This is a genomic window from Cerasibacillus quisquiliarum (assembly GCF_014202495.1).
Classification (GTDB): Bacteria; Bacillota; Bacilli; order Bacillales; family Amphibacillaceae; genus Cerasibacillus; species Cerasibacillus quisquiliarum.
Genome location: NZ_JACHHA010000002.1, coordinates 251,587 through 309,257 on the forward strand (window position 1 = coordinate 251,587; position 57,671 = coordinate 309,257).

Below are 57,671 nucleotides of genomic sequence, written 5' to 3' on the forward strand. Positions count from 1 at the left end.
AGCTATCTACTCTGCATGGATTCAAAGATTTGGTCGTAACCATGCGGAGTGGAGCTATCTACTCTGCATGGATTCAAAGATTTGGTCGTAACCATGTGGAGTGGAGCTATCTACTCTGCATGGATTCAAAGATTTGGTCGTAACCATGCGGAGTGGAGCTATCTACTCTGCATGGATTCAAAGATTTATGCGTAATCATGTGGAGTAGAGAATTTTACTCGTTTCCAATTTGGATTTTTTGTATGTTATCATCTAATAGATGATAACAAATATAAAAAACCGCAAAATGGATGTAGAACCAGTTTTGGATTCCTGAAGGCTAATTTGTCATTCTGATTTTCGGTTAGAGGGAAATCGAAAGTAGAAAATGAATGAGCATTTGCATTAATGGCGGTAAACTTAAGAAGTATACCGTCAAAATACATAATCATAACAATCCGAAACAAAAAAGAAATTGCGGAAACAACATTTTAATGTTGATTCCGCAATTTTTCTCTTTAAGACTGGTTTTGTCCCAGCCATTATGCTTTAACAGATACTGGATAAACACTAACTTTTTTACGATTGCGTCCATAACGCTCAAATCGAACAACACCATCAACTTTAGCAAACAATGTGTCATCTCCACCACGACCTACGTTTTCTCCCGGGTAGATTTTAGTTCCACGTTGACGGTAAAGAATCGATCCACCAGTAACAAATTGTCCGTCGCCTCGTTTAGAGCCTAAACGTTTTGCTCTAGAATCACGGCCATTACGTGAGCTTCCGACTCCCTTTTTGGTAGCGAAAAATTGTAAATCTAAACGCAACATAACAAGCACCTCCTCAATGATAATGTATCTTGATAAACTCACCGTAATCTCGTTCAATTGTTTCAAGTGAAACGACCATACCTTCTAACAAAAGCATAGCCTTTTCCCTTGTCTTTCGTTCAAGATGAGAAGGTAATGTAACACGAAGATAGCCACCTTCTTCACCTTGATCTATACCAAGATCTATTTGACATAATTCAGTCACAGCATTTATCGCACCAAATGATACAGCAGAAACTGCTGCACATACAAGATCGTGTCCATATGGACCACTTTCTGCGTGTCCAGACAGTTCAAAAGCTGTGATCTCTCCTTGTTTTCGATAAATATAAACAGTAATCATGACATCGTCCTCTATGTGTCATTTTAACTTATAGACTAATTTTTTCGACAACTAATTTAGTATAAGGTTGACGATGTCCTTGTGTACGTTTGTAGTTTTTCTTAGGTTTGTATTTAAAAACTCTAATTTTCTTTTGACGACCTTGTTTTTCAACTTTAGCTGTAACTGTTGCTCCTTCAACATATGGGGAACCAACTTTTACATCATCGCCACCTACAAACAATACTTTATCAAAAGTAACTGTTTCATCTACATCCGCAGATATTTTTTCTACATAAATTTCTTGGCCTTCAACAACTTTTACTTGTTTGCCACCTGTTTCAATAATTGCATACATGAATTGCACCTCCCTAAGACTAAGACTCGCCATACAGGTACCATTACGGTTTTACGATAACCTGTTCTGAGCGGTTGTAGCACTGGTGCTACGTTTAACAAATTGATTTTACCATATTAAGATTGGTCGTGTCAATGTTTTTTTAAATTACTTCTCCAATTGAATGATAGACATATTTATCCCGAAAGTAATATGTTAAACAATCAGATTCATTGAGGATTTTTTTATTGTTCCCTGGTAAAACAACATAAACAATATGCTTCCGATCTCGATGGAATAAATAAAAAATATCAATTAAACGAACACGATTATGAACAACGAGAGATTTCGTTTTTTTATAATTCGTCTTTCCTTGATAACGATTTAATAAGAAACGCATAAATACATAATAACGTCTTCGCCATTCGGAAATATTCTCTAATAATAAGAAACAAATAACAAAAAACAATGTTAAATGAAAAGGGATCATAAACAAAGCAAGGAAACCTATTAAACAAACGCATACAGACCAAACTAATACTAAATGGTAGGCCTTTCGAAAAGGAAAAAGTAATGCCAAACCATATAATAGGAGTTTGCCCCCATCAAGTGGCCAAATAGGAAGCAAATTAAAGATTAAAATAACTGTATTATAAAAAAAGAACATCGCTAAAAGGGATTCAGGAAATAAAGTTAAACGATCTAAAATAAAATATAGGATGTAAATAAAAACATGTTGTACCGGACCTGCCAATGTAACTAACAATTCTTCATGTAAAGGTCTTGTCCCATGTTCTTCTGTTTCCATCACTCCGCCAAAAATCCAAAACATAATGCGACGTATACGCCATTTAAAAAATAAAGCCATCATGACATGACCTAACTCATGGATAATGACAATACTTAAGATGATAAATAATGATATAAATGTCCCGGTTACAAAGGATATTCCGATTAATAATAAAAGTAAAGGATGCACATATATAGTAGGATATTGCTTATTTTGCGTCATCAATACGGATCACCTGTAAAGGATCAAGATAGCGATTATTTTTTTCAACTGAAAAATAAACATGCTCACTTTCTTTCGACGGTTTAAAAGTACCAATCCTATCTTTTTCTTTTACAGCCTGGTATAAATGGACATTTAAAGAACTTAAAAATCCATATGTTGTTTGACTTCCATCCGCATGTTGGATAACGACTGTTTTGTCTGTCAATCGATCATTTCCGGCGAATATAATCACACCACCTTTTAATGCTGTTACAACTTCCTCACGTTCAGGCGCGATTAAAACACCCTTTCCATTAGCTGAGAATGATTCTTTAATATGTCCATTAACTGGTAATACGATATCTTCCTGATCTGTTACTGCTTTATCATAAGAATATAAGAAAGGATTGCCAAACGTTTCTTGGTACCATTGATTCACTTTTGCGAAAGGGAATTCTTCTTGTAAAACAGATCTTGTCCATTGTTTAACCATTAGCAAGCGACTCGACTCGGATTGTAAAATTAAAGCTGAACTCATAAAGAGCATCAATGATAAAACACCTTTAATAATAAACGATGTTGACGATTCAGCTTTATACGATTTCTTTGCTACATCTGGAAACATTTTGTAGTATCCATGTTTTTCTTCTTCTTGAGGAAATGGATCAAATTCGTCCAATGTTTCCTTTTCTTTAGTTATTGTCGATAATCTTCGAAGACTCTTTCGCTTATTAATCGCTTTTCGAACATTTCTAATATCTCTATTCATCTGCCTCACAATCCTTTATAACTATTTGTACATATGTATGAAAAATACGCCAATATATGATTGTAAAAGCATGAAAAAAAGATAAAGAACAGTGTAATCTATTCTTTATCCTGAAAACTGATAATATTTTATGAGCCCATACCGAAAAAATGTTTCATTTTTTGAAATAGGCCTTTTTCTTCTTCCAAAGATTGTAAAGGAACACTTTCACCGAGTATTCTTCGGGCAATATTTCGATAAGCAATCGCTGACTTCGGTTTTGCTTGTAAAGCAATTGGCTCACCAGCGTTTGATGCTTTTATAACTTCGTCGTCATCTAACACAATACCAATTAAGTCAATTGATAAAACTTGTACAATTTCATCGATATCAAGCATATCACCATTTTTCATCATATGGTTGCGGATGCGGTTAATCACAAGATGAGGTGGCTCTATGTCTTCTTGTTCTAATAACCCGATAATACGATCAGCATCTCGAACACTAGACATTTCTGGTGTTGTAACAACAATTGCTTTATCTGCACCAGCTACTGCATTTTTAAAACCTTGTTCAATACCTGCGGGACAGTCAATAATGATATAGTCATATGTTTGTTTTAGTTCACTAACAATTTGAACCATCCCTTCTTCAGTAATAGCTGATTTATCACTCGTTTGGGAAGCAGGTAATAGCGATAAATCATCAAATCGTTTATCCTTTACGAGGGCTTGATTTAACTTACATCTGCCTTCTATAACATCAACAATATCAAAAATGATTCGGTTTTCTAATCCCATAATAACATCAAGATTTCTTAAACCAATATCAGTATCAATAAGGCATACTTTTTTGTCCATTAATGCTAAAGCTGTACCGATATTTGCCGAAGTTGTTGTTTTGCCAACTCCACCTTTTCCGGATGTCACAACGATTGCTTCACCCATTTTGCATTCTCCTTTCAAGTTCCAGAACGTTCCTTCGTTGTCGTGTCAATTGTTGCAGACGCTCAATCATGATTTTATCTTGCTCTAAATCAACGAATCCACATTCCATATAGACTCCATCTGACTCATAATCAGGTGCCCGACTAATGTAATTAGCAATACGTAATTGTGTTGGTTTCATATAAGAAGCTGCAATTATGGCTTTTTTATTTCCATTTAGCCCTGCATGTGCAATTCCTTTTAAACGTCCCAAAACATAAACATCGCCCGTTGAAATAATTTTTCCACCAGGATTAACATCCCCGATTAATAACACGTCACCTTTAACTTGTAACACTTGCCCAGACCTTACGACTCGGCGAAAAACTTTGACTTCTTGGTTTTCTTTCCATTTCTCCATTTCTTCTTTGTGAATAACAGCTGAATCAAACATGTCAACCGTAAAATAATGGCCCTTTTCGATAATATGTCTAATTTCATCTGTATGTTTTCGAGACAAATAACGGTTACCAAGTTGCACTTTAACAGGAATAACTGGTTCCCCTTGTTTTGGTGTTACTGTCGTTATCTTCTCTTGTAATTCATTAATCAATTCATCGAAGGAACATAAATCATCCATGAACAAAGTCAATCCTTCTTCTGTTCCTTTTATTGTTATTAACTGTTTCTTCTGTTCTAGTTTCATATAGTCACCTCATCCGACAGATCTGACAGCGTTCAATTTATGATATCATTTCTTTTTCTATTTTAACTTTCCAGTTGGACAACCATTTTACAACAAAAGGATAAATCATCATTAAAAATACGATATTTGCAATGACGGTAGGTATTAAGCGTAAAATGACATATTCTTTCCACTGAATTTGTATCAAACCGATAACGATATAAATCAATTGAATCAAGACTTCCATCGTCACAATCCCGACTGCACTGAAAATAATGGCTGATAACAAATTCGCTTGCAGTAAGCGCGATATCCCTTTTATCATATAAATTGTTATCGCATATGTAAACATATACACACCAAGTATATCAGTATAAACAATGTCAATCATCAGCCCAAAAATAACAGCATAATAGATAGATCTATATTCTTCTTCTCTTTCAAAAAAAATCACAATACAGATGAGAAAAATAAATACCCAGTGTGGAATGAGAATAAAGTCAGCTTGGACAAGACTATTCGGTAAAAAACTTTGTGAGACACCTTCAAATACCATGAAAGAAAAGAGGATGAGAGGAATATAAAAGCGAATCATTCCTTATCCCCCTTTTTATTCGTTCCTTCTTCTTCATCAAGAGTAGGTAAATTACGATCGACTACAATCACATTGTTTAATTCATGCATATTTGCTGCTGGCTTTACATACGCTGTTTTTGTTAAACCGTATTGATCTAAACCAACATCGATGACTTTACCAATAGGAAGTCCTGCTGGGAAAACGCCCCCTAATCCGGATGAAACGACAAGCTCGCCCTTTTTTAAATCTTTATCAGATTCATCGATAATCCGAAAAATGAGCGATTCGGTTTTCTCATCATACTGCTCGATCAATCCGAAAATACTTTTTTTACCTTTACGTGATACAGTCGCTGAGATACGATTAAATTGATCAAATCCTGTTAAAAGTTGGACGGTAGCTGTACGATCTGAGACTTGAGAGATTTTCCCAATCATTCCATCTGGTGTCATAACTGCCATATTAGTTTTTACACCGTCTTTTTCTCCTTTGTCAATGGTTACCTGCTCCAGCCATCTTTCAGGAGAGCGAGCTATAACCGTCGACTGAATCGCCTGATAATCTCTAATTGAATCAGACTTATCAACCAACTTCCTTAATTCTTCATTTTCTTCTTTTAATTGTTGAACATCATAAATAAGCCTTTTATATTCACCTAACTTTTCCTTTAAAAGCCGGTTTTCTTCGTACATGTTTTTCATGTCGCTGATATTACTGACGATATTTGAAACATAATTAATTGGTTTGTGAACGACACTTTGAAACCATCCAACAGTATCATGAATCATTTTCTCCGGTTTAGATAAATTCTCACGGTTACTTAATGAATATCCGATTAATACGACCAGAATAATCATACCTATTAAAATGATAAATAATCTTTTATTACGTAAAAAATGCAATACGAACACCTTCTTATTCAAGGGTTAGATGAGAAGATACATTCGGCTGAGAACGAAAATGTTGAATGTAATCTAACGATTTTCCTGTTCCATTAGCAACACTATCTAACGGATCTTCAGTTACAAAAACAGGTATTTTTGTCTCATCACTTATAACACGATCTATATTTTTTAATAAAGAGCCTCCACCAGATAATACAATTCCACGATTCATAATGTCTGCCGATAATTCTGGTGGTGTCTTTTCAAGTGTAACCTTGACTGCATCAATAATCGCATCAATCGTTTCTTTAAGTGCATCAGTTAATTCATTAGCCTTAATTGAAATGGTCTCTGGTAAACCAGTTAGCAAATCACGACCACGCACTTCAACAGATTCATTTTCATCTGTATTTTGTGCGGAGCCAATGGTTAACTTTAATGATTCAGCTGAACTTTCTCCAATCATTAAATTGTACGTTTTACGAATATGGTAAATAATCGCTTGATCCATATTATTACCTGCGACAGGGATAGAACGACTCGTTACAATACCACCTAGTGATATAACTGCAACTTCTGTTGTTCCACCTCCAATATCTACAATCATGCTTCCCGTTGGCTCCCATACAGGTAAACCAGCACCAACAGCAGCGGCAAAAGGCTCTGCTATTGGAAAAGCATCTTTGGCGCCAGCTTGTTTAGCAGCATCAATAACTGCACGCTCTTCTACCATTGTAATACCAGATGGGACACAAACCATGACATTCGGCTTTCCAGCAAAACGACTACGTTTGCGCATTGCCTTCTTTAAATAATACTTTAACATTAAAGCTGTCGTTTCAAAATCAGCAATGACTCCTTCTTTCATTGGTCGAATCACAGAAATTGATCCCGGTGTTCGTCCAATCATATGCTTAGCATCATTGCCGACTGCTTCTATTTCACCAGTTTCCATATTTTTTGCTATAACGGAGGGTTCACGTACAACAATTCCCTTTCCTTTAATAAATACGAGTGTATTCGCAGTTCCTAAATCAATCGCCACATCTTGTGAAAAATTAAATAATCCCAAACTTATCTCCCTCTCCTAGTTAGCACAACTATATCAGTTATTCTATAAACATAAACGATTAAACTTACATAATCGTTATTCAAAAAATTTAAGAAGCGCCAATTTCATACAGTGGAAATGGCGCTATTAAAATCTGTCTATTTAATTATACGAAAAAACAACAAAAATTGATAGTACTATAAGTATCCTTTCTCTTTTAATGAAACAAATTTACGATCTCCAATGATTAAATGATCTAAAAGTTCAATACCGACAATTTTACCTGATTCAACAAGTCGCCTCGTTACATGGATGTCTTCTTGAGAAGGTGTTGGATCGTAGGGTAGAGTCAATTGCGCCAACAGACGTTGGATTCAAAGCTCCCCCTCAGAACCGTACGTACGCTTTTCAGCATATACGGCTCGCCAGTTGAGTCTATGAAGTCTTACTTTAAATTTAAATATCGAACATCTTTTAATCTGATAAAGGAAAGGAATTCTGTTCTTCCGGCTACTTGATTATCCTTAACTGTCAAAAGACCTTGATTATGTTTACGTAAACGTTTGCCAGTTCTTTTTACCGTACTACGCTTTTTATTGGCAATTGTTTTAAGAAAGCTACTTTCCGCTAAATAAAATAATCTTCCTAAATTAGAGAAATTATTTACTAAGCGATAATACTTAGCCACTGATAACAATTCACGATTATATATCCGCATGATATCTAGCTCAGAATAATGTAGTAGGCTCGGCCTATGTGTACTTTTAAATGTTCTTAAGTTTCCATAACGTTTTACTGCGGCATATTTAATTAATTCATAACTTGGAATTTCTAATCCAATTCCTCTATTTGTTTTACTATGGAGTTTAATCTTATGTTTTAAAAAAAGAAATGATTTCTCTATATGAGCGAGTGAAAGGTTAAGTTGGGGCAATAGATACATTTTCTTAATGATTTGTTGACAGTCGGCAAATAATTTCTTCGCCTTTTTCTTAGGACCTTGTATTCCTATGACAAACTCTGTCCTATAGCGCACATATTTTATACATTTATCTCTCACTACGATTCGTTTCATATGATGATCAAATCGCTTTAAATACGAATCGATGAGTATTCTATTAAAACGTGAATTTGGTTGTTTTTGCGGGCTGATTATTTCTCCTTTTATATACCATGTTACATGTTTAAATTCTTTTTTAATGGTCTTAAGAGCATTGTAATGATGACTTATCATAATTGTAAGACTCCTTCTCAACCTGTTTTTCTTCCCCATGCTAAACTCATTACGAGCAAACGTCGGGTACTATAAAAACTCCGTTGCCATATGATAAGACACTTAGGCAATCCCTGCATATGATATCAATTTAGAATTGTGATGGTTAGGTATCCCTTTCGACATTTTCTTCAGTCAGAAGATTGTCGGATAAAGCTTACACGAAAGATATTCTGGTGATATACCTTTCGTTTATCCTCATAACCTATTAGCTATCGTAGGTTATAGCGCACCCTCCGCACATCTGTCTAGGATTCAGGCAGTATAGCTTTTACCATACATCACTTGGTCTGAGGAACGGACTCGACTTGATAGCTTTATCGTCTCTTCCCCTTTTCACATCATGCTTTTGTCCCTTCATAAGTTTCCCCTGAAGGTTAGATGCTGACCACAAACATTGTAAGCACGTTTGGATGAATTATCATCACTAAATTGATACATTGTCCAGGCGCACACCAGATGGGTGATTATGAGCAACTATGATTGAGGCAGCTGAGCGTTTAACCGCTTCACGAAAAACTTCTCTAGGGTGGACGATTGAGGCGTTTAAACTCCCTATAAAAATTGTCTGACGATGAATGATTTGATTCTTAGTATCCAAAAACAGAACAACGAAATGCTCTTGATTTAATATACGTAATTCCTCCATTAAATAATTAGCGCCGTCCTCTGGTGAACGAATAACATATCGTTCACTCGAACGAAAATGATTCATACGCTTTCCTAATTCAATGGCCGCTAATATGATGACCCCTTTCGCTTCTCCAATCCCTTTGATTGCAGTTAATTCCTCTATGGTCGCGTCTCGTAATAACTTCAGCCCTTCAAAATGAACGAGTACACGGTGAGCTAAAGACATCACAGATTCGTTTTTTGTACCGCTACCTAGTAAAATTGCCAATAATTCTTGGTTCGATAGATTCCGCGCGCCATCATTTAATAGTCTCTCTCTCGGGCGCTCTGCTTTTGGTACATCACGTATCATAATATGTTGTCTAGACACTGATTCACCTCCTTTTCTATTTTAAACATAGTCAATAGGAACGAGAATTTCAAATAGCGAAAAATTGTTTTTTACGTAGTAACATATGCTAACTATTACTTTCTTGCTATGAAAGTTAATCTATATGCGTTTAAAAATTCATGGAAATGTACTATCTTCTAATGAATAGATGAAGTTCTCATAGGCAAGCCATATTTTCAAAAGAAATATGGCTGGATCCTTTGTTAAATCAGACAAAATAGGTTTACTACTATCAAGAAACTCCTGCATTTCTTTCGTTTTCATAGTTTGCTTATATAATTGTTCCCAACGTTCGAAATTCAAATCGTTATTTTCTGTATAAGCACGTAACGTTTCGTTCCATATAACTTGAAATGATGTTAACCATTCTTGTTCGACTTCAGTTAATGTATGACTCACTTCAGACGTTAACCATTGTTTAACGAATGTCTCGAGATTCTCTTGTTCATATAGCTTAATCATCTTTTTAGCAGCAGCTTCGTTACTCACAACATTAACAAAGAGATAATAATACCCATCTCGCTGCCAAATAACACCATCCACATCTTTACCTTGAAACTGAGAAAGCAATGCTTCGGCATTAGCACGTTCTGAAAACATACCTGCTTGTATAACGTATGCTTGTAATTCAGATAATAAATGTGTTTTTTTACTTTGTTTAGATCGTTTTGTATGATTAGCATGATGTGGTGCGGTTGTTTGACTTATATGTGTTGATTGATAGCTAGAAGTTTCGTCTAATGTGGCAAACATTTTTAACATTACAATACCGAAAATGGTACCAATAATAAGAGCTGAGCCTGTTGCAAACATAACATTCTTTTTCACGCGGGATGCTTGATGTCTTTTTGTAGAAGATAAGCTCGGTCTAGGTTTACGAATCATTTGCCTTTTATGTTTAAAGCTAGGCTTTTGATTTATCTTAAATGTGAGCTTTTTCTTTTTATTCATCTATTCATCTCCTTACCCTTCTATCATATGTCTCTTCACTCTAGCACATAATATATGAAAAGTAAGAAGAATTTTGTCAAATCTATACATATTAATATTGTTATTTCAAGTCATTATTTGTCACATTTCTACATCTTTTATAAACTGCCTGACAAGACTAATAAAGTGAAAAGAACCAACGACAAAATATCCTTCGTCTGTATCAATTGTTTCTTGCGTCAAGAGATGATTTATTAATCGTTTCCAATCCGATTCAAGGTGAACGTTTGGATGATGACATAAGTTCCCTAGTTCTGTAACGGAGATCGCACGTTCATGTGCAAAAGTTGTCAGTGTTATCGTGTCAAAAAATGGTTCTGCCATTTTTAGCATGGTCGCGAGAGCCTTGTCTTTAAAACCGGCAAAAATGAGATGATTGATTCGATGCTTCTTATTTTGCCACATCGTTTGCAAAAACACTTCCATTCCATTAGGATTATGAGCGCCATCAATGATGATAGATGGTGTAGAACATATTTGTTCATAGCGTCCTGGTATGATCACATTTTCTATAGCTTGAACTGCTTGAGAAAGGTTTATGTTTCTTTTTTGTTTTTTAAAAAGATACAGAACCATTAATGCAATGGCTGCATTATTTTTTTGATGCCGGCCTTTCATGAGTATTTTCATTTGTAATAAGCAAGTTTGGTAGCTCCATACGTGATAGGTATAACAAAATTCTTTTCCTAAGCGATATAACGGAGCATTGTTTAATTTAGCAAACTTTTCAACGACATATAATGATTCATCATCTAATTCTCCCACAACAATTGGAACACGATGTTTAATGATTCCCGCTTTATGTTCAGCGATTTCTTGTATTGTTTGACCTAAAAACTGTTGATGATCGATAGCTACAGTTGTAATAACGGAGATAATTGGTGTTATGACATTAGTTGTATCATCTTTTCCACCCATACCTGTTTCAATAAGAGATATATCTGCACGCAGCGAAAAATAGCTAAACGCAGCAGCTGTGATAATTTCAAATGTGCTAGGCCCCATATCAGCTTTATCCATCGCCATAATATGCGGATATAACATATTCATGATGCCTATAAATTCTTTTTCCGAAATAGATGTATCATCAAGTAATATATGACCACGCAAATCGGTCATACTAGGTGATGTAAATACACCGACATGATAACCACTATTCATTAAAGCATGGCTTAAATAATGGATCGTCGAACCTTTGCCGTTTGTTCCAGCTACATGAATAGCTATTAGTTTCTTTTCAGGATGTCCTATCCTTTTGAGTAAAGTCCGCATTCTATCAAGACCTGGCTGTATACCAAGTTTGTCGCGTGACTTCATAAACGATTCGATTTCATTCATATCTTTAAACATAGCGTACACCTTCACGATCTATATTGTTTTTTTATCATTTCGCTTGAATATCTTGTATAATTAAACAGTATAGCACAATTATTTGATGACCAAGGAGCGTTACATATATGACTCTTTCAGGATGGATTATTTATAATGGGAGCTTAAATAGTGAAAAGTTTATCGACTTTGCTTGCATGCTACAGTCAGCAGCTCATAAACAAAAAATGAATGCCATGATTTATAAAAACAACGATATTATGTCTTATTTATCATTACATCCGCAAATTATCCAAGATAAAAGAAAAGATTTACCTGACTTTGTTATATTTACAGATAAAGATATATATTTAGCTAAACAGCTCGAGTTACTTGGTATACGAGTGTTTAATCGTGCTAAAGCTATTGCCACAAGTGACGATAAAATTGCTACTTATCAACGATTAGCTGAGCTTCAATTACCAATACCTAAAACAATTGTTGCACCTAAGTCATTTACAGAGAAAATTTCTTCAAATTTTTATCAAATTGATCAGATTATCGAAAGATTAGGGTTACCGATGATAGTTAAAGAAGCATTCGGTTCATTCGGTGAACAAGTCTATCTTGTTAATACGAAGGAAGAGCTAAGAGAAATAATACAGACCATCCATGGTCGGCCTTTTATGTTTCAAGAATTCATTGAAACAAGCTACGGTAGAGACTTACGTTTACAAGTTATAGGCAGTCAGGTCGTTACAGCAATGAAGCGAACAGCTAAAGACGATTTTCGCGCCAACATTACAGCTGGGGGAACAATGGAAGCATATAAACCAACGAAATATGAAGTAGATCTAGCTATTAAAGCTACAAAGGCAATTGGTGCCGATTTTGCTGGTGTCGATCTATTATTCGGTGAAAATGATGAACCGATTATATGTGAAGTAAACTCAAATGCCCATATTCGCAATATATATGAGTGTACAAATATTAATCCAGCAGATGCGATTATTTCATATATTCGAAAGCAACTTTCAACAACAGGAGAGCAAATATGAGAATTCGCGGATGGCTTATTTATTCTAAACAAGATGCAAAAGAAAATATGAGTTTTATACAGTGGTTTTTAGATGAAGCAAAGAAGCTTGATATTCATTTAACGTTTATGCTAAGAGAAGATTTGCAAATCGGGATTATGAATCAAAAACCTACTATATTGAAGCAAAACAAACCGATTAAGCGACCACATTTTGCCATTGTTAGAACAGTCGAGCCATTGTTGCAATTACATTTAGAACAGTTAGGTATTAAAACATTTAATTCTTCATATATATCGCGTATTTGTAACAATAAAATATTAACTCATTTAGAAGTTAATAAACTGAACATCCCTATGGTTAATATGTTCTTCTATAATCGAAAAGATTTAACTCATAACCCGCCACTACCTTATCCGTTAATCATTAAAAATCCAACTGGAAGAGGTGGCCGGGAAGTATTTCTCGTTAAAAACAATCATGATTGGGTACATTTTTTACAACAAACAGCATTTGAGCATGTACTAATTCAAACAACTGACGTTCAACAAGGTAAAGATCTCCGTGTCTTTGTTATTGGAAAGAAAATCATTGGTGCTGTACTTAGAGAAAGTGATAACGATTTTCGTGCTAATTTTAAACTTGGTGGAAAAGCGACATGGTATGACTTATCACAACATGAAAGGATATTCATTCAAAGAATTATCAATCATTTTGACTTTGGCATGGTTGGAATTGACTTTTTGTTCAGTTACTCTGGTGACTTATTATTCAATGAAATAGAAGATGTTGTTGGTTCACGTACTTTAAGTTCTGTTTCATCAATTAATACGGTTGGCAAATATTTATCTTTTATTAAAGATAACATAAAGTTAGAATATCAATAAAAAAGCCCAAGAAGACATCGTAACTTCTTGGGCCGTATTTTCTATCCTTTTAATTCTGCTAGGCGGTCTTTCACTTTTTGTTGTTTATCTAAATAATCGATTTCTTTTTGTCTTTCTTTTTCTACAATTGCTTCTGGTGCTTTTTCAACGAAACCTTTATTACTTAGTTTCTTCTGCACGCGTTCAACCTCTTTCGTCCATTTCTCCAGTTCCTTCTCTAAACGGGCAATTTCTTTATCGAAATCAATCAAGCCTTCTAATGGTAAATAGATTTGAGCACCTGTCACAACTGCTGACATCGCTTGTTCTGGGATATCTAAATCTATTCCAATATCTAATTGACTTGGATTACAGAAACGTTCTAAATAGAGGCGTTCATTTTCAAGTTCTTTTTGGATAGCAGCTGTTTCTGCTTGAATCATAAGATGAATTTCTTTAGACATTGGTGTGTCTACTTCAGCACGAATATTTCGAACAGCTTTAATGATATTAACGAGCCGATTCATTTCATTGGCAGCTTGTTCATCATGAAACTGTTCATTCACTTCTGGCCAACTTGCGATTGTAATGGACTCTCCTTTATGTGGAAGTTTTTGCCATATTTCTTCAGTAATAAATGGCATAAACGGATGTAGCATACGCATCGTCATATCAAACACATAAGCTAAAACAGAACGTGTTGTTTGTTTTTGAGCTTCATCGTCTCCATATAAAGGTAGTTTCGCCATTTCTATATACCAATCACATAGCTCATCCCAAATAAAGTTGTATAAATAACGACCTGCCTCGCCGAATTCATATTTATTCGTATTCTTTGTCACTTGTTCAATCGTTTCATTCAGTCGTGTTAAAATCCATTTATCAGCAAGTGATAAATCGCCTGTCAAATCTATATCTTCATACGTAAATCCTTCCATATTCATTAAAGCAAACCGAGACGCATTCCAAACCTTATTTGCAAAGTTCCATGTAGACTCAACTTTTTCCCAATAAAAACGTAAGTCTTGACCAGGTGTAGAGCCAGTTAACAAGAAATAACGTAATGAATCAGCTCCATATTTATCGATCACATCCATTGGATCAACACCATTACCTAATGATTTACTCATCTTTCTTCCTTCAGAATCACGAATTAAACCGTGGATGAGTACATCTTTAAACGGACGTTTTCCAGTAAATTGCTTAGATTGAAAAATCATGCGAGCAACCCAGAAAAAGATGATATCATAACCTGTTACAAGTACATCTGTCGGGAAATAACGCTTATAATCTTCAGCTGATTCATCTGGCCAACCCATTGTAGAAAATGGCCAAAGTGCAGAAGAAAACCACGTATCCAAGACGTCCTCATCTTGTTTCCAGTTCTCAATATCTTTCGGTGCCTCTTTACCTACATACACTTCACCCGTTTCTTTATGATACCAAGCCGGAATACGATGTCCCCACCATAATTGACGGGATATACACCAGTCACGAATATTTTCCATCCAGTGCATATATGTCCGCTCAAACCGCTCGGGAACAAAATTTACCTTCTCTTCTCCTTGTTGCATCTTGATAGCTGCTTCAGCTAAAGGCTGCATCTTAACGAACCATTGGGTCGATAAGTATGGTTCTACAACAGCTCCACTTCGTTCTGAATGGCCGACTTGATGGACATGTTCTTCAATTTTAAAGAGAACACCCATATCTTGAAGATCTTTTACAATTTGTTTACGACATTCAAAACGATCCATACCTTCATATTTTCCAGCATTCTCATTCATTGTTCCATCTTCATTCATAACAAGAACGCGTTCTAGTTGATGTCGATTTCCAATTTCAAAGTCATTCGGATCATGTGCTGGGGTAATCTTTACGGCACCTGAACCAAATGTCATATCAACATAATCATCAGCTATAATTTTAATCTCCCGGCCGACGATCGGTAAAATAACTGTCTTACCAATTAAATGTTGATAACGTTCATCATCCGGATGTACAGCAACTGCTGTATCACCTAACATCGTTTCTGGACGTGTTGTAGCAATTTCAATCGTTTCATCACTATCTTTTATTGGATAACGCATATGATAAAAATGACCTTTAACTTCTTCATATATCACTTCAATATCGGATAATGCTGTTTTCGTTTGTGGATCCCAATTAATAATATATTCTCCACGGTAAATAAGCCCTTTCTCATACAAGCGAACGAATACTTCTTTAACGGCATCTGACAATCCTTCATCCATAGTAAACCGTTCTCTAGAATAATCTAAACCAAGTCCTAATTTCGCCCATTGCTTTCGGATAAAAGTAGCGTATTCTTCTTTCCAATCCCATACTTGTTCTAAAAATTTCTCTCGCCCTAATTCATAACGTGACTTACCTTCTTCACGTAATTTCTCTTCCACTTTAGCTTGGGTGGCTATACCTGCATGGTCCATTCCTGGAAGCCATAGTACATCATAGCCTTGCATACGTTTCATTCGAGCAATTGTATCTTGCATTGTTGTATCCCAAGCATGACCGAGATGTAATTTACCAGTGACATTTGGTGGGGGTATGACAATTGAATAGGGTTCTTTTTCTGAATCTGATTTCGCTTCGAAATATTTACCATCAAGCCAGAATTGATAACGATTTTTTTCAACCTCTTGTGGATTATATTTCGAAGGTAATGGTTGATCTGACATAAAAATAACCTCCTTAAATAAATAAAAAACTTTTCGCCCATAAAGGACGAAAAGTCTACTTTCGCGGTACCACCTTTGTTTATAGGCATTTTATACCTATACACTTAAGTGAATTAACGGTCAAAACCGGCTTCTTCTACTCATTTTCAAAGAAGCTGCATCTGAGGCGACCTTCCAAACGATAACACCTAGGAAACTTCCAGCTTTTGCTTCCCTCTCTGTAAGGCTTCATGTTTGTACTCTTCCTCTTCATCGCATTTCATATTATTACAGTTAGTTTAACTAATAATAACGAAAAATGCAACATTGAAATGATTTTTACATATCTTTTTCATTCTGTTTCACAATATTAACCTTTATCATCATATGATATACCAAAACATTAAACACGTTTATGAGAATAGAGGTGTGATTCAATTTGGCACGTTATTACCGCTACCGCCTTCCACCGTGGGCACGAAAGTGTATCATAGTAATTGAACGTTGCACCTTACCTTTATTAATATTTCAATTAATTCGTACATTACTTTTTCCAACGACATTAGACGTTATTATATTAGCTGTCTTTGTTCTTTTATTCGTTGCATTCCATCAAGAGTGGATATAATGAACAACCCCTTGACGTGCTGACAAGGGGGATGTATTTATTTATTTTTCTTAATCGGAATATATAATAATTGCCCTTCTGAAACCGTATCATCTTCAAGACGATTTTTCTTTAAAATATGCAGTGACGTTGTTTTATAACGTTCGGCAATTGATTCTAATGTATCATCTTTTTGTACGATACAAAGTCGCATTTGTGTATATGTTTCTTCTTCACTTTGAATCATTTCTGATAGAAAATGATGGTGTGAAACTTCTTCTAATTCTTTATCATCTTCACGACTTTCCTCTTCTAATTTATCTTTTTCTTCCGTTTGTTTATTTTCTACTTCAGACATGATTACATCATCTTCTGTTCCTTCTGGTTCCGCTGTTATTTTTTCATTAGTCGGACTTTTTTCTTGTTCTTTATCTTTAGCAAAAAACTCATCTAATGACTGCGATTTTTTCTTAAATAATAGTCGGTCATCTTCTTTTGGCTGAACTGTTTCTTCTTCTAAGCCACTTTCTTCACGTAATTCAGGTAAAGTAGGAAGCCGGTTAGTCGTATCTCCTTGATCATTCATGTTAGCATTCTTTACTTTCTCATCGGACATCTGATTTGAATGGTCTGTTGTCATTTCCTTTTCTCGCTGTTTCAGCTCATCATGATCGACATGCGTAACCTCAAATGAAAAAACATCAGTATCTATTTCTTCATGAGGTGTTACATCGATGTTATCCTCGTTCATTCGTTCTTTTTTAGTCTTACTATAACCTAGAGTTTCCCCTTGTACACCTTGAATTTGAACCGTTGCATCAATGATTAATTTATCGGCACTTGGTAATTCATAATCAAAAGAAGCAATTTGCACTGCCACGTCATTCATATCTTTCACTCGATAGCTAGGTACAGATATTTCTACCGGAAAACGATGAGTAAATTGTGCTAAATTCTCACCTAATGATACCGTGTTCTCAATATAACGTTTAAAGTCGAAATCATTTAATGTAGACAATGAATCTGATTCTTCATTAAGGGATTCTTGAATGTATTCGCCTGATAACAAAATGACACCACGAATTGAATAATAATCATTAAAAGATTGGATAGAAATATCCGGATCAAGTGAAATATGCTTAATTTCAGAAATACCTTGCCCACCTTCCATAAAAAGTGATTCTTTTAAATCAAAGCTATACACAAAGGAATCATTAGTCAAATGTTTCACCCCTTTTATATACATGCGTTATCCGCACATTTATATCATCATTATCTATATGTTAGAAAATAAGAAAAAATGATAAAGTAAGTTGTCTTCATGCAAATGTTGTTACAAACTGAACAAAACATCATGTATGCTTATGTAATAGGTAGGTATCACATCGACTAAATGATTCACCAACTCAATCATATAATAGATGTTAAATAAAAGATAAGCGGAAAAACGTTGTTTCATTTTTCCGCTTAAAATATATAAGACATTATGCTATTATTATTTATTAATTGATGCAAATGCACGATCTATTGCCTCAACGGTCTTATCTATATCTTCATCTGTATGAGCAGTTGATAAAAATAATCCTTCGAATTGAGATGGTGGTAAAAAGATGCCTTCTTCTACCATTCTTCTATAATATTGTGAGAAATAATCAAGATTAGATTGTTGTGCTGTATCATAGTTAATGACAGGTTTTTCTGAGAAAAAGACGCCAAACATAGAACCTACACGATTGACTTGAATTGGGATGTCATATTTTTCAGACGCTCTTCTAAATCCTTCTTCAAGTCGATCAATCTTCTTACTAATCACATCATAATCAGACTCTGTTATAGCATCTAATGTTGCGTAACCAGCTGCCATAGCTAGTGGATTGCCTGATAATGTTCCTGCTTGATAAATCGGACCTTTAGGAGCAATTTGTTCCATAATTTCACGTTTTCCTCCGAAAGCACCAACTGGTAAACCACCACCGATGACCTTACCTAAACATGTCAAATCTGGATCAATATCATAATGACCTTGCGCACTATGATAGCCAACACGAAAACCAGTCATCACTTCATCAAATATAAGTAATGAGCCGTTTTCTTTTGTTATTTCTCTTAAACCTTCTAAAAATCCCTCTTGTGGTGGTACAACACCCATATTTCCACAAACTGGCTCTGTTATGACAGCAGCAATATCGTCACCGTATTTTTCAAACACTTGTTTAACTGCATCTAAATTATTATACGGTACGGTAATCGTTTGTTTAGCTATGTTCTCAGGCACTCCAGGACTATCAGGTAAACCAAGTGTTGCTACACCTGAACCAGCTTTTATTAATAATGAGTCACCATGTCCGTGATAACTTCCTGCAAATTTTACGATTTTATCACGGCCTGTATATCCCCGTGCTAATCGTAATGCACTCATTGTTGCTTCTGTTCCTGAATTAACCATACGAATCATTTCAACAGACGGCACACGGTCTATAACGAGCTGAGCTAATTTATTTTCCAAAACAGTTGGTGCACCAAAGCTGGAACCTTTGTCTATTGTTTCCTTAATTTTATTTACTACACGATCATCTGCATGTCCTAAAATAAGCGGACCCCAGCTCAGAACATAGTCAATATACTCATTACCATCAATATCATAAATCTTTGATCCTTTACCACGTGCCATGAAAATTGGGTTCATCCCTACTGATTTAAAGGCACGAACTGGAGAGTTTACCCCGCCTGGCATTAAGTTTACCGCTTCTTTATAAGCATCAATCGATTGAGTAAAATCTTTCACTTTATATCACCTCAAATAATATTTTATCCTTCTAATAACCATTTAGCTACATCTTTAGCATGATACGTAATCAATAAATCAGCACCTGCACGCTTCATAGATATGAGTTTTTCCATGACAAGGTTTTTTTCATCAATCCAACCATTTAATGCAGCAGCTTTAACCATCGAATACTCTCCACTTACATTGTACGCAACGATGGGGACATCATATTTATTTCGGACTTCGCGAACGATATCTAAATATGATAAAGCCGGTTTAATAATTAAGAAGTCTGCTCCTTCTTCGATATCAGACTGAGCTTCACGAAATGCTTCTCTCCGATTAGCCGGATCCATTTGATACGTTTTTCGATCACCAAATTCTGGTGTACTATCTGCTGCATCTCTAAATGGGCCATAGAAAGATGACGCATATTTTACAGCGTACGACATGATTGGAATATGCTCAAATCCAGCGTCATCTAATGCTTGGCGAATAACTGTAACAAACCCATCCATCATATTTGAAGGTGCAATAATATCTGCACCAGCCTTTGCTTGTGAAACAGCTGTCTCAGCTAATAAGTTAAGAGATGCATCATTATCAACATCATGATGATGGATAACTCCACAATGACCATGTGACGTATATTCACATAAACATGTATCAGCTATAACTAATAGTTTAGGAAAAGACTTTTTAATAAGTCGGGTTGCCTGTTGAACAATGCCTTCATCAGAATAAGCACCTGTTCCTGTCTCATCTTTATCGTGCGGGACACCGAACAGAATAATTGCTTGAATGCCTAATTGTTCAATCTCTTTTATTTCGTCATGTAATAAATCAAGTGATACTTGATACACACCTGGCATTGAAGGGACTTCCTGCCTAATATTCTCACCTTCAATGACAAACAGTGGGTAGATTAAGTCTTCAATACGTAAATGGTTTTCTCTTACAATAGAGCGCATTGCTTCTGAAGATCGTAAGCGGCGGTGGCGTTTAAAATCTAAGTTAACCATATGGATCAACCCTTTCTTATTGATTCGTTTTTTAACATGACATCAATCATACCCTCAATTGTAAACTCGGTCGGTACGAGAATATGTTTGAATCCAACTTCAACGGCTCGCTTCTTAGTCGTCGTACCAATTACGACACAATAGAGGTTCATATGTTTAATCAAGTTAAGCCCATTCATCTCAACGAAAGCATCGATTGTTGACGGACTCGTAAATGTGACATAATCTATTGTTCTTGATTGTAATGTTTGATGTAACTGTTCCTTAATTGCCATATTGAGTACTGTTTCATATACTTCCATTGATTCGTAGGCCATATTTAATTTATTAAAAGTTAGTGGGAGAACATTCATCGAACGATTCCCACGAACGAGTAAAAACGTCCCTTCTGTAGAAAATCTGGCTAAAAATTCACTTGCCATCGTTTCAGCATTGTAAATTGTTGGGATAAAATGTGCTGAATAGCCGTGTTGTTTTAAATGTCTTTCTGTCTTATGCCCGACTACCGCAATCTGTTTATTTTTTAATACGTCGTTTGAATAGCCGTAATGCTTTAAAAGGCGAAAAAAACAATCAACGCCATTAGCACTTGTAAAAAAGATCCATTTAAACGAATGCATTTGACTTAAAATTTGTTCATTTACATCATGATTTTTACAATTTATTTTTAATAACGGTACCTCAACCGGGATGCCCTCAAACTGCTTAATTTTCTCTGCGAATTCTTTTCCTTGTTTTTTTTCCCGTGTCACTAGGATTTTCTTTTGATGTAAACTTTGTCCCATTAAACGTCAAGCTCCTCTTTTACTGAAGCAATAATTTGTGATGCACCTTTTTCTTTCATACGTTTAGCTGCTTCTGATCCCACTTCAATTGGATTATTTCCAGTAACTGTTTCTTTTAAAATCGTTTTACCATCAGGTGAACCAACTAATGTCGATAATGTGATTAAACCTTCCGCATTTATTGAAGCATAACCACCTATCGGGATTTGGCAGCCACCTTCAAGTAGACCAAGAAATGTTCGCTCCGCCTTTACACATGTCGCTGTCTCTTCATCATGAATGAGCGCTAAAATATCGTGGAGTTCATGATCATCTTCCCGACATTCGATAGCGAGCGCACCTTGACCTACTGCTGGAATACAAATCGTAGGATCAAGATATTCAGTAATGAGTTTTTCATCCATACCTACTCGTTTCATACCAGAAGCAGCTAAAATAATTGCATCATAATCTTCATCATATAACTTTCTTAAACGTGTTTCAATGTTGCCACGAATCCATTTAATTTGTAAATCTGGACGTTCATTTAAAATCTGAGCTCCTCGGCGCAAGCTGCTCGTTCCAATGATAGCATCTTCTGGTAAATCTAATAATGGCAAATCATTTTTTGAAACTAAAACATCTCGGTGGTCTTCACGAATCGGTATGCTTGATATGATGAGGCCTTCAGGTAAAATAGCGGGCATGTCTTTCATACTATGTACAGCAAAGTCAATTGTTTTATCGTACATGGCCTGTTCAATTTCTTTAACAAATAAACCTTTACCTCCCACTTTTGATAAAGTCGTATCTAAAATTCGATCTCCTTTTGTAACGATTTTCTTGACTTCAAATTCATTTTTCACTCCTGCCTTTTTTAATTGTTCAATCACCCAATTCGTTTGTGTAAGCGCTAAATTACTTTTTCTTGAGCCGACGATAATTTTTCGCATGCATTTTCCTCCTTTACATCACATTAAAAATGAAAATTAGATAATAAACTAAATAAAAAGAAATTAACAAGTAACATCAGAAAGGCGACTGTATTAAAGATGGCAATTGATTTCCCCTGATAACCTTTCATTAACCTTAAGGCTAAATAAATAATATAAAAAACAAAAACGAATAATGAGCCAATTGTTTTCATATCGAACCAATAAAATTCATCATTTGAAACAAAAGCCCATACAAACCCAAGCATCAAACCGATTAATAATAATGGCGTACCAATTGTCACTGCTCCAAATGAATAAACATCAAGCTTCGTTAAATTTCCAACTCTCTTGGTCCATTTTAACTGTTTTTTATGCTTTAATAAATGATAGTGAACTAAATATCCAATTGAAAAAATAAAAGATAACGTAAAGAAACCATAAGAAATAATTGTTAAAGCAACATGTGTGATTAAAATATCATTTGCAAACTGAATACCATTTGATTTCATATCATTCCACGCCATATTCGACGTGTGAATTAACAAAACAAGAAAACCAAATATATTAGTCACAAACATAATAAATTGATTTTCATGGAGAATGTTCATAATGATAGAAAATAATACTAAAATCCAACTATAGAAAAAAAGACTATCAATTAAAGTACCAAGCGGAAAACTTTTATTCCAAATGATTTGATATAATAAAAAAAGGGTTTGCAAGAGCAAAACCATACAAAGTAACCAGAAGGCAGTACGTTTTGCCTTCCGGTCATGTTGTATAAAATCAATAAAATAAATAATTAAACTTAATCCGTATATGATTAAGATGCTCTCTAAAAGGTTTATTGTTGTTAACATAATTCACCTTTCTATTTAACCGAAACAAGCTTTTCCAAAAAAGGAAAGATTGATTTCACTTTTTCCTTTGTAACAGGATCTTTCTTAGCTTGTTGCTTTAAATGATCCTTAACTTGCTCTTCAATGCCAAATATTTGTACGAATAACTCTAAAGCTTTATCGGCATTTTTCGCACCAGAAAGCTCTTTTGCCTGTGTAATAGGATCTTTTAATAATTGATTGACAATACTTTTTGTATGTTTGTTTAAAATTTTCTTTTCTCTTTCCGTTAAATCAGGCAGTTTATTTTCAATACTTTTCATAGTCGCTGCCTGAATCGATAATGCTTTTTCGCGAAGTCCGATTATTACCGGAACAACACCTAATGTTCTAACCCATTGATTGAAAGCAATTATTTCTTCACCAATCATAGATTCAATATGTGCTGCTGCTTTTTGGCGCGTTTCTAAATTTTCATCAACGATATGTTGTAAGTTATCAATATCATATAAAAAGACATCATCTAATTCGTCAATAGCAGGATCTAAATCACGTGGAACAGCGATATCTACTAAGAATAATGGACGACCTTTTCTCTTCTTAAGAACAGGTGTTAAATCTCGTTTCGTCATCACAATATCTTGTGAACCGGTTGAACTAATCAGTATATCAGCTGTTTCTAAGACATGAGATAAATCAGTTAATGGTACCGCTTTAGCTTGGAATTTTTCAGCTAATTTTTGAGCGTTCTCAAGTGTCCGATTAACAACCGTTATCGTTTTAACCCCTGATCCTTGTAAATTTTTAGCTGCTAATTCCCCCATTTTCCCAGCACCTAATACGACAACATGTTTATCAGTAATATCAGCAAAGATATTTTTCGCCAATTCAACCGCCGCATAGCTCACAGAAACAGCATTTTCACCAATTGCTGTTTCGTGATGTGCTCGTTTAGCAAAAGTGACAGCTTGTTTAAATAACTCATTAAAAATCGTGCCTGTCGTGCCGGCTTTTTGTCCGACGAAAAAGGCATCACGAACTTGACCAAGGATTTGTGTTTCTCCTAAAATCATCGAGTCTAATCCAGCAGTTAACTTAAAGAGATGTTCTATCGCATCATCTCCATCAGTCATCGCTAAATAGGGAGAAAACGTCTCTTTTTTTATATTGAACCAGTCTTCTAAAAACTGTTTGATATAATATCGTCCTGTATGCAATTGATCAACAACAGCAAAAATTTCCGTCCGATTGCATGTAGATAGGATGACATTTTCTAGGATACTTTTTTGTTCTTTTAACGTTACCATCGCTTCAGCTAATTCATTTTCAGAAAAAGCAAGTTTTTCACGAATTTCTACTGGAGCGGTTACATGATTAACACCGACTTTTAGTATATACACCTTATCTCCTCCAATAAGTTGAAGAGGTTCATTAATGTAATAATGATTTCCTTCTTATATTTTAACATATTTTCATGAGACATGTTTTCGTATTTGTGAACAGAAATCGAAACTATATGGTACGATATTCGTATATATAATGAACTGCTTTACTTTAAATCGAGGTGGAAATATTTATGAAAAAGCAAAGCTTATTTACAAGTTATCTTCTCATTGGGATTGGCATTTACTTCCTGCTCCGACAATTAAAGGTTCCTATTTTCACTGATTTTTATTCTTGGCCTACCTTATTAATTATTATCGGCATAACTTTTTTAATTTATAGCTCTAAAGCCAAAGAATATGGGCAGCTTTTTACTGGTACATTTTTACTCGGATTAGGCATTCATTTTCATGGTGTCAAACACTATGACTTTTGGATTGATCATTGGGCTATGTATATATTAATCATAGGGATCGCTTTTTTTGTACGATTTTTAAAAACAAGGGAAGGACTACTTCAAAGCCTTATTCTGTCTGGCTTCGCAATTTTTATCATGTATACAAATGCTATTCCCGCTCACTTCCCATGGATAAATGATGCTTTTCGTCTAATAGAAACATATTGGCCTGTAGCTCTTATTCTAATTGGGATACTATTATTACGACGTCATAAATAAAACAACAGCGAATAACCATTGCTGTTGTTTTTTATTGTTAAATAAATTTTTTTATTAATCGCCAGGCTTCTTGCTTCCCTTCACCTGTATAAGCAGAAAAGGGAACCATATAATCTGTGTCAACAAATTTTAATACTTCTTTCGTTCGTTTAATATATGAGGTACGTTTTCCTTTTGGCACTTTATCCATCTTCGTTGCAATGACGATAACAGGAAACTCATAAAACTTTAAGTACTCATACATTTGTACGTCATCTTTTGTTGGTGCATGTCTGAAATCTGTGACTAATAAAACCGCTCTTAATTGTTCACGTTTTTGAAAATATGTTTCCATCATCATTGCCCACTTCTCGCGTTCCTTTTTTGATACTTTAGCATAACCATAGCCTGGCACATCTACAAAATAAAACTTTCCGTTAATACGATAATAATTTAGAGTTTGTGTTTTACCTGGCTTGCTTGATGTACGGGCTAAACTTTTTCGAGATACGAGTGTATTTATAAATGAAGATTTGCCTACGTTAGACCGTCCCGCCAGGGCAATTTCTGGGAGACGATCAGTTGGATATTGTTTTTCTGTTGTGGCGCTAATCATAAATTCAGCGTGAGTTACCTTCATCATCTTCCCCCACTAACGCATGTTCTAATACTTGATCCAGATGATCAACAAGAATAAATTGCAACTCTTCTCGAACACTTTCAGGAATATCTTCTAAGTCCTTTTCATTTTCTTTCGGCATAATAATGGTTGTAATTCCAGCTCGGTGCGCACTAAGCGATTTTTCTTTTAAACCACCAATTGGAAGTACTCTCCCACGTAACGTAATTTCACCAGTCATCCCGACTTCTTTTTTAATTGGACGTCCTGTTAATGAAGAGACGAGTGCTGTTGCTATCGTAATACCTGCCGATGGTCCATCTTTCGGTGTTGCACCTTCTGGAACATGAATGTGGATATCATTCTTCTCATGAAAATCTGATGGAACATTTAGTTGATCAGCTCTTGAACGAATATAACTAAATGCCGCTTGGGCTGATTCACGCATCACATCACCTAGTTTACCAGTTAAAATAAGTTTCCCTTTACCAGGATAATGTGCCACTTCTATAGATAGTGTGTCACCACCGGCTGCTGTATAAGCTAACCCTGTTGCTGTTCCTACTTGATCCTGCACTTCCATTTGTCCATAACGATAAATCGGCTTTCCCAATAGATCTTCTAAACGCTTTTCAGTAACGATGACCCGTTTTTGTTCACCTGAAATGATAATTTTAGCAGTTTTACGACAGATGGTAGCCAATTGTCGTTCTAAATTACGAACTCCTGCCTCTCGTGTATAGCGACGAATAAGCTTCAAGAGTGCTTGTTTCCTAATTTGTAAATCTGCTTTCGTTAAACCGTTTTCCTTTAGTTGCTTCGGTAATAAATGTTTCGACGCTATGTGGAACTTTTCCATTTCTGTATATCCTGACAGAGAAATAAGCTCCATTCTATCTAGTAATGGTGCTGGTATATTGTTTACATAGTTTGCGGTTGCAATAAACATCACATGAGATAAATCATATGCCTCTTCAATAAAATGATCACTAAAATTATGATTTTGTTCTGGATCTAATACTTCTAATAACGCTGAAGCAGGATCGCCACGGAAATCACTTGCCATCTTATCAATCTCATCTAACAAAAACACTGGGTTAATCGTTTTGGCTTTTTTCATGCCTTGAATAATTCGACCAGGCATCGCTCCAATATATGTACGTCTATGTCCTCTTATTTCAGCTTCATCACGTACACCACCAAGTGAAATACGAACGAATTTACGATTAATTGCCTCAGCAATTGATTTAGCTAACGACGTTTTTCCTACTCCTGGTGGCCCGACAAGACAAATAATCGGTCCTTTTACAGATTTGGTTAATTTCTGTACAGCAAGGTATTCTAATATACGTTCTTTTACCTTTTCTAAGCCATAATGATCACGATTTAATATTTTTTTAGCTTCGTTTATTTCAATTTTATCCTCTGTTGTGACCGTCCATGGTAATGTCAGTAACCAATCTAAATAGTTTCGAATCACGGAGCTTTCTGCTGAATTTTGGGGGACACGTTCATAACGAGCTAATTCCTTTAAAGCAACTTCTTGTATCCGCTCAGGCATATCAGATGTTTCGATTTTTTCACGCAATTCCTCTACTTCTCCGTATTTACCATCTCGTTCACCGAGTTCTTTTTGTATCGCTTTTAATTGCTCTCGTAAGTAATATTCTTTTTGCGTTTCTTCCATGGATGTTTTAACACGCTGACCAATTTTCTTTTCTAAGTCAAGAACTTCTTTTTCATTTGAAACATATTTAATCAGACGTTGTAATCGAACCGGAATATGAGTAGTTTCAAGAAGCCTTTGTTTGTCGCGAATACGAAGTGGTAGATGAGAGGCAATCATATCCGCTAACCTGCCTGGCTCTTCTATGTCTGATACTGTTGTATAAATTTCTCGTTTTACTTTTTGAGATAAGCGCAAATATTGTTCAAACTGGTCTAATAAATTGCGAGTTAAGGCTTCAGTCACCTTTGTTTCGCCTTCAACTTCTTCCATGCGCATCGTTTCTACTACGTATAAATCATCATCTTCCTCATAACGAACGATTTCAGCACGATATAATCCTTCTACGAGTACCCGGAATGTACCATTAGGTAATTTCAACATTTGATTTACTTTTGCGACTGTTCCAACACGATAAATATCATCTGGCTTTGGATTTTCAATACTCATTTTCTTCTGGGCAACTAAGAAAATATGCTGATTATTAAGCATCGCTCTTTCTAAAGCAGCTATTGATTTATCACGCCCTACATCTAAATGAAGTACTACCGTTGGAAACACCATGACCCCACGAAGTGGTAAGAGGGGCAAATGGGTGTTTTCTTTTGTCATGTTTGAACCTCCTGTGCAATTTGATTCTTTTGTTTATGTATTTCTATCCAATAGTATATCCTAAATTAAAAGTAGAAAGCAGTTTAACGAAAATAATGAGACTGAGCCGTGGCAGACATTCTACTCTTCTTTTTATCTTGTATCAAAAAGAGTTGACACGCCAAGTCAGTCTCATCATAATTGCTATTTATTTCACGTCACGCACTTTCTTTAGGCAATTTTTCACTACTTTCTATCACGGTACCGTCATGGAATACTAATTTCGGACTTCCATCTTCTTCTATAACAGTTTCTTTCGTAATAATACATTTCTTAATGTCTTGGCGTGATGGCAGTTCAAACATCACATCAAGCATAATACCTTCAATAATCGAACGAAGCCCTCGTGCACCCGTCTTACGCTCAATAGCTTTCTTTGCGATTTCTACAAGTGCTTCGTCTTCGAATTCTAATTCAACTTGATCCATTTGGAATAGCTTACTATATTGTTTAACTAAAGCATTTTTCGGTTTTGTTAAGATTTGTACCATCGCATCTTCATCTAATGGTTCAAGACTTGTAATAACAGGTAATCTACCAATAAATTCAGGGATAAGGCCATATCTTAATAGATCTTCAGGTAAGACTTTCGACAATAATTCGCCTTGATCCATATCTTGACCATCAACATCGGCTCCAAAGCCGATTACTTTATTTCCTAATCGGCGTTTAATTGTTTGATCGATCCCGTCAAATGCTCCACCTACGATAAAGAGTATATTCGTCGTATCAATTTGTATAAACTCTTGATGGGGATGCTTTCGGCCTCCTTGTGGTGGGACACTTGCTACAGTCCCTTCAAGAATTTTCAATAAAGCTTGTTGAACCCCTTCTCCTGAAACATCCCTTGTAATAGATGGATTTTCAGATTTACGGGCTACTTTATCAATTTCATCAATATAAATAATCCCTTTTTCCGCTTTTTCTACATCATAATCAGCAGCCTGAATTAATTTTAATAAGATATTTTCAACATCCTCACCAACATATCCAGCTTCTGTTAAGGATGTCGCATCCGCCATAGCAAACGGTACATTTAAAATTCTTGCTAACGTCTGTGCTAATAGTGTTTTCCCACTTCCTGTGGGACCAATCATCGCTATATTACTTTTAGCAATTTCTACATCATCTTGACTTTGTGCATTATTAATCCGTTTATAATGGTTATACACCGCTACAGATAAGCTTTTTTTAGCTTTTTCTTGACCAATCACATAGTCATCTAAAATATCACATATTTCTTTAGGCTTTGGAATATCTTTAAATTCAACCTCTTCTTCTGTACCTAATTCTTCTTCAACAATCTCGGAGCATAACTCAATACATTCATCACATATATAAACGCCAGGACCGGCAACTAGTTTACGGACTTGTTCTTGACTTTTTCCACAGAAAGAACACTTCAACTGTCCTTTTTCATCATTGAACTTAAACATTTTTTCACCCCTAAAATTAAATCGACTATCTTACTTATACTTGGCTAGTTTCATCATAGCAAAAGCCTTTATAAAATCAAAACAATATACCTTTCCATTACTATATACTCAATTTATTTGATTATACTTCATTTTATGTTTTTTTAAAACTCATAACTCGTTCTTAATGTTTTTAGTCATAATTATGTACGATATGTCAATACTAAAATATAACAATGATGAATTTATTAATATGCAGATAGGAAAACAAGGTGCATTATTTTGCACCTTGTTTATCATTCATCCATTACTGTTCAATTGTTTCGCTTTGATCCACTAAAAAGTCGATGGCTTTTTGAATTTTCAATTCATCTTTTAACATTGTTGTATTGCCACCAAGCATCTGTTCAATCTGATCTTTTTCGACACCATACATATCAGCCATCTTTTCCATCTCATTTGCAACATCTTCATCGGATACTTCGATCTCTTCGGTTTGGGCAATGGCTTCTAATGTTAGGCTTGTCATAACACGCTTCTTTGCATCTTCTTTCATTTGCTCTCTTAATGCCGCTTCATCCTGACCAGAGAACTGATAATACATGTCAATCGTCATACCTTGCATTTGTAAGTTTTGTTCAAGCTCATTCATCATACGATCAACTTCTGTATGAATCATTGCTTCTGGAATATCAGCCTCGGCATTTTCAACTGCTTTTTGAATTAATGTGTTTTTCGTTTGATTTTCAGCATCTTGTTTCTTTTGTGCTTCAAGTTGTTCTTTCTTTTTAGCTTTTAGTTCGTCTAATGTTTCTACTTCATCATCAACATCTTTAGCAAATTCATCATCTAGTTCAGGAAGCTCTTTTACTTTAATTTCATGAATTTTAACTTTAAATGTCGCTTCTTTACCAGCTAAGTCTTCAGCATGGTATTCTTCTGGGAAAGTAACATGAACATCAGTTTCTTCTCCACTGGCTTTACCAACAAGCTGCTCTTCAAAGCCAGGAATAAATTGACCTGAGCCAATTTCTAGTGAGTGATTTTCACCTTTTCCGCCTTCAAAAGCAACATCGTCAATAAATCCTTCAAAATCAATAACGACTGTATCGCCTTCTTCAACTGTACCTTCTTCTTTAACAATTAATTCGGCAAAGCGTTCTTGCTCACGTTTGATTTCTTCTTCAACATCTTCGTCTGTCACTGTTACGTCTTGTGCTTCAACTTTTAAGCCTTTATATTCACCTAATTTCACTTCTGGTTTTACTGTTACTTCAGCAGTGAATACAAGGTTCTTTCCTCTTTCAATTTCTTCAATGTCAATTGATGGTTGATCGACCGGCTCTATTTTAGTTTCTTCAATAGCTTCTACATAAGCGTTAGGAAGCACAATATCTATAGCATCTTGATATAGTGCTTCAACCCCGAAACGTTTTTCAAATATGATTCGCGGAACTTTTCCTTTTCGAAACCCCGGAACTTCAATGTCCTTCACTACTTTTTTGAATGCTTGGTCAAGTGCTTCTTCAAACTGTTCCGCACTCACCTCAAATGTTAGTACACCCTCATTACCTTCTTTTTTTTCCCATTTGGCTGTCATTTTTTTCCCTCCAAAATCTATTGTCCATACATAATTTATTGTATGAGTACTACATGTTTGTAACGTAAAGCATAAATGACTTTACATTAAATACGTACCAATTCCTATAAAAAGGTATCAGCTTCCTAGTTTATAACCACTTCATTATATCATAATTATCATAGCTTTCAAGGATTGTCTTCATTCATCTAGAATACTCAAATAAAGTTTTTCACACGTTTCGATTTCATTTATGTAAAATAAAAGTTTATCTTCATAAACTTCACTTGATTGACCATTCATATATGTATGCCCTAAAAAACGGATCGCCTCGGCAATGAAAGATAACTCTTCATCATTTGGAAGCAGTGGATAAGTTACAAATAAATATCTTTCTAAAAGTTGTTTTATCATATCGTATAAGGAGGGGTTTTTTTGCTCTATATCGCTTATATGGTTTAATATTTTGTTCCGTTGTGGGGCTTCTTGAAGTGAAGGCGTTTTTATAGGTATAAAACATTTCGTATGACCAAGTTTTGAAACCGACACTGTACGGCTAATCTGTTCGTCCTGCAACCATTGGAATAACGATGTTTTAATAACTGGGTGGATGGATGGATCTTGTAACCATTGATAGATGTCTTCCATTGGTTTTGTATGAAGCTGCCTTAAACGATTAACAAGATACCATTGACTTTGAACTTTATTTTCACGAATAGCTAGTCGTAAATCTTTACGGTGTTGAAAAATTTTTTCTTCTCTAAGCCCAATATGAATTTGTTTACTCCATTCATACAATTGTTGGAATTGAACTTTTACGACTTCTGGCATATTAGGATCTTTTAATTCTTTCTGAACACGTTCCATTAAATCTTCGTAACGATTTGTTTGTAGTAACAAAGTCAAGTAAATGTGTACATAATGATAATAAGCTTCCTGGCTTTTATCTCGCATGGCAAGTTGACATAAATCATTCGCCTCTTCAAATTGTCCTAATTCTATTAAACAGATTAATTTACCTATAATAATTTCATGCGTTCCTTCACCATATTTGAGTAGTTCATTAAATTGAGTTAAAGCTTCTTTAAAATTCTTTTCTTCTAATGCTTGCAAGCTACTAACTTCTAATTTCTCTTTCCATTTCGGAAAAAGAATGACTTTATTTTTTTCTCTGTTCAATCGTTCGGCCATCTCCTTTAAACAACAATTCGAGGGTGCTCCTTAAACTGTTTGATGTGTGTAAAGTTTAACATTTATTGATTGAAAAATTCAAGTTACTCATATAAATTAGTAACTATTCGGGAAAGTCTAAAACAAACCTCATGAACATAATTATATTATTTATAAAAACGTAAAGAAAAAAGTTGTTTTTTATATTGACAAAAAAAACTAAAATGCCTATAATAAAACTTGTGACCAAAATGATATAGTAACTTGCGGGTGTAGTTTAGTGGTAAAACCTCAGCCTTCCAAGCTGATGTCGAGGGTTCGACTCCCTTCACCCGCTCCATCTGTCCCAGTAGCTCAGTTGGATAGAGCAACAGCCTTCTAAGCTGTGGGCCGAGGGTTCGAATCCTTCCTGGGACGCTAATAATTGTAACGCTGTAGACCTTTCGACAAGGCTACAGCGTTATTTATTAAATGATCGTTCGATTTTTAAGCAATATTCAATCTTACCTACTGATACTTAACAAAACCGATCTTGCTTAATCATTTTTTTATGCATCATATACTCTCGTATTTGTACATCACTATACAAGAAAGCGGCTTTTGCCCTTATAGAGCTAAAACCGCTCTTTTTTACTATCCATTAAACTTGTTCAGTTCACATTACTCTATGTCTTACATTATCTAGTTATAAAGTAAATTCCTTGCGTAAATCTGAGATTTCTTCTCCCATTAACGAATAGAACACGACTTTTACCTGCTCATTATTTTGTCCAATATATAAAACAGCGTAGGTCGGCTCTACCCGCCCACGTGGTATACGAATACTTCCTGGGTTTACGAAAATTTGATGATTGATTTTTTCAGCACCAGCAATATGCGTATGGCCAAAACAGATGATTTGCGCATTTTCCTCTTCAGCACGATATGAAAGAGTCATTATATCTCGCTTAACATGATATAAATGACCATGTGTAATAAAAAAAGTAACATCATTTTTCGTTATCGTGATATCATGCTGTAAACGTGTATCTTGATCACAATTACCACGAACTTTTAAAAAGCCTGCCATTTCTTTTGTATCCATTAACAACTCCGAATCTCCACAATGAATCATCATGTCGACATGATGTCGTTGTTTAATCTCATTTAATTCATTCGTAAGACCATGACTATCACTTATGATTAACACACGCATTTAATCATCCCCTAATAAAAGGTTATAAATTATTCTTCAGCCAATCTTCCAATTTGATTATCGCTTGACGACGATGACTGATTTCGTTTTTCTCTTCACTTGATAGCTGTGCCATCGTTATATTCTTGTTTTCAGGAATAAAAATCGGATCATAACCAAATCCATTAGAACCTTTCATTTCTTCTGAAATCACTCCGTTACAATAACCTGTCCGTGTCACTGTTTCTTTTCCAGGCGTTGCAACCGCAAGAACACAAACAAATCGGGCAGTTCTTTGTTTATCTGGGACGAATGCTAATTCTTGTAAAACTTTAGCGATATTTTTCTTATCGTTTGTTGGTTCTCCTGCATATCGTGCTGAATAGACACCTGGTTTTCCACCCAAAGCATCAATAACTAAACCAGAATCATCCGCTAATACCGTTTGTCCAAGATAATTCGCCATCGTTTCTGCTTTTAAAATCGCATTTTCTTGAAATGTCATACCCGTCTCCACTACATCAGGAATATCATCAGGTAAATCTAATAAGGAAATCGTCTCGATATCATACTTTGAAAAAAATGCTTTAAATTCTTCAGCCTTTCCTTTATTCTTCGTCGCTACGATGATTTTCTCCATTCAATTCATCTACCTTCTTCTTTCCGATTTGATTTACAATCTGTTCTCCTAAAACGTCTTTTTGTATAGCAAATAATTGTTCAATACCTGTCTTTGCTAAGTCAAGCATATGTAATAATTGTTGATGATTAAATGTCGATTCTTCGCCTGTTCCTTGAATTTCAACAAATTCTCCAGAACCTGTCATCACAATATTCATATCTACATTTGCTTCTGAGTCTTCTTTATAATCTAAGTCAAGTACTGCTTGATTATTAGACATAATACCAACAGAAGTAGCAGCTAAAAAGTCAGTTATTGGCATTTCTTTAATTTTTTCTTTTTCTAATAAATGGTGAAATGCTAAAGCAACAGCTACAAAAGCACCTGTGATTGAAGCTGTTCGTGTTCCCCCATCAGCTTGTATCACGTCACAATCTACCCAAACCGTTTTTTCACCCATTTTATCTAAATCAACAACCGATCTTAATGCTCTTCCTATCAATCGCTGTATCTCCATCGTGCGACCACTGACTTTTCCTCGAGATGATTCACGAATATTTCTCTCTAAAGTCGCTCGAGGTAACATCGCATATTCAGCAGTGATCCAACCTTTTCCCTGACCACGTAAAAAAGGAGGCACACGGTCCTCTATACTCGCATTACATATAACTTTCGTATCGCCGACTTGAATAAGTACGGAACCTTCTGGATGCTTAACGAAGTTCGGGATGATTGTAACTGGACGTAATTGATCATCTTGTCGCAATCTATTTTCCATATTTTTTTCCTCCTTGCATTAACATTATCTAGCTTACCATATTTCTTTAAATTAATCCTTTCTATCATATGCAAATGAAAAGAGGCTTAAACCGCCTCTTTTTTTATGATTTACTTATTATTGTATCGCTTTTTCTCATCACGGGTTCATTCAATATTTCACCGTTTTCGTTCACGAGCTTTTCCATGTTTTCCACTTTAATATCGACTCCTTCTACCTCTTCTAATTCAGTTAAACTACGTACTAACGTTTCCATCACTTCATCAGAAATCATTGCTTGTTCTTTATTCTTTAGAATATCTTCACTAAAGACAAGTTTTAGAATGCCATCTTCAAGTACCGGAGAATCGACGAGAGTCGTTTCTGAGTTAAATACGTGGATTAAATTTGTTTCTGGACCTGGTCCATTCAACAAAGAATAAACGACAGATTCGTAAATGTTTTTATCTGACTTACTGACATATTTCGTAACGGGAACATAATATCTTATGTTGTTATATTCTGTAGGAAAATGCAATGTTACAGCTTGACCCATAACTATATCAACAACATCAGAATTAACGATATTAATCCCATTAGCTCGTGAATGTCCGTTAGAAATAGGTGTCCCATCAACAGGCATCTCATCTAAAGGATGTCCATTTAACCATATCTTTATTTTCTTAATTTGTTCAAATTGTGTCAAAGTATAAGTCATCGCTTGAAGTATTTTTTGTTCATCTTTCGCTTCATAATTCTTAAATTCTTCAGATAAGTCGACTACCATTGTTCCATCATCTTGTAATGTAATTCCCAACACTTCAGTTCCCTCTGGTAAAACAGCTTGAAATCCATTTGGTAATAATGGGGTAACAGGTCCTTCCTTCACTAAATATTCTAATACTTGCTTGGCCACTTCTTTTGATTCTGGAAACGGAAGCTCAAGTATTTGTGGCACAACCATTCCATTCGTATCTATTAAATACAATTGTCTAGCAACAGTTGTAGTATGTCGTTTTTCAGCATCTTCAGATTGTGTTTCTTCAGAAGTTGTATCATTTTTTTCAACCGTTTCCGTTTCATTTGGCGGATCAATCTCCTCCATAGTTTGTTCCCCTTTGAAACATCCTGTCAAAAAGATGAATATCATCAGGATGATTCCTGAGTAACGTATTCGTTTATACACGCCATTCCCTCCTATGTCAGCTTGTACTCCTATGTATACGACCTATTAACCATAAATAGACCTAAAAAAAGACTAGGAAGTTCTTTATCCTAGTCTTATAATTTAACTTTTTTAATATGTTTTGGTGTGTTGTTAAAAATCACTTTAGCAATATGTCTAAATATCTCTAGTTCGCCTGTCGTATAAAAAATATGATCGTTTTGGCGTGGTTTTGTTGCAAGTAAGTTATGAACTTCTAAAATTGCACTTGTTTCTCTCGCTGTTTCATCACTTGAAGAGATAATTGTCAAGTCATCTCCAATAACTGATTGAATTGTTTCCTTAAGCAAAGGATAATGCGTACAACCGAGCACAAGCGTATCCATTCGATTGTCTTTAATCAGCGATTTAAGTGAATGTTTGACAACTCGTTCCGCCTCTTCACCTGATAAAATACCTTTCTCTACCATCGGAACAAATAATGGACAAGCTAATGATTGTACAGTTATTTCGGGTTTAATTTGTTTTAGAGCTGTTTCATATGCCTTACTACTCACTGTAGCTTCAGTCCCTATCACACCGACAACATTATTTTTAGTAGCTTTGATAGCTGCTCTTGCTCCTGGCTTAATCACGCCTATGACAGGGATAGGTAATTGTTGTTGTAAACTTTTCAGCGTATACGCTGTTGCTGTGTTACATGCAATTACTAGCATTTTAATATTTTTTTCAAATAAAAAATGCACCATTTCCCAAGTAAATTGGATGATTTCATCTTTTGTCCTTGAACCATACGGACAACGTAATGTATCTCCAAAATAAATCAATTGCTCATTAGGTAGTTGCCGCATCAATTCTTGGGCAACCGTTAAACCACCTACACCTGAGTCAATGACGCCAATGGGTCGTTCCACGATATTCGCCTCTTTTTCTTCTATTATTTTCTCTAATTCTCTTCATGCATTGTATCATACAAATGAGTTAATAGTTCAGTTAATTGTACGGTTTGCTCTGTCGTAAACGACTGCAAAATATGACCTAAATATTCACGTCTCTCATCTATGACTTCTTTAATAATTTGTTTACCTTTATCAAGTGCTTTTATACGAACAATTCGACGATCTCTTTCATCCTTATTTCTTTCAACGAGCCCATTTGCTTCCATGCGATTAATGAGATCAGTCGTCGTGCTAAAAGCAAGTCCAATTTTTTTCGCCAATTCTCCAATTGTTAAATCTTGTTCGTCGACAATCCATTGTAATGCTATAAATTGCGATGGAGTAATAGGATAATTCGTTAAAATCTTTCGCCCTCTTTTTTTAATTGCGACTGATATTTGACGTAAACGTTTCTCTAATTCAAAAACTGTGTTTTCTGGTATATCATTGTACAACACTATACATTCCTTTCCCCTACCTTTATTATCTTATCCAATCATTAATAACATGTGATTAAAAAATTTAATCAATCATGTAGATGTATCCGATCCATTATTCACTTGTACTTGATTTATTAAATCAACATCCATATTTTTTTCTAAAATATTTATTAAATCGTCTTTTTTCTTTTTAGACACTAATATATACAAGATATCGTTATCTTCAATAACAGTTTGACCGCTCGGGGTAATAATATCATCATTACGAATAATCGCGTTAACAAGCGAATTATTAGGTAGTGGAATATCTGCTAATGATCTACCGATAATTTTATTTTTCTCTGTTACATGGTATTCCACCATTTCCACATTAGGCTTTCCGATTGAAATTAATTCTAGTGAATGGACTGGTTTTGATGCGCGTGGATCATCGACACCAAGTTTTTCAGCCATATATGTGATTGTTGAGCCTTGGATAAGCGTTGATGTTAACACAACGAAGAAAACTATATTAAAAATTTCTTGACTATTCTCTAATCCAGCAAGAAGGGGGAAAATCGCTAATACAACGGGAACAGCTCCCCGTAAACCTGCCCAAGATAAAAATAGCTTTTCCTTTAATGTGTAATTTGATTTAATTAAGTTAGTAAACACTGCAATTGGCCGTGCAACGAACATTAATATAATAGAAATCAATAACCCCTTGACGATGTTATCCCATAAAAATAAATGACTTGGAAAAACAAATAATCCAAGAATAACAAACATAACGATTTGGGCCATCCAGGCAAATCCTTCATTGAAACTTAAAATGGAATATCTGTATGTCAATTCCTCAGAATTACCGATAACAATCCCTGCAATATATACCGCCAACAAACCACTTGCATCAAATAATGATGTCATGCCGTATGTCAAAAAAGCAAATGCAACAGTAAACAGGGGATATAATCCACTCGTATCTAGATTAATATGATTAATAGCTTTCGCACCAATTCTTCCAATGACAAGACCTAAAATCAAGCCAATTCCCATCTGCCAAAAGAAATAGCCAATTAAAGAAACAATGCCATCTTGCTCTCCAGTTATGAGTTGAATCATTGAGATCGTTAAAAACATTGCCATTGGATCATTTGAACCTGATTCAGCTTCTAACGTGGATTTTATTTTCATCTTAATATTTTTTTCTTTTAACACGGAAAAGACTGCTGCCGCGTCGGTCGAACCGATAATAGAACCGACTAAAAATCCTTCTAACCATGTAAAACCAAGAATATATTTAGCAGCGACAGCAACAACAGCCGTTGTAAATAGAACTCCAACCGTCGCTAATATAGCAGCGGTTCCAGCAATTGGCTTTACATTTTTCCATTTTGTTTGTAACCCGCCTTCAAACAAGATGATAACGAGAGAAAACACACCAATAAGCTGGGCTAATTTAGCATTATCAAAATAAATAATATCTAAGCCGTCACTTCCGGCAAGCATACCAATTAAAATGAATAAAACAAGAGTTGGTACGCCTAAACGAGATGAGAATTTTGTTACGAGTACACTCGTGATTAATAATAAGGAGAAAAGCAAAACAATATTATTAGATTGTGAAAGTTCCTGAATCATAGCATCCTCCAGTCTAGACGTTGAATCATTCATATAAAATATGTATCTCTCTATATTATAGCAAAAACAATGAGTCATCCGTTACATTTTTCACTTTTATAAGAGTAAGAAAAGATGATTCAAAGGGGCTTTTATATATTACGGAAATGTGCTCACCGTTTTTACAGTCATTCATAATATATAATTGACTAGTAATTTCCCTTCATCATGCAGCTCTATGACAGCAAGGAGGGGGTATCTTTTGAAAGATAAAGAGTACAAGTCCAAGCAAATTCTAACTAAACGAGAAAGGGAAGTGTTCGAACTTTTAGTACAAGATAAAACAACAAGAGAAATAGCTCAGGAATTGTTTATTTCTGAGAAAACAGTTAGGAATCATATTTCTAACACAATGCAGAAACTCGGGGTCAAAGGGCGTTCACAAGCGGTAATAGAATTACTTCGTATGGGAGAACTCGAACTCTAATTTAAATAGAGCCTCATGAACCCCTTTCTCTAATGATCACAGATGGATGATGCATGACCAATTCCCTTAAAACCGGCCAATATAAAAGAACGGCCGGTTTTAAATTACTTACAGAATAAAACGAATAGCGAATCATTTAAAATTATGATGATAAGAGCTTGTTTTTCATGTCTTCACTTAATTTTACAGGTTTACCGGAAACAGTGTCAACATAAACCATTCTTCCACGTCCAGTTAAACAAATTTCATCTTTTTCGTTAATACCTAAATAATGCATATCAAAAGAACTTTGACCTACATCTACAGTTTTAACGTATAGTTTAAGATCATTTTGGAAATAGATTGGTCGAAGATAATCACATTGTAAATCAGATACAACTGGTACTGCTTTAGGTGCTTGCAAATCCTTAAATAAATCTAATGACTTTAAATATTCAATACGGGCCTCCTCAAAGTAAATAAAAGCTGACACATTGTTGACATGACCGAACATATCTGTTTCACTAAAACGAATTTTAATTGGAATATGAAAATTAAACTCTTCTTTCCAACGATCAATACGTTCAATATACTTTGGTACCTTCATCCTAATTCCCCCTTCGATTCCAACGTAAGCGTTTACAAATAATTCCTAAAAATGACCTTTACCGTTCGGTAAAGGTCATAATTATCATTAATGAGCATTGTCACTTCCGAAGAAGTTCTTAAATGCTTGAATGTTTGTTGCACGGTTCATCGCCGCAATTGATGTCGTTAATGGAATGCCTTTCGGACATACTTGGACACAGTTTTGTGAGTTACCACAACCTGAAATTCCACCGTCTTGCATTAATGCTTCTAAACGTTCACTTTTATTCATTGCACCAGTTGGATGCGCATTATATAAACGTGGTAAAGAAAGCAATGCAGGCCCAATAAAATTATTGTTGAATTTTTTATTGTTAACATTTGGACAAGCTTCCAAACAAACTCCACATGTCATACATTTTGATAATTCATATGCCCATTGACGTTTTTTCTCTGGCATACGTGGACCTGGACCTAAATCATGTGTTCCATCTATTGGTATCCAAGCCTTTATACGTTTTAATGCATCAAACATTCTTGAACGATCAATAATTAAATCGCGTACCACCGGAAATGTATTCATCGGTTCAATTGTAATCGGTGTTTCCAACTCATCAACAAGTGCTGCACATGCTTGTCGTGCTTGCCCATTTATGACCATCGAACAAGCGCCACATACTTCTTCAAGGCAGTTACTATCCCATTGGACAGGACTTACCTTTTCCCCTTCGGCATTGACTGGATTCTTTTGTATTTCCATTAATCCAGCAATGATATTCATATTTTTACGATATGGTATTTTAAATGTTTCTTTATAAGGGGAAGAGTCTGGACTATCTTGGCGTGTAATTATAAAGGTAACTGTTTTTTGTTCTGCCATGTCTTTAAACTCCCTCCACTATTATTTGCTCTTTGTATAGTCACGTTTACGAGGTTTGATTAAGGATACATCAACATCCTCATAACTAAACTCAGGAGCATTTTTTTCTTCATTAAACATCGCAATGGTTGTTTTTAACCAGTCTTCATCGTTTCGATCAGGGAATTCTGGTTTATAATGTGCACCACGACTTTCATCACGATTATATGCACCTAGTGTAATAACACGTGCTAAGTGTAACATGTTTTTCAATTGACGTGTAAACATAACACCTGAGTTACTCCAGCGAGACGTATCATTGATATTAATATTCTCCCAACGTTCTAGTAACTCTTGAATTTTCTCATCTGTTTCAAGTAAATTCTTATTATGACGTACAACAGTAACGTTTTTAGTCATCCATTCACCAAGTTCAGAATGAAGTTTATAGGCGTTTTCATTACCATCCATTTTAATTAAATTTTCAAATTTCTCCTGTTCTTTCTTAACAGGATCTTCAAAAATACTTGAAGGTAAATCTTCTACATGTGTATCAAGACCTTCTATATATTCAATTGCTTTAGGACCTGCAACCATTCCACCATAAATAGCTGATAATAGTGAATTAGCTCCTAAACGGTTAGCACCGTGCATTGAATAATCACATTCACCAGCTGCAAAAATACCAGGAATATTTGTCATTTGGTCATAATCGACCCATAATCCGCCCATTGAATAATGAACAGCTGGGAAGATCTTCATTGGTACTTTACGCGGATCCTCGCCAACAAACTTCTCATAAATTTCAATAATTCCACCCAGTTTAACATCAAGCTCTTTCGGATCCTTATGTGATAAATCGAGATAAACCATGTTTTCTCCATTAATGCCTAATTTTTGATTGACACAGACATCAAAAATTTCACGTGTTGCAATATCACGTGGAACTAGGTTACCATATGCAGGATATTTCTCTTCTAAGAAATACCAAGGCTCTCCATCTTTATACGTCCACACACGTCCACCTTCTCCACGTGCCGATTCACTCATAAGACGTAATTTATCATCACCTGGAATGGCTGTTGGATGAATCTGGATAAATTCTCCGTTTGCATAGCGTACACCTTGTTGATACAGTCTACTTGCAGCTGATCCAGTGTTAATGATTGAGTTTGTTGATTTACCGAAAATAATTCCTGGACCACCTGTTGCAAATATCGTTGCATCCGCTCGAAATGCTCTAATTTCATGTGTTTTTAAATCTTGTGCAACGATACCTTTACCTACACCATTATCTATAATGGCTTCAATAAACTCCCAACCCTCGTATTTAGTGACGAGTCCTTCAACTTCCCAACGTCTTACTTGTTCATCAAGAGCATATAGTAGCTGTTGTCCTGTTGTAGCACCTGCAAAAGCCGTACGGTGATGTTGCGTTCCACCAAAACGTCTAAAATCAAGTAAACCTTCAGGTGTACGGTTAAACATTACCCCCATACGGTCTAATAAATTAATTATGCCAGGTGCTGCCTCACACATCGCCTTGACCGGCGGTTGGTTAGCAAGGAAGTCACCACCATATACGGTATCATCAAAGTGAATCCAAGGCGAATCTCCTTCTCCTTTTGTATTCACCGCACCGTTTATGCCACCTTGAGCACAGACAGAGTGAGAGCGTTTTACAGGTACGATTGAGAATAAATCAACGCTTACACCAGCTTCTGCTGCTTTAATTGTCGCCATCAGGCCTGCTAGACCACCGCCAACAACAGCAATTCTACGATTTTTCATTAAATCACTCACTCCTTCATCTCTATTTCAAACATCCGTTTCAATTTAAACAAAAGCAAACAAAGCTCTGATACCTAAATAACTCACTGCTAAGAAAACAAGAATTGTGAAGTATGTAACGATTTTTTGTGATCTAGGTGATTGTGTGAAACCCCAAGTAACCATAAAGCCCCATAAACCGTTAGCAAAGTGAAATACTGTTGAAATTACCCCAATAACATAGAACCAGAAAATAAATGGATCAGACAACACGCCTTCCATAAAGCTATAAGATACTTCTACATTTCCTAGTGCAACTTGTACACGTGTTTCCCAAACATGCCAAGCAATGAAAATTAACGTTACAATACCTGTAACACGTTGTAAGAAAAATAGGATGTTACGACCGAAACTATATTTCCTAGTATTGTTTCGTGCTGTAAGAACAATATAAACCCCCAAAATAGCATGAAACAAAATCGGCAGAAAGATAACAAAAATTTCTAAAAGTGGTCGAAATGGTAATTCAAACATAAATTGTGCTGCCTTATTGAAACTTTCTGCACCATATACAGCAAAATGGTTAATAAATAAATGCTGTACTAAAAACAGCCCGATAGGAATAACTCCTAGTAATGAGTGTAATCTCCTATAAAAAAATTCTCTATGCTCTGCCATGTGCTACCCCCCTCAAAGTAATGGTTTTAAAATTTTAATTAATCCGTTTGGCATGTTTTGTACAATTCGGTGAAATAAGCATTTCATTATATCTCATTTCACTTTATGATGTACAATTTGTACCATATTTATTGTACTTCTAACAACAAAAAGCGTCAAGGAAACGAATTATTTTATTCCTTTTTTTCAAACGTTTTGTCTTATTGCATGATAAGATATCTATCAATGTTGCACAATTTACATCTAAAATGGATAATAAGAATAGAACTTATAAATGATTAACTTATTTATGTACGCTTTATTTATAGAGAAAGGATGACACTCATGAGTGAAGAAAAGTTATCTGTATCTGTTCTTAAAAACATTCATACATCAGGGGCAGGATATGACGTTCTTCGATACATAGGATTAACAGATCTACTTGGACCTGAAAAAAATACACTTATTTATTTTATGGGAAAGAACTTAGCACGAAAATTTGAAATTAAAACATTAGGTGATGTTATTTTTTTCTTTGAACAGATGGGTTGGGGGAAATTAGAATTAATTAAAGAAAAAAGAAATCGTGTTCTATTCTCTTTATTAGCTGATTCTGTTGCGCAACGTTTACATGCAAAAATCAAGACTGATTTTTTAATGGAAGCTGGGTTTCTAGCTGAAGCCATGCAACAATTAAAAGAAATCGAATGTGAATGTACTGTTAAAACACATGACCGCATCGGAAAAGTCGAATTCACTGTGTTTTATACCGAAAAAATAGAGCATCACTAGCAAATGAAGAGATTCCAATAATGACAATTAATTATTGGAATCTCTTTTGTTGTTTGTTTTCATTTTCTACTCTACTTGTTATATAATTTAAAACATAAACATTTCACCTAAATTGATTTGTGATGATGTTATTTTTCCTTCTCATGATTCAGATGTTCAATCACTTCTTTAGCAACATTTTGGGGGATGCCTAATTTTGTTATGTCTTCTATTTGTGCTCTTCTAATACGTTCTAAAGATTTAAAATGACGCATCAATGTCTTTTTTCGTTTTTCACCGACTCCTGGAATGTGGTCCAATTCTGATTGAAACATGCCTTTTTCACGCCGCTTACGATGGAACGTAACAGCAAATCGATGAACTTCATCTTGAATTCTTTGCACAAGATAAAACTCTTGAGACTTTCGCGAAAGTGGGATAGCTTCTGGGGGATCCCCATACAATAATTCACTTGTCCGATGATATGCATCTTTTACTAAACCACAAAGGGGGATATCTAGTCCAAGTTCATTTTCTAATACATCGCGCGCCACACTCATCTGCCCTTTACCACCATCAACTATAATTAAATCAGGTAACGGAAGATTCTCTTTTAAAACACGTGTATAACGTCTCCTAATCACTTCCCGCATCGTATCATAGTCGTCTGGTCCTTCAACATGTTTAATCTTGTATTTACGATACTCTTTTTTCGCTGGCTTACCATCAATAAATACAACCATAGCTGATACAGGATCAACACCTTGGATATTTGAATTATCAAACGCCTCTATTCTGTGTGGTGTTTCAATATGAAGTGCATCGCCTAATTTTTCTACTGCCACAATTGTACGCTCTTCATCTCTTTCAATGAGAGAAAATCTTTCTTCAAGCGATACTTTTGCATTTTTCATTGCCATTTCCACAAGTTCCCGCTTTTTACCTCTAAAAGGGGTATGAACATCTACTTCCAACAATTTCTCAATTAATTCTATTTCCGTCCCAATCGGCAAAAGAATGCGTTTCGGTTTTGGATGATGTTTATGCATATAGAAGCGTGCAATAAAAGAAATGAAAACATCCTCGGCTTCATCTAAATAAGGAAAAATAGAAACTTCTCTTTCAATTAACTTTCCTTGACGAACGAAAAAGACTTGAACACACATCCAACCTTTATCATAATAATAACCAAATATATCTAAATCAATTTTTTCATTCAAAATAATTTTTTGTTGTTCCATAACAGCTTCAATATGCTGAATTTGGTCACGATATTCCTTAGCACGCTCAAATTTTAATTCATTGCTCGCCTTGTACATTTTCTCTTCCAATATATTTTTTATGCCTTTATATCCACCCTGTAAGAATGATGTAATATCACGAACTATCCGTTCATATTCATCATTTGTCGGTGGCTGATCACTACAAGCTAAACATTGTCCCATATGGTAATATAAGCAATATCTCCCACGTGGATTATTACATTTTCTCAACGGATATAATCGGTCAAGTAACTTTTTTGTCTCCCTTGCTGCCACTACATTTGGATATGGTCCAAAATATTTTCCGCCATCATCTTTTACTTGACGGGTAATTAATAGTCGTGGATGACGCTCAGATGTAATTTTTAAATAAGGATACGATTTATCATCTTTTAACATCACATTATATTTAGGATCATGCTTCTTAATTAAATTCATTTCCAATATAAGAGCTTCCATTTCAGATGAGGTAATAATATATTCGAAGTCTTTGATTTCCTGAACGAGTCTTGTAGTTTTTTTATCATGTGCCCCTGTGAAGTAAGAGCGAACACGATCTTTTAATTTTTTTGATTTCCCGACATATATCACTGTTCCGTGCTTATCTTTCATTAAATAACAACCGGGCTTTTCTGGAATCAGCTGAAGCTTTTCCTTCATATTATCGTTCATCATGTCAATCCCCTTTAATACGCATCCAAAAACAAGTTCATATCTTAACATACTATGGATCTTAATAAAAAACAAATCCCTTGATACAAGTTATATCAAGGGATTTGTTTTTTATTTACGCATGTTTATTAACTAAATCAACTAGCGCTTCTTTTGGACGAAAACCAACAACTTGGTCAACGACATTTCCATCTTTAAATAGAAGTAAAGTTGGAATACTCATAACACCGAATTTAGCTGCCGTTTCTTGATTTTCATCAACGTTAAGTTTAACAATTTGTACCTTTTCACCTAACTCTTTATCTAAATCCTCTAATACTGGTGCAATCATTTTACATGGTCCACACCATGGTGCCCAAAAGTCAGCTAAAACTAAGCCTTCAGATGTTTCTTTTGCGAAATTTTGATCTGTTACATCAAGAATTGCCATTAACATATCCTCCTTAATCATTACTGTCAAATTGACTAGTGCAAACTGAGTATATCATTAAACACGATTTCTTACCTAACAGTTTGCTTAAAGCAAGTAAAATCATACATGTTAATGAAAAGATCTAGCATATTAAGCTAGATCTTTTTGCAGTTTTAATTTTCTGCTTTAATCTTCTTAACTTCTTCAATTAATAATGGTAACACTTCGAACATATCACCAACAATACCGTAGTCAGCAATGTTAAAAATGTTTGCTTCTGGGTCTTTGTTAACTGCAACAATAACTTTAGAGTTAGACATTCCCGCTAAATGCTGAATAGCACCTGAGATACCAAAAGCAATATATAAGTCTGGAGTAACTACTTTACCTGTTTGACCGATTTGTAGTGAATAGTCACAGTATCCAGCATCACAAGCCCCACGTGAAGCTCCGACTGCTGCACCTAAAAGATCTGCTAACTCGTATAAAGAATCAAATCCTTCTTTACTTTTAACAGCTCTTCCACCTGCAATAACAATACTTGCTTCAGATAAATCGACACCTTCTGATTTTTTACGGATAACTTCTTTGATAATTGTACGTAAGTCTTTAATCTCGACATCTTTTGATTCTACTTCTCCAGAAAGTGATTCATCACGTTCAAGTGCTGGAATGTTATTTGGACGGATTGTAACAAAGACAAGTCCTTCCTTAATAACTTTCTTCTCAAATGCCTTACCTGAATAGATTGGACGTATAAACACCGTCTCGCCATCTTCTTCATTTATTTCTGTCACATCTGAAATAAGACCTGTATTTAGCTTACTAGCAATTTTCGGTGTTAAATCTTTACCGATAGCTGTATGGCCCATGACAATTGCATCAGGTGCTTCATCTTCTATGACAGCCTTAACTGCCTGACCATAACCGTCAGAAGTATAATGACCTAACTTTTCATCTGCTACTGTTACAACACGATTTGCTCCGTAATAGATTAGTTCTTGTGCGAGCTCTTCTAAGTTATCATCCCCACAAAGAACACCCACAATTTCACCGTCGGATTTAATTTTCTTTGCTGCTGCAATCGCTTCGAACGTTACATTTCTTAATGTCCCATCACGTGATTCCCCAATTACTAATACCTTACTCATGTGAGTTTCTCCTTTCCATCTCTCTATTTTTATAGTACTTTTGCTTCATCTTTCAATAAGGACACGAGTTCTTTAACTTGATCTTCAATTTCACCTTCTAAAATGCGTCCTGCTTCTTTTTCAGGTGGTAGGAAAATATCGATAGTTTCTGTCTTCGGCTCTAAATCATCTTCATCTAAATCCAAATCATCAAGTTCCAGTTCTTCTAATGGTTTTTTCTTCGCTTTCATAATTCCTGGTAATGACGGATAACGTGGTTCGTTCAAACCTTGTTGACATGTAACAAGTAGTGGTAAACTTGTTTCAACTTTTTCCACATCACCTTCGACATCTTTTTCGATGTGAACGGTTTCATTTTCAATATCTAGACCAACAATTGTTGTTACAAACGGAATATCTAATTTCTCTGCAAGTCTTGGACCGACTTGACCACTTGCTTCATCAATTGCAACATTACCTGCTAAAATAAGATCAACATCTTTATCTTCAAAGTAAGCAGCTAAGATTTCAGTCGTTGTATACTGATCGCCTTCTTCTAAGTCGTCTTCAGTATTGATTAATACTGCTTTATCAGCTCCCATAGCTAGAGCAGTACGAAGTTGTTTTTCAGAATCCTCATCACCTACAGTAACAACTGTCACCTCTCCACCATGTTCATCTCGCTGCTTAATTGCCTCTTCAACTGCATATTCATCATACGGGTTGATGATGTATTCAGCACTATCATCTTCTATACGTCCATCTGAAACAACGATTTTTTCTTCAGTATCAAATGTCTTTTTTAATAGTACATAAATATTCATTCCATTTCCTCCTAATCTGTATATCAATTATTTATCTTTAAATTGCGGTTGACGCTTTTCTAAAAATGCTTGGACCCCTTCTTTTGCATCTTCTGATCCAAAAACTTCACTAAATAGGAGTGCTTCCTTTTCTACACCTTCAACAAATTGGCTCGTTTTTGCATATGGAATTAATTTCATGATGCGTTCAATAGATGGTTTGCTTTTTTCAGCAATTTGCTTTGCAAGACTCATTGCTTCATCTAGTAAATCATTCTCTGACGCCACTCTATTAACAAGACCCCATGAATAGGCTTCACTGCCTGTTATTGGTTCACCTGTTAATATCATTTCATATGCTTTAGCAGTACCTACATAACGTGGTAAACGTTGTGTTCCAGCAAACCCTGGAATAATACCAAGGTTCAACTCTGGTAAACCTAGCTTAGCATTTTCCGTCACGATACGAATATGACATGCCAAGGCTAGTTCTAAACCACCACCTAAAGCAGCCCCATGAATAGCTGCTATAAATGGGATGGAAGAGTTTTCAATACGATCGAAAACTTTATGACCGCGTTGTGCTAATGCTTTAAAGTCTGAAGTTTCCTGTAAGTTTGTAAACTCTTTCACATCTGCACCTGCAGAGAAAAATCGTCCATCACCTTTTATCACAATCACTTTAGCAAGCTGTTCTTCTTGCACTCGATCAAGCAATTGATCTAACTCATTTAATAAGGTTGTCGATAATGCATTTGCTGGTGGACTTTTAATTGTAATGATACCAATTTTATCTTCTAACTGAAACTGAAGCAACCTCATTTTATCCCCCCCTCAGTGTTATTCTATCAAAAAATGATGATATACTCATCTTTTTAACAAAGTAAGGAACAAAATAAGTAAAAATAACACTATTCACTTGGTGATAAACCGTTCATTAAAAGGTCATGAACATCTGGAGCGAGGCTGACCAAATCAAACTTTTGATTTTTCATAACCCAATTGGTAACAGTCTCATCTATCGTTCCAAAAATCATTTGCCGCATAAGTGGAATATTTAAATCACGACGAATAACATGTTGCTCCATTCCCTCTTTTAATATCATGTCAATAATATCTAAATAGTCTTTGAGCACATTGTTAATTTGTTGCCTTATCTTAGGATCTGACTGTCGCAATTCAAGTTGAGTAACAATAGCTAGATGGTGATCGACTGCTAGCTGTTCAAAATGTAGCCTGATTAATGTGAGTAGCTTCTTTTGTATATCCTTCTCTTTATGAGTTGCATCAGCTATTTTTTGTATAAATTGTCCCATTTTTTCTCTAAATACAGAAACAAGAATATCTTCTTTATTTTTAAAATAGAGATAAATCGTACCATCAGCGACTCCAGCTTTTTTGGCGATTTTTGAAACTTGAGACGCATGATAACCATTTTCTGCTATAACTTGTACGGCACCGTCAATAATTGCTTTATATTTCGGTCTGTTTTTCTTCATCGTAAATCTCCTTACTCGCTCACAACGCAAAGTGAATGAACAATCATTCATATACAGTGTATAAGTAGATAGTTTGTTAGTCAAATAATAAGCTCGTCTATTATTATATATATTAATAAAAAGCAGTCAACTTCTTTATTGAACTTTTTGTAAATCCTCCTCAATGAGTTGTCTTCGTAGTATCTTTCCTACGGCTGTTTTAGGTAGTTCTTCGCGAAATTCATAAATTCTTGGTACTTTATATGCTGCCAAATGTTTTCGACAATATTGATCAAGTTCTTTTTCTGTTAATGCATAGCCTTTCTTCGGTACAATATAAGCCTTAACTGTTTCTCCACGATATGGATCAGGAATACCAGCAACTACCGCTTCCATGATACCTTCATGTTCATATAACACTTCTTCAATTTCCCGTGGATATATATTATATCCACCCGCAATTATCATATCTTTACTGCGATCAACAACATAAAAATAACCATCTTCATCCATATAACCTAAATCACCAGTCAATAACCAACCATCTTTAAATGCGTGTTCTGTTTCTTCAGGTTTGTTCCAATAGCCTTTCATCACTTGTGGCCCTTTAATTGCAATTTCACCTATTTCACCTATTTCTGCTTCTTCACGTGTTTCCATATTTAGGATAGTAGCATCTGTATCAGGCCACGGTACGCCAATACTACCAGATACACGACGTCCCCAAACGAAGTTCGCATGTGTGACAGGTGATGTTTCGGTTAAGCCATATCCTTCTACTAATCGACCGCCTGTTATAGCTTCAAACTTTTGTTGTACATCAACTGGTAACGGAGCAGATCCACTAATACAAGCTTCAATGGAAGATAAGTCATATTTTTCTAATTTAGGATGATTTAATATACCAACATATATTGTTGGTGCTCCAGGGAATAGTGTTGTTTTATGTTTTTCAATAGTTTTTAATACTTCCTCTGGTTCAAATTTTGGTAGTAACACCATTTTAGCACCAAACATAATCGACAAATTCATAACCGTTGTCATACCATATACATGGAAAAATGGTAATACGCCGAGAACAACTTCTTCTCCCTGTTTTGCTTTATAAATCCACGCTTGGCACATTTGTGTATTAGCAACTAAATTATAATGCGTCAGCATGACACCTTTCGGATAACCTGTTGTTCCACCTGTATATTGGAGTAAAGCCAAATCTTCTTTCGGATCAACTGAAACTTCTTGATACCTATTTGTATCCGCTTTCATTATTGTTGACCAAACATGCGTATCCTGTGATTGTTCAGGTTTTACGACAACACCGTATTGTTTCCTTTGTATAAATGGATATATTAAATTCTTAGGGAATGGTAAATAATCCTTAATACCTGTTACGATGACATGCTCTAATTCTGTTTCATGTCTTACATTAGAGACCGTTGGAAACAATATATCTAAACAAACAATCACCTTTGCCCCTGAATCAGTTAGTTGATACACTAATTCTCTTTCTTTGTATAGTGGATTCGTTTGCACAACTACTCCACCGACTAATAATGCCCCATAATAACTGATAACGGCTTGTGGACTATTCGGTAGCATGACTGCTATACGATCACCTTTTTGAACCCCTAATTGTTGTAAATACGATGCAAATTGAATGGATTGATTATACAATTCCTGAAACGATATATCTTTCCCCAAAAAATGAAGCGCTTTCTTTTCTTTGTAATTTGAAGCAGCTTCCTTTAAAAAATCTTGTAATGGCTTTTCATCATAATCAATCGAAGTCGGTATTTCTTCCGGATAATGAGCAAGCCACCTCTTCTTAAGAGTCATTTTCATCTCCTCCTTTGTTATTATGTATATCCATTATACCGACTTCCATGCTTTTTTAAAAATATTTATTCTTATCATTATCTAAATTTGAATTAAATATATAACACCGATAACGACAAATAATATCGATACGACTATTAATACTTTCGCTAACGTTTCCATTATATTCTCTCCTTAACCAACACTAATACTTGCTCCAATGACAAATGACAAACCAAGAGAGATGATTAATGACAAAAGACCAACTGCCATATTGCCTTTTCCTATTTCTTCATCAATTTTAATTGTTGGCGTTAAAAATTCAAAAATAAAATAGCCTGATAGTAATAGGAGAAAGCCAAGTGTTCCCCATCCTATACTCTGTAAAAGCGTATCATTATGCTCAATAGAATAGCGAAAAATAATCGCAATCCCTATAATCTTACCTCCTGTCGCCATTGCAACAGCGAGGTTTCCTTTTTTTATTTCTTCCCAGTTTTTATATGATGTGACAATTTCAAATATCGCCAAAAAAACAAATGAACAGAGAATAACAACACTATATCTTGCAACAGTTTCGACTACAACATTTTCCCAAAAGCCATTCATCACATTCATCTCCCATTTGAACACATTTTATTTAAGTGTTAAAACTGTTACGCCATTTCCACCTTCATTTATTTTACCTGACCGATAAGAGTCAATAGATGGGTGTGATTTAGCAAAGTCATGAACGCCTTTTCTCAAGGCACCTGTCCCTTTTCCATGAATGATATATACTTGATCATATCCTGCTAACAGAGCGTCATCAAGATATTTTTCTAATTCTAATAATGCATCTTCAAAACGTTCCCCACGCAAATCGAGTTCATTTTTAACATGGTATTGTTTTCCTTTAACTGTTGCTACTGGATTAACATATGCTTGCTCTCTTTTTCCAACTAACATTAAGTCTTTACGTTTTACTTTTAACTTCATCATACCTACTTGAACGAAATATTCATTTTTACCGAGTTGTTCAACTATCGTTCCTTGTTGATTTAACGAAATGAGCTTTACTTCATCACCAATAGCTAATTCAACGTCTTCTTGTTCAGTCATTGTTTGAGAAGCTGTTTTCTCTTTAACAAGTGTTGGTTCGGCTTCATCTAACGCCTTCTTTGCTTCAATCCACTTATGTTCTTTAATCTGAGCATGACTTTTCATATTTCTTAACTCTTCAACAATTATTTCCGCTTCTTCACGTGCTTTTTCAATCGCTTTTTGAGCTTTTTCCTCGGCTATTTTAAATAAAGATTCCCGCTTTTGCTCAAAAATAACAACTGCTTGTTTTAATTCATGTAACAGCTGCTCACTTTCCAATAAAATACGATGAGCCTGTTCATAATCTTTTTCTGCTTGGATATTAGATTGTTCTAAAGAAGAAATCATCTGTTCTACACTTTTGGAATCTGTCCCTATATGCGATTTCGCCCGTTCAATAATATGCTCTGAAAGACCAAGACGTTGAGATATATCAAATGCATTACTTTTTCCTGGTACACCGATAAGTAATCGATACGTAGGTTGTAACGTCTCTACATCAAACTCCATTGAAGCATTAATAACTTGTTCTCGGTTATATCCGTATGCTTTTAATTCGGGATAATGTGTTGTTGCGATGACACGAGCTCCCCTTGAAACAGCTTCATCGAGTATAGCAATTGCTAAAGCAGCACCTTCTTGTGGATCTGTACCAGCACCCAACTCATCGAATAAGACAAGTGATTGCTCATCCATATCTTCCATAATCTGAACAATATTTTTCATATGAGATGAGAATGTACTCAAGTTCTGTTCAATAGATTGCTCATCACCAATATCAGCATATACATGGTTGAAAACAGCTAATTCACATCCATCTAACGCTGGGACTTGTAATCCGGCTTGTGCCATTAACGTGAAAAGCCCGACCATCTTTAATGTAACGGTTTTTCCACCTGTATTGGGACCTGTGATAACGATGGATGTAAATTCTTTTCCAATTTCAATATCATTGGCAACGACTTCTTCCATTTTAATAAGTGGATGACGTGCTTGCTTCATCCGAATAAATCCGTGATGATTCATAGTCGGACGTGAAGCCCGCATTTCCTGTGCAAGTTTACCACGTGCATGAATAAAATCAATTTTAGCAAGTATATCAATATTTTGTTCTAGCTCAAGGCGATGTTCTGCGATACGTTGAGTTAACTCAGTTAAAATACGTTCAATTTCTCTCTTTTCTTCCATTTTACCTTCTCGCATTTTATTATTTAACTCAACAACGATGCGTGGTTCCATAAATAATGTTTGCCCAGATGCGGATTGATCATGCACGATACCACCAATTGTCGCACGATATTCTTGTTTAACTGGAATGACATAACGATCATTGCGAATCGTAACTATAGCGTCTGATAACATTTTACTACGTAAACGCGTCAATTCATTTAATTTTTGCCGAATTCTACTTTCGTATGAGCGAATTGCTGAGCGAATATTTTTTAATTTACTAGAAGCTTCATCTTTAATATCACCTTGATCATCAATACAACGGGTAATATGTTGTTCTAAAGGTCGCAGTGATTTAATCTTTTCCGCTAATCCTTTTAACAATGGGATATCTATCTCTAAAGACTCAATGGCATTTTTTGTTTGTCTACCACCATAAATGGTACTAGCGACTTGTATACATTCCTCAGCGTTTAATACGCCTCCAATCGAGCTTCGCTTTAAACTACTCCTTATATCAAATATCCCTCCTAAAGGTATGTTCTTATTTAGCCGTAAAATGTGAACGATCTCATCTGTTTCAGACTGCTTTTCATTCACTTTCTCAATCTCTGTATACGGTTTTATACGTTGTGCTCGTTCTTTACCCAAAGTCGTTTCTGTATGAGCACATAAACGTTTAACAATCTTATCAAATTCTAAAACGTGGTGAATGCGTTCATTCATACGTCATACTCCTTTATATCCTAATTCGCCTCTTTACCTTTTCTTGTTAATAAACCGCATTAATTTGTCTTTTGACCATGTATTTAGGACATCCTCTTTTTGCAACCACCCTTTACGTGCAATACCGACACCATATTTAATATCATCTAAAGTATCCTGTTTATGGGCATCTGTATTAATAGCGATTTTTACCCCATTCTCCTTTGCGATTCGTGTCCATTTCGCAGATAAATCAAATCGATGTGGATTCGAATTTATTTCTAACGCTGTACCAGTTTCGGCTGCAGCTTCAATTAAACGTTTTAAATCTAGGCGGTATCCTGGTCTTCTACCAATTAGTCTACCAGTTGGATGGGCGATGAGCGAAACATATGGATTTTCTAATGCTTGTAAAAGTCGGTACATTATTTTATCTTCACTTTGTTGGAAACTTGAATGAATAGCACCAATAACAAAATCCATTTCTTTTAAAAACTCATTAGAAAAGTCTAATCGTCCGTCTGGTAAAATGTCCATCTCAACTCCAGCAAAAATATGAATATCCGTATATGTTTCATTTAGTTTTTCAATTTCCTCACGCTGCATACGAAGGCGTTTTTCATTTAGTCCATTCGCTACAAAAAGCGACTTTGAATGATCAGTAATAGCAATATATTCATATCCGCGTTTCCTAGCACTTTCAACCATTTCTTCTAATGAATGGGCTCCATCACTCCAGGTGGTGTGCATATGCAAATCTCCCTTTATGTCACACACATTAAGGACAGGTACTTCTTTAGTAAATGCTTCGATTTCTCCTTTATTTTGACGAACTTCTGGTGGAATTTCATGGAGACCGAAATGGTTAAAAAATGCTCTTTCTGATGGAAATGTAAGTAGTTCTTTCGTATTTTCAATTTCAACTCCATATTCATTGATTTTTTCACCACGGGCTTTCGCTAATTGACGCATTGCCACATTATGTTCTTTTGAACCTGTAAAATGATGTAAAGTTGTAGGGAACTCTGCTTCTTTAACAAGACGAAAATCAACTTGAATCCCAAGTGAGTCTTCTAATATAACAGATACTTTTGTATTTCCAGATGCAATAACTTTTTGAATTCCATCCATATTCAATAGATAATTACGCACTTTCTCGGGTTTATCTGTTGCAATAATAAAATCAATATCCCGAATCATTTCTTCTAATCGTCTTAAACTACCTGCAACGGAGAATTTCTGAATATGTGGACCGTTCTCTAAATACTTAGAAAGGCGATTAGCAATGGGTAATACTGTGGCAATGGGGAATCTTTCTGGCCGCTTATTTGCCTGTTCAAGCGCATGTAAAATATTTTGTGCTGATTTCTCACCAAATCCTGGTAATTTTTCTATCTTTTTATCAAGAATTGCTTTTTTTAATGATGCTTCATCTGTCACTCCAAGTTCCTGATAAAATTTTGCTAATGTTTTGCCACCTAGCCCTGGAACATTTAATAATGATAATAAACCTTTTGGAATTTCTCGTTCTAATTCAGCCAATGTTTCCGAATGACCTTCCAATAAATATTCAACAATCACCGCATTTGTTCCTTTTCCAATCCCTTTAATAGACGTGAAATCTTCTATTTCACTTAAAGAGCGGGCATCTGCTTCTAATGCAGCAGCTGCACGTCTATAAGCTGAAATTTTAAATGGATTTTCCCCTTTTATTTCAAGGTATAGAGCAATTTTTTCAAGCAATTGAATAACATCTTTCTTATTCTTTGCCAATGCAATCACCTCATTTTCTCATATTAAACGAAAAAGACTCATTCCATAACAGGACTTAACAGATTAAACCTGAAGAATCAGCCTTTTTCTATATATTCATTCATCTTATAAATTAATGATATAATGTAAGCTAACAAACCACAGATCCTTTAACTTTTCTGATAAAAAAGGTGTACTTTTAATCATTGTTTGTGCTAATGATGACTGATTTATCATATCTTGAACTGGATCTATAGGCGTCAATGATAAAATAAATAAAACGATAAAGACGAGTAAATAAACTTCAATAAATCCTAAAATGCCTCCACTTACTTTATTAACTGCATGAAGAATCGGTAATGATGCTACAAAATCTAGCATTGAAGCCAATATTTGTAAAGCTATTTTCGTAGCGAAGAAGATAATCATAAATGAAATCATATTATAAAAAGCGTCTTGAGCTAATGATGAATTTAATATATCTGCCCATATATGATCGCCTTTCAATCCAGGAAATGGAATCCACATTGTTATACGCTCAGCTAACTTCTTATAATTTAATACAGCTACAATAAACGCAACGATAAAGCCGATGAGATGGAACACTTGCAAGATTAACCCACGCTTCATTCCCATTAAAATACCAAAGATTAATAAGAAAATAATTAATAAGCTCATCATTCTACTTTCCTCTTCCTCTACCTTTTTTCATGGAGCCGAGTAATGTTGCGTAATCTTCCTTAAGTTTTAAGTAATTGTTCATTGTATTAACTGCAGTTAATACAGCTAAACTTGTTGTATCAAGACTTTGATTCATTTTTTGTATCTCTTGCATCTTTTGATCAACTAGACTTGCTACGAGTTGAACATGTGAAGCAGGCTCATTACCAACTATTGTATATGAACGATTGTGAATCATGACAGTTGTACGATTTTTCT

General features: G+C 35.2%; 56 protein-coding genes, 2 tRNA genes, 2 pseudogenes and 2 other annotated features (1 of these 62 running past the window's edge). Of the genes and pseudogenes, 9 read left to right on the forward strand and 51 right to left on the reverse strand.

Features of this window, described 5'->3' with window-relative positions; translation table 11 throughout:
• Nucleotides 1-274: 274 nt before the first annotated feature.
• Nucleotides 275-532 (forward strand): annotated as a pseudogene (locus HNQ35_RS14570) (IS5/IS1182 family transposase); the annotation flags it as partial.
• On the opposite strand, the gene rpmA reads toward HNQ35_RS14570, so the two are convergent.
• The 15 genes and pseudogenes from rpmA to HNQ35_RS04105 all read right to left on the reverse strand — a co-directional run bounded on the left by rpmA (nt 522) and on the right by HNQ35_RS04105 (nt 11,973).
• Entirely contained in the window at nt 522-812 is a 291-nt protein-coding gene (rpmA, locus tag HNQ35_RS04035) for a 50S ribosomal protein L27 (RefSeq protein WP_146937601.1), read from the reverse strand. The pseudogene HNQ35_RS14570 and the gene rpmA overlap by 11 nt on opposite strands.
• 13 nt (nt 813-825) lie before the next feature.
• A complete protein-coding gene (locus HNQ35_RS04040) occupies nt 826-1,155 on the reverse strand; it encodes a ribosomal-processing cysteine protease Prp (RefSeq protein WP_146937603.1) in 330 nt (109 codons plus the stop codon).
• Between the two features lie 28 nt (nt 1,156-1,183).
• Entirely contained in the window at nt 1,184-1,492 is a 309-nt protein-coding gene (gene rplU / locus HNQ35_RS04045) for a 50S ribosomal protein L21 (protein ID WP_146937605.1), read from the reverse strand.
• A 12-nt stretch (nt 1,493-1,504) separates the two neighbouring features.
• Nucleotides 1,505-1,578 (reverse strand) — a sequence feature (ribosomal protein L21 leader region).
• A 56-nt stretch (nt 1,579-1,634) separates the two neighbouring features.
• On the reverse strand, nt 1,635-2,483 hold the full coding sequence (locus tag HNQ35_RS04050; RefSeq protein WP_146937607.1) for a site-2 protease family protein: 849 nt from the start codon (nt 2,481-2,483) through the stop codon (nt 1,635-1,637).
• Nucleotides 2,470-3,234 carry a M23 family metallopeptidase gene (locus tag HNQ35_RS04055; protein ID WP_146937609.1) on the reverse strand — a complete coding sequence of 255 codons (765 nt, stop codon included), beginning with the start codon at nt 3,232-3,234 and terminating at the stop codon, nt 2,470-2,472. The genes HNQ35_RS04050 and HNQ35_RS04055 overlap by 14 nt, the downstream gene beginning before the upstream one ends.
• Before the next feature lie 128 nt (nt 3,235-3,362).
• A complete protein-coding gene (gene minD / locus HNQ35_RS04060) occupies nt 3,363-4,160 on the reverse strand; it encodes a septum site-determining protein MinD (protein ID WP_146937611.1) in 798 nt (265 codons plus the stop codon).
• Nucleotides 4,153-4,845, reverse strand: coding sequence for a septum site-determining protein MinC (minC, locus tag HNQ35_RS04065; RefSeq protein ID WP_146937613.1), 693 nt, complete (start codon nt 4,843-4,845; stop codon nt 4,153-4,155). Before minC ends, minD begins: the two co-directional genes overlap by 8 nt.
• Before the next feature lie 37 nt (nt 4,846-4,882).
• Nucleotides 4,883-5,419, reverse strand: a complete 537-nt coding sequence (mreD, locus tag HNQ35_RS04070) for a rod shape-determining protein MreD (protein WP_146937615.1) — start codon at nt 5,417-5,419, stop codon at nt 4,883-4,885.
• Complete coding sequence (gene mreC / locus HNQ35_RS04075) at nt 5,416-6,303, reverse strand: rod shape-determining protein MreC (RefSeq protein WP_146937617.1); 888 nt, start codon at nt 6,301-6,303, stop codon at nt 5,416-5,418. Before mreC ends, mreD begins: the two co-directional genes overlap by 4 nt.
• 13 nt (nt 6,304-6,316) lie before the next feature.
• A complete protein-coding gene (locus HNQ35_RS04080; RefSeq protein WP_146937619.1) occupies nt 6,317-7,357 on the reverse strand; it encodes a rod shape-determining protein in 1,041 nt (346 codons plus the stop codon).
• Nucleotides 7,358-7,533: 176 nt separating this feature from the next.
• Nucleotides 7,534-7,674: pseudogene (locus HNQ35_RS04085) on the reverse strand (JAB domain-containing protein); the annotation flags it as partial.
• A gap of 107 nt (nt 7,675-7,781) precedes the next feature.
• Nucleotides 7,782-8,570: a group II intron reverse transcriptase/maturase gene (locus HNQ35_RS04090; protein ID WP_170226656.1), complete on the reverse strand. Its 789-nt coding sequence runs from the start codon at nt 8,568-8,570 to the stop codon at nt 7,782-7,784.
• A 466-nt stretch (nt 8,571-9,036) separates the two neighbouring features.
• On the reverse strand, nt 9,037-9,594 hold the full coding sequence (gene radC / locus HNQ35_RS04095; RefSeq protein WP_146937796.1) for a RadC family protein: 558 nt from the start codon (nt 9,592-9,594) through the stop codon (nt 9,037-9,039).
• 156 nt (nt 9,595-9,750) lie between these two features.
• Nucleotides 9,751-10,584 carry an SPOR domain-containing protein gene (locus HNQ35_RS04100; protein ID WP_146937625.1) on the reverse strand — a complete coding sequence of 278 codons (834 nt, stop codon included), beginning with the start codon at nt 10,582-10,584 and terminating at the stop codon, nt 9,751-9,753.
• Nucleotides 10,585-10,704: 120 nt separating this feature from the next.
• Nucleotides 10,705-11,973 (reverse strand): bifunctional folylpolyglutamate synthase/dihydrofolate synthase, encoded by a 1,269-nt coding sequence (locus HNQ35_RS04105; protein WP_146937627.1) that lies wholly within the window; start codon nt 11,971-11,973, stop codon nt 10,705-10,707.
• Nucleotides 11,974-12,080: 107 nt separating this feature from the next.
• On the opposite strand from HNQ35_RS04105, the gene HNQ35_RS04110 reads away from it, so the two are divergent.
• Complete coding sequence (locus tag HNQ35_RS04110; RefSeq protein ID WP_146937629.1) at nt 12,081-12,989, forward strand: ATP-grasp domain-containing protein; 909 nt, start codon at nt 12,081-12,083, stop codon at nt 12,987-12,989.
• The gene (locus tag HNQ35_RS04115) at nt 12,986-13,855 is read left to right on the forward strand and encodes an ATP-grasp domain-containing protein (protein WP_146937631.1); all 870 of its coding nucleotides are present in this window, start codon (nt 12,986-12,988) and stop codon (nt 13,853-13,855) included. The genes HNQ35_RS04110 and HNQ35_RS04115 overlap by 4 nt, the downstream gene beginning before the upstream one ends.
• 41 nt (nt 13,856-13,896) lie before the next feature.
• Here HNQ35_RS04115 and HNQ35_RS04120 read toward each other — a convergent pair whose 3' ends face one another.
• Nucleotides 13,897-16,533 (reverse strand): valine--tRNA ligase, encoded by a 2,637-nt coding sequence (locus tag HNQ35_RS04120; protein WP_146937633.1) that lies wholly within the window; start codon nt 16,531-16,533, stop codon nt 13,897-13,899.
• Between the two features lie 39 nt (nt 16,534-16,572).
• Nucleotides 16,573-16,795 (reverse strand) — a binding site (T-box leader).
• 156 nt (nt 16,796-16,951) lie between these two features.
• Between HNQ35_RS04120 and HNQ35_RS04125 the strand changes: the two genes are divergently transcribed.
• Nucleotides 16,952-17,140, forward strand: coding sequence for a YszA family small membrane protein (locus HNQ35_RS04125; RefSeq protein ID WP_146937635.1), 189 nt, complete (start codon nt 16,952-16,954; stop codon nt 17,138-17,140).
• A gap of 37 nt (nt 17,141-17,177) precedes the next feature.
• Here HNQ35_RS04125 and spoVID read toward each other — a convergent pair whose 3' ends face one another.
• The 7 genes from spoVID to hemA form a co-directional block, all read right to left on the reverse strand.
• Entirely contained in the window at nt 17,178-18,341 is a 1,164-nt protein-coding gene (gene spoVID, locus HNQ35_RS04130; protein WP_170226657.1) for a stage VI sporulation protein D, read from the reverse strand.
• Nucleotides 18,342-18,614: 273 nt separating this feature from the next.
• Nucleotides 18,615-19,904 (reverse strand): glutamate-1-semialdehyde 2,1-aminomutase, encoded by a 1,290-nt coding sequence (gene hemL, locus HNQ35_RS04135; protein WP_146937639.1) that lies wholly within the window; start codon nt 19,902-19,904, stop codon nt 18,615-18,617.
• Nucleotides 19,905-19,927: 23 nt separating this feature from the next.
• Entirely contained in the window at nt 19,928-20,908 is a 981-nt protein-coding gene (gene hemB, locus HNQ35_RS04140) for a porphobilinogen synthase (RefSeq protein ID WP_146937641.1), read from the reverse strand.
• Nucleotides 20,909-20,913: 5 nt separating this feature from the next.
• Nucleotides 20,914-21,693, reverse strand: coding sequence for a uroporphyrinogen-III synthase (locus HNQ35_RS04145; RefSeq protein ID WP_146937643.1), 780 nt, complete (start codon nt 21,691-21,693; stop codon nt 20,914-20,916).
• Nucleotides 21,693-22,625, reverse strand: a complete 933-nt coding sequence (hemC, locus tag HNQ35_RS04150; RefSeq protein WP_146937645.1) for a hydroxymethylbilane synthase — start codon at nt 22,623-22,625, stop codon at nt 21,693-21,695. The genes HNQ35_RS04145 and hemC overlap by 1 nt, the downstream gene beginning before the upstream one ends.
• A gap of 23 nt (nt 22,626-22,648) precedes the next feature.
• Nucleotides 22,649-23,467 carry a cytochrome c biogenesis protein CcsA gene (gene ccsA, locus HNQ35_RS04155; protein WP_146937647.1) on the reverse strand — a complete coding sequence of 273 codons (819 nt, stop codon included), beginning with the start codon at nt 23,465-23,467 and terminating at the stop codon, nt 22,649-22,651.
• Nucleotides 23,468-23,478: 11 nt separating this feature from the next.
• Nucleotides 23,479-24,846 carry a glutamyl-tRNA reductase gene (gene hemA, locus HNQ35_RS04160; RefSeq protein WP_146937649.1) on the reverse strand — a complete coding sequence of 456 codons (1,368 nt, stop codon included), beginning with the start codon at nt 24,844-24,846 and terminating at the stop codon, nt 23,479-23,481.
• Nucleotides 24,847-25,022: 176 nt separating this feature from the next.
• On the opposite strand from hemA, the gene HNQ35_RS04165 reads away from it, so the two are divergent.
• Nucleotides 25,023-25,505, forward strand: a complete 483-nt coding sequence (locus tag HNQ35_RS04165) for a LiaI-LiaF-like domain-containing protein (RefSeq protein WP_146937651.1) — start codon at nt 25,023-25,025, stop codon at nt 25,503-25,505.
• Nucleotides 25,506-25,542: 37 nt separating this feature from the next.
• Here HNQ35_RS04165 and yihA read toward each other — a convergent pair whose 3' ends face one another.
• From yihA to HNQ35_RS04190, 5 genes are all read right to left on the reverse strand, one after another.
• Complete coding sequence (gene yihA / locus HNQ35_RS04170; protein WP_146937653.1) at nt 25,543-26,124, reverse strand: ribosome biogenesis GTP-binding protein YihA/YsxC; 582 nt, start codon at nt 26,122-26,124, stop codon at nt 25,543-25,545.
• Nucleotides 26,105-28,441 (reverse strand): endopeptidase La, encoded by a 2,337-nt coding sequence (gene lon / locus HNQ35_RS04175; protein WP_146937655.1) that lies wholly within the window; start codon nt 28,439-28,441, stop codon nt 26,105-26,107. The genes yihA and lon overlap by 20 nt, the downstream gene beginning before the upstream one ends.
• Before the next feature lie 197 nt (nt 28,442-28,638).
• Nucleotides 28,639-29,916: an ATP-dependent protease ATP-binding subunit ClpX gene (gene clpX / locus HNQ35_RS04180; protein WP_146937657.1), complete on the reverse strand. Its 1,278-nt coding sequence runs from the start codon at nt 29,914-29,916 to the stop codon at nt 28,639-28,641.
• Nucleotides 29,917-30,202: 286 nt separating this feature from the next.
• Nucleotides 30,203-31,495, reverse strand: coding sequence for a trigger factor (tig, locus tag HNQ35_RS04185; protein WP_146937659.1), 1,293 nt, complete (start codon nt 31,493-31,495; stop codon nt 30,203-30,205).
• A 180-nt stretch (nt 31,496-31,675) separates the two neighbouring features.
• Entirely contained in the window at nt 31,676-32,653 is a 978-nt protein-coding gene (locus tag HNQ35_RS04190; protein ID WP_170226659.1) for a tetratricopeptide repeat protein, read from the reverse strand.
• A 257-nt stretch (nt 32,654-32,910) separates the two neighbouring features.
• On the opposite strand from HNQ35_RS04190, the gene HNQ35_RS04195 reads away from it, so the two are divergent.
• Both HNQ35_RS04195 and HNQ35_RS04200 read left to right on the forward strand, forming a co-directional pair.
• Nucleotides 32,911-32,984, forward strand: a tRNA-Gly gene (locus HNQ35_RS04195).
• A 3-nt stretch (nt 32,985-32,987) separates the two neighbouring features.
• A tRNA-Arg gene (locus HNQ35_RS04200) sits at nt 32,988-33,061 on the forward strand.
• A gap of 268 nt (nt 33,062-33,329) precedes the next feature.
• On the opposite strand, the gene HNQ35_RS04205 is transcribed toward HNQ35_RS04200, so the two are convergent.
• The 7 genes from HNQ35_RS04205 to HNQ35_RS04235 all read right to left on the reverse strand — a co-directional run bounded on the left by HNQ35_RS04205 (nt 33,330) and on the right by HNQ35_RS04235 (nt 39,360).
• Nucleotides 33,330-33,839: a metallophosphoesterase family protein gene (locus tag HNQ35_RS04205; protein WP_146937664.1), complete on the reverse strand. Its 510-nt coding sequence runs from the start codon at nt 33,837-33,839 to the stop codon at nt 33,330-33,332.
• Between the two features lie 22 nt (nt 33,840-33,861).
• Complete coding sequence (locus tag HNQ35_RS04210) at nt 33,862-34,458, reverse strand: XTP/dITP diphosphatase (protein WP_146937666.1); 597 nt, start codon at nt 34,456-34,458, stop codon at nt 33,862-33,864.
• A complete protein-coding gene (rph, locus tag HNQ35_RS04215) occupies nt 34,427-35,218 on the reverse strand; it encodes a ribonuclease PH (RefSeq protein ID WP_146937668.1) in 792 nt (263 codons plus the stop codon). The genes HNQ35_RS04210 and rph overlap by 32 nt, the downstream gene beginning before the upstream one ends.
• 103 nt (nt 35,219-35,321) lie before the next feature.
• The gene (locus tag HNQ35_RS04220; protein WP_246118076.1) at nt 35,322-36,383 is read right to left on the reverse strand and encodes a GerMN domain-containing protein; all 1,062 of its coding nucleotides are present in this window, start codon (nt 36,381-36,383) and stop codon (nt 35,322-35,324) included.
• A gap of 95 nt (nt 36,384-36,478) precedes the next feature.
• The gene (gene racE, locus HNQ35_RS04225; protein WP_146937670.1) at nt 36,479-37,276 is read right to left on the reverse strand and encodes a glutamate racemase; all 798 of its coding nucleotides are present in this window, start codon (nt 37,274-37,276) and stop codon (nt 36,479-36,481) included.
• Nucleotides 37,277-37,308: 32 nt separating this feature from the next.
• Nucleotides 37,309-37,755 (reverse strand): MarR family winged helix-turn-helix transcriptional regulator, encoded by a 447-nt coding sequence (locus HNQ35_RS04230; protein ID WP_146937800.1) that lies wholly within the window; start codon nt 37,753-37,755, stop codon nt 37,309-37,311.
• 75 nt (nt 37,756-37,830) lie between these two features.
• Nucleotides 37,831-39,360 carry a potassium/proton antiporter gene (locus HNQ35_RS04235; protein WP_146937672.1) on the reverse strand — a complete coding sequence of 510 codons (1,530 nt, stop codon included), beginning with the start codon at nt 39,358-39,360 and terminating at the stop codon, nt 37,831-37,833.
• A 241-nt stretch (nt 39,361-39,601) separates the two neighbouring features.
• On the opposite strand from HNQ35_RS04235, the gene HNQ35_RS04240 reads away from it, so the two are divergent.
• Nucleotides 39,602-39,826: a helix-turn-helix domain-containing protein gene (locus tag HNQ35_RS04240; protein WP_146937674.1), complete on the forward strand. Its 225-nt coding sequence runs from the start codon at nt 39,602-39,604 to the stop codon at nt 39,824-39,826.
• Between the two features lie 142 nt (nt 39,827-39,968).
• Here the strand turns inward: HNQ35_RS04240 and HNQ35_RS04245 are convergent, their stop codons facing one another.
• From HNQ35_RS04245 to HNQ35_RS04260, 4 genes are all read right to left on the reverse strand, one after another.
• Nucleotides 39,969-40,412 carry an acyl-CoA thioesterase gene (locus HNQ35_RS04245; protein ID WP_146937676.1) on the reverse strand — a complete coding sequence of 148 codons (444 nt, stop codon included), beginning with the start codon at nt 40,410-40,412 and terminating at the stop codon, nt 39,969-39,971.
• Nucleotides 40,413-40,499: 87 nt separating this feature from the next.
• Entirely contained in the window at nt 40,500-41,273 is a 774-nt protein-coding gene (sdhB, locus tag HNQ35_RS04250; protein ID WP_146937679.1) for a succinate dehydrogenase iron-sulfur subunit, read from the reverse strand.
• 21 nt (nt 41,274-41,294) lie between these two features.
• Complete coding sequence (gene sdhA / locus HNQ35_RS04255; RefSeq protein WP_146937681.1) at nt 41,295-43,043, reverse strand: succinate dehydrogenase flavoprotein subunit; 1,749 nt, start codon at nt 43,041-43,043, stop codon at nt 41,295-41,297.
• 45 nt (nt 43,044-43,088) lie between these two features.
• The gene (locus tag HNQ35_RS04260) at nt 43,089-43,700 is read right to left on the reverse strand and encodes a succinate dehydrogenase cytochrome b558 subunit (protein ID WP_146937683.1); all 612 of its coding nucleotides are present in this window, start codon (nt 43,698-43,700) and stop codon (nt 43,089-43,091) included.
• A gap of 324 nt (nt 43,701-44,024) precedes the next feature.
• Here HNQ35_RS04260 and HNQ35_RS04265 point away from each other — a divergent pair, with 324 nt between their 5' ends.
• Nucleotides 44,025-44,471, forward strand: coding sequence for a YslB family protein (locus tag HNQ35_RS04265; protein WP_146937685.1), 447 nt, complete (start codon nt 44,025-44,027; stop codon nt 44,469-44,471).
• A 128-nt stretch (nt 44,472-44,599) separates the two neighbouring features.
• Here the strand turns inward: HNQ35_RS04265 and uvrC are convergent, their stop codons facing one another.
• The 12 genes from uvrC to zapA all read right to left on the reverse strand — a co-directional run.
• Nucleotides 44,600-46,384: an excinuclease ABC subunit UvrC gene (gene uvrC / locus HNQ35_RS04270; protein WP_146937687.1), complete on the reverse strand. Its 1,785-nt coding sequence runs from the start codon at nt 46,382-46,384 to the stop codon at nt 44,600-44,602.
• 115 nt (nt 46,385-46,499) lie between these two features.
• Nucleotides 46,500-46,814 carry a thioredoxin gene (trxA, locus tag HNQ35_RS04275; RefSeq protein ID WP_146937689.1) on the reverse strand — a complete coding sequence of 105 codons (315 nt, stop codon included), beginning with the start codon at nt 46,812-46,814 and terminating at the stop codon, nt 46,500-46,502.
• A 155-nt stretch (nt 46,815-46,969) separates the two neighbouring features.
• Nucleotides 46,970-47,947, reverse strand: a complete 978-nt coding sequence (locus HNQ35_RS04280) for an electron transfer flavoprotein subunit alpha/FixB family protein (RefSeq protein WP_146937691.1) — start codon at nt 47,945-47,947, stop codon at nt 46,970-46,972.
• A 29-nt stretch (nt 47,948-47,976) separates the two neighbouring features.
• Nucleotides 47,977-48,750, reverse strand: a complete 774-nt coding sequence (locus HNQ35_RS04285; protein WP_146937693.1) for an electron transfer flavoprotein subunit beta/FixA family protein — start codon at nt 48,748-48,750, stop codon at nt 47,977-47,979.
• A 27-nt stretch (nt 48,751-48,777) separates the two neighbouring features.
• Complete coding sequence (locus HNQ35_RS04290; protein ID WP_146937695.1) at nt 48,778-49,551, reverse strand: enoyl-CoA hydratase; 774 nt, start codon at nt 49,549-49,551, stop codon at nt 48,778-48,780.
• Nucleotides 49,552-49,640: 89 nt separating this feature from the next.
• Complete coding sequence (fadR, locus tag HNQ35_RS04295; protein ID WP_146937697.1) at nt 49,641-50,228, reverse strand: fatty acid metabolism transcriptional regulator FadR; 588 nt, start codon at nt 50,226-50,228, stop codon at nt 49,641-49,643.
• A gap of 135 nt (nt 50,229-50,363) precedes the next feature.
• Complete coding sequence (locus HNQ35_RS04300; RefSeq protein WP_146937699.1) at nt 50,364-52,043, reverse strand: long-chain-fatty-acid--CoA ligase; 1,680 nt, start codon at nt 52,041-52,043, stop codon at nt 50,364-50,366.
• A 174-nt stretch (nt 52,044-52,217) separates the two neighbouring features.
• Nucleotides 52,218-52,631, reverse strand: coding sequence for a DUF350 domain-containing protein (locus tag HNQ35_RS04305; RefSeq protein ID WP_146937701.1), 414 nt, complete (start codon nt 52,629-52,631; stop codon nt 52,218-52,220).
• A 27-nt stretch (nt 52,632-52,658) separates the two neighbouring features.
• The gene (locus HNQ35_RS04310) at nt 52,659-55,001 is read right to left on the reverse strand and encodes an endonuclease MutS2 (protein ID WP_146937703.1); all 2,343 of its coding nucleotides are present in this window, start codon (nt 54,999-55,001) and stop codon (nt 52,659-52,661) included.
• 33 nt (nt 55,002-55,034) lie between these two features.
• Nucleotides 55,035-56,753, reverse strand: coding sequence for a DNA polymerase/3'-5' exonuclease PolX (polX, locus tag HNQ35_RS04315; protein WP_146937705.1), 1,719 nt, complete (start codon nt 56,751-56,753; stop codon nt 55,035-55,037).
• A gap of 105 nt (nt 56,754-56,858) precedes the next feature.
• Nucleotides 56,859-57,413, reverse strand: coding sequence for a CvpA family protein (locus HNQ35_RS04320; protein WP_146937707.1), 555 nt, complete (start codon nt 57,411-57,413; stop codon nt 56,859-56,861).
• 1 nt (nt 57,414) lies between these two features.
• Nucleotides 57,415-57,671, reverse strand: partial view of a cell division protein ZapA gene (zapA, locus tag HNQ35_RS04325; RefSeq protein ID WP_146937709.1) — the 3' portion only. It continues 13 nt past the right edge of the window; the window shows 257 of its 270 coding nt (coding positions 14-270); the start codon falls outside the window, past its right edge; its stop codon occupies nt 57,415-57,417.

Excerpts from the sequence above, each read along its gene's own strand:
- rpmA (WP_146937601.1), bottom strand. The coding sequence starts at position 812 with ATGTTGCGTTTAGATTTACAATTTTTCGCTACCAAAAAGGGAGTCGGA.
- HNQ35_RS04040 (WP_146937603.1), bottom strand. The coding sequence starts at position 1,155 with ATGATTACTGTTTATATTTATCGAAAACAAGGAGAGATCACAGCTTTT.
- rplU (WP_146937605.1), bottom strand. The coding sequence starts at position 1,492 with ATGTATGCAATTATTGAAACAGGTGGCAAACAAGTAAAAGTTGTTGAA.
- HNQ35_RS04050 (WP_146937607.1), bottom strand. The coding sequence starts at position 2,483 with ATGACGCAAAATAAGCAATATCCTACTATATATGTGCATCCTTTACTT.
- HNQ35_RS04055 (WP_146937609.1), bottom strand. The coding sequence starts at position 3,234 with ATGAATAGAGATATTAGAAATGTTCGAAAAGCGATTAATAAGCGAAAG.
- minD (WP_146937611.1), bottom strand. The coding sequence starts at position 4,160 with ATGGGTGAAGCAATCGTTGTGACATCCGGAAAAGGTGGAGTTGGCAAA.
- minC (WP_146937613.1), bottom strand. The coding sequence starts at position 4,845 with ATGAAACTAGAACAGAAGAAACAGTTAATAACAATAAAAGGAACAGAA.
- mreD (WP_146937615.1), bottom strand. The coding sequence starts at position 5,419 with ATGATTCGCTTTTATATTCCTCTCATCCTCTTTTCTTTCATGGTATTT.
- HNQ35_RS04090 (WP_170226656.1), bottom strand. The coding sequence starts at position 8,570 with ATGATAAGTCATCATTACAATGCTCTTAAGACCATTAAAAAAGAATTT.
- radC (WP_146937796.1), bottom strand. The coding sequence starts at position 9,594 with ATGATACGTGATGTACCAAAAGCAGAGCGCCCGAGAGAGAGACTATTA.
- HNQ35_RS04100 (WP_146937625.1), bottom strand. The coding sequence starts at position 10,584 with ATGAATAAAAAGAAAAAGCTCACATTTAAGATAAATCAAAAGCCTAGC.
- HNQ35_RS04105 (WP_146937627.1), bottom strand. The coding sequence starts at position 11,973 with ATGTTTAAAGATATGAATGAAATCGAATCGTTTATGAAGTCACGCGAC.
- HNQ35_RS04110 (WP_146937629.1), top strand. The coding sequence starts at position 12,081 with ATGACTCTTTCAGGATGGATTATTTATAATGGGAGCTTAAATAGTGAA.
- HNQ35_RS04115 (WP_146937631.1), top strand. The coding sequence starts at position 12,986 with ATGAGAATTCGCGGATGGCTTATTTATTCTAAACAAGATGCAAAAGAA.
- HNQ35_RS04120 (WP_146937633.1), bottom strand. The coding sequence starts at position 16,533 with ATGTCAGATCAACCATTACCTTCGAAATATAATCCACAAGAGGTTGAA.
- hemB (WP_146937641.1), bottom strand. The coding sequence starts at position 20,908 with ATGGTTAACTTAGATTTTAAACGCCACCGCCGCTTACGATCTTCAGAA.
- HNQ35_RS04145 (WP_146937643.1), bottom strand. The coding sequence starts at position 21,693 with ATGGGACAAAGTTTACATCAAAAGAAAATCCTAGTGACACGGGAAAAA.
- hemC (WP_146937645.1), bottom strand. The coding sequence starts at position 22,625 with ATGCGAAAAATTATCGTCGGCTCAAGAAAAAGTAATTTAGCGCTTACA.
- ccsA (WP_146937647.1), bottom strand. The coding sequence starts at position 23,467 with ATGTTAACAACAATAAACCTTTTAGAGAGCATCTTAATCATATACGGA.
- HNQ35_RS04165 (WP_146937651.1), top strand. The coding sequence starts at position 25,023 with ATGAAAAAGCAAAGCTTATTTACAAGTTATCTTCTCATTGGGATTGGC.
- yihA (WP_146937653.1), bottom strand. The coding sequence starts at position 26,124 with ATGAAGGTAACTCACGCTGAATTTATGATTAGCGCCACAACAGAAAAA.
- lon (WP_146937655.1), bottom strand. The coding sequence starts at position 28,441 with ATGACAAAAGAAAACACCCATTTGCCCCTCTTACCACTTCGTGGGGTC.
- clpX (WP_146937657.1), bottom strand. The coding sequence starts at position 29,916 with ATGTTTAAGTTCAATGATGAAAAAGGACAGTTGAAGTGTTCTTTCTGT.
- tig (WP_146937659.1), bottom strand. The coding sequence starts at position 31,495 with ATGACAGCCAAATGGGAAAAAAAAGAAGGTAATGAGGGTGTACTAACA.
- HNQ35_RS04205 (WP_146937664.1), bottom strand. The coding sequence starts at position 33,839 with ATGCGTGTGTTAATCATAAGTGATAGTCATGGTCTTACGAATGAATTA.
- HNQ35_RS04210 (WP_146937666.1), bottom strand. The coding sequence starts at position 34,458 with ATGGAGAAAATCATCGTAGCGACGAAGAATAAAGGAAAGGCTGAAGAA.
- rph (WP_146937668.1), bottom strand. The coding sequence starts at position 35,218 with ATGGAAAATAGATTGCGACAAGATGATCAATTACGTCCAGTTACAATC.
- HNQ35_RS04235 (WP_146937672.1), bottom strand. The coding sequence starts at position 39,360 with ATGATTCAGGAACTTTCACAATCTAATAATATTGTTTTGCTTTTCTCC.
- HNQ35_RS04245 (WP_146937676.1), bottom strand. The coding sequence starts at position 40,412 with ATGAAGGTACCAAAGTATATTGAACGTATTGATCGTTGGAAAGAAGAG.
- sdhB (WP_146937679.1), bottom strand. The coding sequence starts at position 41,273 with ATGGCAGAACAAAAAACAGTTACCTTTATAATTACACGCCAAGATAGT.
- sdhA (WP_146937681.1), bottom strand. The coding sequence starts at position 43,043 with ATGAAAAATCGTAGAATTGCTGTTGTTGGCGGTGGTCTAGCAGGCCTG.
- HNQ35_RS04260 (WP_146937683.1), bottom strand. The coding sequence starts at position 43,700 with ATGGCAGAGCATAGAGAATTTTTTTATAGGAGATTACACTCATTACTA.
- HNQ35_RS04265 (WP_146937685.1), top strand. The coding sequence starts at position 44,025 with ATGAGTGAAGAAAAGTTATCTGTATCTGTTCTTAAAAACATTCATACA.
- uvrC (WP_146937687.1), bottom strand. The coding sequence starts at position 46,384 with ATGAACGATAATATGAAGGAAAAGCTTCAGCTGATTCCAGAAAAGCCC.
- trxA (WP_146937689.1), bottom strand. The coding sequence starts at position 46,814 with ATGGCAATTCTTGATGTAACAGATCAAAATTTCGCAAAAGAAACATCT.
- HNQ35_RS04280 (WP_146937691.1), bottom strand. The coding sequence starts at position 47,947 with ATGAGTAAGGTATTAGTAATTGGGGAATCACGTGATGGGACATTAAGA.
- HNQ35_RS04285 (WP_146937693.1), bottom strand. The coding sequence starts at position 48,750 with ATGAATATTTATGTACTATTAAAAAAGACATTTGATACTGAAGAAAAA.
- HNQ35_RS04290 (WP_146937695.1), bottom strand. The coding sequence starts at position 49,551 with ATGAGGTTGCTTCAGTTTCAGTTAGAAGATAAAATTGGTATCATTACA.
- fadR (WP_146937697.1), bottom strand. The coding sequence starts at position 50,228 with ATGAAGAAAAACAGACCGAAATATAAAGCAATTATTGACGGTGCCGTA.
- HNQ35_RS04300 (WP_146937699.1), bottom strand. The coding sequence starts at position 52,043 with ATGACTCTTAAGAAGAGGTGGCTTGCTCATTATCCGGAAGAAATACCG.
- HNQ35_RS04305 (WP_146937701.1), bottom strand. The coding sequence starts at position 52,631 with ATGAATGGCTTTTGGGAAAATGTTGTAGTCGAAACTGTTGCAAGATAT.
- HNQ35_RS04310 (WP_146937703.1), bottom strand. The coding sequence starts at position 55,001 with ATGAATGAACGCATTCACCACGTTTTAGAATTTGATAAGATTGTTAAA.
- HNQ35_RS04320 (WP_146937707.1), bottom strand. The coding sequence starts at position 57,413 with ATGATGAGCTTATTAATTATTTTCTTATTAATCTTTGGTATTTTAATG.